Genomic DNA, 57,671 nt, shown 5'->3' on the forward strand with positions numbered 1-57,671 from the left:
TGGACGGCCGCCCAGCCGCAGGTAATCACGTCGATCATGACGAAGCCACCGCCGTGTTCCGCCACGAGGTCGACGCGGTCGAGCATCTCGGTCGTCTCGCCGGTGACGTTCACCAGGTAGTCTTTTCGTTCGCCGACATCCTCCTCGACGCGGTCGCGGGCGGCGAGGCTCTCCGCGAGTCGGTCCTCGAAGGGATTGAAGTCCTGATCCGTGAGGTTCTCGTCGTCTTTCAGCAGGTCGACGCCGCCGCGCCAGGCCTCCTCGCCGACGCGGGCGTGGGCGGCCGTCGAAAGCCCGACCTTGGGTTTCGGAACCGTTGCCAAGATGGGCCGCTCGCCGGCGTCGAGTTTTTCGCGCGCGACGCCGGTCCCGAACTGTGGACCGGGGAAGCCGGAGACGATCGATTCGGGCCAGTCACAGTCCTCGAGTCGGATGGATTCGACGGCTTTCATGCCCATGATATTGCCCGCGATACACGAGAGAATCTGGGGCATGCTCCCTGCTTCGAATAAGTCGGCGGGATAGGCGACGGTAATCTCGTTCTCGCTCTCATCGATTTCGCAGGCGACCGCGCCGAGATGGGTCAGTTCCGACTCGTCGACGTGCAAGGTCGCCCAGGTGCCGTTCGACGACTCGGAGGCAACCCGACTCGCTGCGGCCTCTATCGTCATATCCTCGGCCGGTTCGATCCTGAAGGTACAGACGAGTTCAGTCGCGGCAGGGTCGTACGCACGGTCGAGAAAGTCGTCGTACTCGATACCGGTCATGGTATCTGCTGACGTTCACCGTGGTGGCTAATAGTGTTTGTGTCGTTTCGCACAGTGAAGCAACCCGCACCAACGGAGCGTTCGGTTCGATGAGCGATCCGATTCCGATGGATTTGTTGGAAATTCGACGGCTAGTTTTCGTTTGGTCACATTTGCCCGCTCTGCAACCCGGAATCGGCCGACACGCTAATACGGTACGTCTCTCAGGGCTCGTGACAGGAAAAATTGCAAAAATTAATTAGCTGGTATAATATAACAGCTACTCGGGAGTGCATGACCGATACGACGATTGACGAACACACGGGCGATGGGGGCGTTGATGGCGGCGCGAGCGCCACCGATCTCTTCGGTGAACTCGCGGACGACACGGCCGACGAGCCGGCGGGCGAACAGGGTTCTACTACTGCGGCCGGGAGCGACGCTGAGACCGGTACCGAGACCGATACCGAGACTACCAATAGCAATAGCAATAGCAGTGGTCCCACCGGAACTACCGACGATGCTCCCGCTGAACCGCGTGATATCGAGGATCAGACCGCCGCCTCGATCTTCGGCCAACTCAAGGGCGACGACGGAGCCGCCGTCGACGACGTTCTCGACGACAGCCCCGAAGCGATCATCGCCAGTGCGGACGAACCGGTCGACGAACCGACCGACCTCGATGACGACCTCCTCGCGGACGACGGTGAACTCGAGGCGCTCCTGTTGACCGGGCGAACGAAAGAGCAGGAGTTCCTGTGGGTCGACACGGAGACTGAATCCGAAGTTGAGGCTGAGGCCGAGGCCGAAGCCGACTCTCAAACCGAAACCGATCCCGGTTCAGCAACCGAAACGACACCGGATTCCCCAGCAAGCGATCGTCGCTCGGAACCGGACGGTTCACAGACTGACGACACAGCGAAGCAGCAGGGACGGGACGATCACGATTCCGCCAACGAGCGGGCCAGCGACTCGAACGCGGCGACACACGTTCCGTTCGATGCCACGAGTTCTGCGTCCGAACCCGAATCCGAAACCGAGTCAGCACAGGACGCTGTCGCAGCTGACAATGAATCGGACGGCGTCCTGAGCCGCCTTCGGTCGACGCTGACTGACCTCCTCTAGACGCCGGTCTGCACTCGTTTCTTCCCAGTAGTTAGTACTGTAATTCGTTATCCCGTACGAGGAGTGAATGAATCGGACGGCTCGTTACGCGCGGATATGAAGTAACCGCTGTGGAACGCCCCAGCGCCTGCGAGCGAAACTGTTCTGCCTCTCCCAGTCCGATCACGCACAGCGGCTGTCTTCTCGTAGTCGATTCCCGCGGCTTCTGTCGGTAGTACTCTCGACGTGTCGACGTGATATCGACCACACGACACACCACGCCCTCAGACCGCGTTCACGGTGGATGCCAGCCGAGTTCAGTTCGCCGAACCGTATACGACTCGCCGCCGCAGTTCGGACAGACCGTCCGACTGAACTCGGGGTCGAACGTGCGGTCGGGAATTGTGTGTGCACAGCCACACGCATCACACTCGATGTGGACGGACACAGGCTATACTGGACGTGACCGTTCGTCAGTGTGGTGCCGGTGAGTGTCGGGGATGGCGACCGTCCACTCGCGTAACGACAATCAGTTCATATCTAGCCCGATCACCGGATACACCTTTAGGACTCTGAGTGGTCACTGTTACCATGGGAACACAGTACCGAACAAGCCCTGACCCGCCCGAAGAACCGACGGAACGAGGTGCCGAGGATGCGGCTGAGACGGCGACAGCGATGCGCCGCGGCGCGCTTGTCGCGACTTCGTCGGTGTTTGGCCTTGCATTTCTCGTCGTCGCTCTGATGCAGGTGACGCGTGTCCTGGCTACCTCCTCGCCCTACAGTGCCCTGAGCGTCGTCGATGGGGTCGTGATCGCGATCGTCGCGCTTGCGTTCGTCGCTGGACTCGTCATCGGCCGTCAACGGTAGCAAAAAGGCGTCCGGACGGCGGCCACGGCAGTGCCCCGTCCCTGCGAGCGATACTGAACTCGTTACTCGAGGAACGATTCGATGTTGTCGGCGACTTCTTCGGGCGTGTCGCCAACGGGGACACCGGCATCGTTCAGCGCGTTGATCTTGCTCTCTGCGGTACCGGTTCCGGAACCGGAAACGATTGCGCCGGCGTGGCCCATGCGCTTGCCCGGTGGGGCTGTGCGGCCGGCGATGAAGCCGGCGACGGGCGTGTCGACGTGCTCGTCGATGTAGGCTGCGGCTTCTTCCTCGTCTTCGCCGCCGATTTCACCGCACATGACGATGGCTTCGGTTTCGTCGTCGTTCTCGAAGAGTTCGAGTGCGTCGACGAAGTCGGTGCCGATGATTGGGTCGCCGCCGATGCCGATGGCGGTGGTCTGGCCGATACCGCGATTGGTGAGGCTGTCGACGACCTGGTAGGTTAGCGTCCCCGAGCGGGAGACGAGACCGACGTTGCCGTCCGCGAAGATGTTTCCGGGGAGGATGCCGAGTTTGGCCTCGCCGGGGGTGATGAGGCCGGGGCAGTTCGGTCCGACGAGTCGGGTGTCGGTTTCGGTCAGGCGCTTGTTGACCTTCGCCATGTCTTGGGTCGGGATGCCCTCCGTGATCGCGACGGCGAGGTCGAGGTCGGTGTCGAGGGCTTCGAAGACGGCGTCGCCCGCGAACGCCGGCGGGACGAAGATAACCGAGGTGTCGGCGTCTTCCTCGGCGACGGCCTCGTGGACCGTGTCAAAGACGGGGACGCCGTTGACCTCCTGGCCGCCCTTGCCGGGGACGGCACCGGCGACGACGTTGGTGCCGTACTCCATCATCTGTTCGGCGTGGAACTTGCCCTCCCCGCCGGTGATGCCCTGTACCACGACGCGCGTGTCGTCGTCGACTAGAACGCTCATTGTTCGTTCACCTCCTCGGCGTACGCGACGGTACGCTCGACTGCGTCCTCGAGGGTCTGTTCGACCGTCACGAGGTCCTCGTTCAGAATCTCCATACCTTCCTCCCAGTTGGTGCCGGCGAGGCGGACGACGACCGGCTTGGGGATTTCGTCGAACTGCTCGAGCGCCTCGTTGATGCCGCGGGCGACCTCGTCGCCGCGGGTGATGCCGCCGAAGATGTTGAAGACGACGCTGTCGACGTTGTCGTCGGAGAAGACCATATCCAGCGCGTTCGCGATGCGTTCGGCTTTCGCGCCACCGCCCACGTCGAGGAAGTTGGCGGGTTCGCCGCCGTAGTAGTCGACGAGGTCGAGCGTGGTCATGACGAGGCCGGCACCGTTGCCGATGATGCCGACGTTGCCCTCGAGTCGGACGTAGTCGAAGCCGTACTCGTCGGCCTTCTGTTCGAGTTCATCGCCGCCGCTTGCGGCTTCTTCCTCCATCTCGGCGAGTTCAGGCTGGCGGAATAACGCGTCCTCGTCGATGTTCATCACGGCGTCGGCCGCGATGACATCGTCGTCCGCGGTGACCATCAGCGGGTTGATTTCGGCGTCGGAGCCGTCGCGGCTCTCCCAGAGATCGTAGAGCGTGGTGAGAACGCTTGCAACGTCGTTGGCGACGGACTTGTCGACACCGGCGTCGTAGACGGCCTTGCGTGCCTGGAAGGGGTGCATGCCGAACGCGGGGTCGATGTGTTCGCGGGCGATGGCGTCGGGGTCCTCTTCGGCGACCTCCTCGATATTGACGCCGCCCTTGGTCGAGACCATCGCGACCGGTTTGCCCTCGCCGCGGTCCATCGTGATCCCGACGTAGAGTTCGTTCGTAAAGTCGACCGCTTCCTCGACGAGGACGCGCTCGACGCGGTAGCCCTTGAGGTCCATGCCGAGGATCGACTCGGCCGCCTCGCGGGCCTCGTCTTCGTCCTCGGCGAGTTTGATCCCGCCGGCCTTGCCGCGGCCGCCGACCTGTACCTGCGCCTTGACTGCGACTGGATACCCGATCTCCTCGGCCGCGGTCAGTACACCGTCGACGTCGGAGGCGAGTTGGGACGACGGCGTTGGAACGCCGGCGTCGGCGAAGACGTCCTTCGCCTGGTACTCGTGCAGTTTCATAACCATTCGAACGGGCGTTCTGACCTTGCTTAAATCCTGTTAGTTCCACTCGTACCGGGGATTCAGTGTCGGGTAGATGGCAGGTATATCGGCTATCGGCGGAGGATTACGCACAGGGGCTTCCATCGGCGGATACCGTGGTGACAGGGAGCACGGACCGAAGGGTTTGACCCGCGACGGTTCCAATCTCGACGCACGTGTCCCCCCGAGTTCAGCTGACGGGCACCGGTGACGCCACACCGGTCACAGAGAGACGTTCGCTGCCCGCTCGCTCGCGGGCCAGTGCCGGAGTTGTCTCCGAATGACGACATCGGTCCCGGCGAACGGTATCGAGCGGTGGCGGTCGTCAGTCGCGCGTGCGCTTGAGTTGCTGGTCCACAGCAACCTCTTTATCTCGCTGGCGACGATGAGCGTCGTCCTCACGACGATGCTGTTGGCCGGGTTGCCGGTCGACCCGCTGCCGCTCTTTTTCGTCTTCGCGGTCACGATGTTCGTCTACACGATCAACCGGCTCACCGATCTCGCGGAGGACGAGACGAACGTCCCACGGCGGGCGGCGCTGACGAGGCAATACGGCCACCTCTGGTTGGCGGCGGGCACCTGTCTGTACCTCATTGCAATCGCCATCGCCGTTTTCCTCGGTGTTCCGGGTGCCGGCTACATGCTCATCCCGCTCGTCGTGGCGTTGTTGTACTCTACAGTCGGCATCAAGCAACTCTTTCTCGTGAAAAACTGTTTCGTTGGCCTCGCCTGGGGATTGCTCCCCGCGGGTGCGGGCTACTACTATCGCGAACTCTGGACGACCGACGTCCTGTTTCTGGCCGGCTACGTCGCGGCGATGATCACCATCGCGGCGGTGATATTCGACATCAAAGATATCGAGGGCGACCGCGAAGAAGGGATCGCGACGGTTCCCAACGTCTTCGGCCCGCGACGGACCCGGATTGTCACGCAGAGCGCGAACGCGGTCGTCGCCGTCGCCGTCATCGCACTCGTCGCAAGCGGTGTCCTCTCATCGGCGTTTCTCGCCGTCCTCGCGATGAACGGCTACGTCGCCCTCTATATCCCGTTCGCAAAACCGGAGTACGGGCCGCTGTACTACGGGTTCGTCGTCGACGGCGAGCACGTGTTTCTCGCCGCCGTCGTCTGCGCGCTGGAACTGTTCGTCTGGTAACTGTTAGTGCTCTCGGCGGCCGGTCACTCTCGGTCCGTCTCCGCCCAGTCGCAGTCCTGGCACTTGCGGCCGGTGACGAACTCGGTGACCGACGGCATGTACCCCACTTCGAGGACGTTGCCGCCGCACTCGGGACAGTCCGCGTCCGCCTCTGCGATCGACTCGGCCTCCATCACCGACTCTCCCTCGATCAGTTCCGCAAGTCTCGTTGCCGTAACCATTCGCCCCTGAACGACGCGATTCTCGCTCACACTCGTGTATGCGAGTGCCACCCCCTAAGCCTTTTCAGGTCGCTCGGGGCTATCGGGCGATCGAACACGTTCGGTGTGTAACAGGTCGGCTCGGAGAAGGATTGAAGTCGTTCGAGCACATTGTGTGTCGTACAGTACCATGGGTGTAGATATCACGATTGAGCGAGTCGAGAACGTCCCCGCCGATTCCCGCGTCTGTCACTACGACGAGCTCGGCGAGGACGCCAAAGCAGCGCTCGCCCACCTCACGGACAGCCACGAGGACACCGTCGATGCCGCCGATGTCCTCGACGCCACAGCCACGACCGGCTTTCACGACTGTGAACTCGTCAAGTACACCGACTACTACGAGATTTCGGTTCACTGAACCGCGATTCACCACCGTTTCTGTCCCCCACCGGACAGCCACAGTCGAGTTCTAGAAACCAGACAGCTCTTCGCATGACGAGCGTCGTTCAACGCCTGCAGTAACAATGGTTTGCTCGGACTGACACAGACGCTTGTCGCTCCGTCTATTGTCGCGGCGAATCCGGCCAGAGTAGCAGTTTTCCGCGGAGGGAACACTTCATTACCGATCGCTAAATTTTCTTTTCGTCGGCGACTCTTCAGGACGGCAGGGCCAAGGAGAGATTAGCAGGGGAACGATCGCTCCGGTTTATTGTCCGAGGAGGACACGTCGCTATTCGACACAGAGTGTGTCGACAGCGCGATACGATCGGCGACCAAGCGAACCACATTCGGAGACACTCACACACTATGACAACACATCACCCTGACTCGAAAACGCTCTCCAGACGACTCCTGTTGCAAGCGACTGCACTGGCTTCCGCCTCGGGCTTTGCAACGACCGCACTCGCCCAGGACGACGGCTTCGGAAACGAAATCGAACTCGGCGGCAGAACCAGCGGCTGGGTCGGCCAATCACCCGAACAGATCGCGGACGAAGACAATCCGACACTCGAGTTAGTTCCGGGCGAATCGTATACGCTCACCTGGGAGAACTTAGACGGTGCCGGCCACAACTTCGCCATCGAAGGCGCAGACGGCGAGGAGAACTTCGTCGAAACCGAAATCGTCTCCGGGGTGGGCGAGACCCAGGAAGTCGAGTTCACCGCCGAGGAGGGAATGGCGGAGTACTACTGCCAGCCCCATCCGACGAGCATGCGCGGTGAGATCGAACTGGCCGGCGAGGGCGGGAACGGCGACGAGGAAATGGAAGCCGAGGACGAATCGCAGACGATCATCGGCGAGGGACCGACGATCGGTCTCGAGACGATCGCCGACGGGCTGACGGCCCCGCTCAACTTGCAAGTAGCCGACGAAGCGCAGGACCGCCAGTTCGTCGTCGACCAGGCCGGCGAGATCTGGATCCTCGACGACGACGGCCTCGCGGACGAACCCTTCCTCGACGTGACGGATCGCATGGTCGAACTCGAGGGCGATTTCGACGAACGCGGACTGCTCGGCCTTGCTTTCCACCCGGACTTCGAGGAGAACGGTCGGTTCTTCGTCCGGTACAGCGCGCCGCCAACCGACGAGGTTCCCGACGGCTGGGACCACACGTTCGTGCTCGCGGAGTTCGAAACGGCCGACGACGAGAACTCGCAGGCGGACCCTGACTCCGAGCAGCGGATTCTCGAAATTCCGGAACCGCAGTTCAACCACAACTCTGGAGCAATCGCCTTCGGGCCAGACGGTTGTCTGTACGTGGCAACAGGCGACGGCGGTGGCGCGAACGACGCCGGCGAGGGCCACGTCGAAGACTGGTACGACGAGAACGAGGGCGGCAACGGCCAGGACACCGCCGAAAACCTGCTCGGCGGAATACTCCGGATCGATATCAATAGCGAGGGCGAGGACGGCCAGCCCTACGCGATTCCGGCGGACAACCCGCTCGTCGACATGGAAGGTGAACTCGACGAGTACTGGGCCTGGGGCCTGCGCAACCCCTGGGGGATCTCGTTCACCGACGACGGCGAACTACTCGTCGCCGATGTCGGCCAGGCGCTGTTCGAAACCGTCAACCACGTCGAGGCTGGCGGCAACTACGGCTGGAACGTCTGGGAGGGGACCCACTGCTTCAGCACGGAGTCACCGGACGACCCGCCTGAAGACTGCCCCGCCGAAACGCCATCGGACGTCCGCGGCGGCGAACCGCTCCGCGGCCCCGTCATCGAATACCCGCACCAGGCCGACATGGGTCGCTACGGAGACGGCACCGCCCAGAACGGTGACACTGAGAACGGTGATGACGGCGGCAATGGCAACGAAACCGATGCTGATGCCGATACCGCAAACGACACCAGCAACGGAAACGGCAACGGCGAGGACACCAACGCAACTGAGGACACGGAAGAGACGAGCGACGACACCGGCGACATCGAACAGATCGGCGTCTCCATCACCGGCGGCTACATGTACGAAGGCGGGTCCGTTTCCGAACTCGAGGGGACGTACGTCTTCGGCGACTGGAGTCGCGACGGCGAGGGACCGGGTCGTCTCTTCCTCGCGCGGCCGCCGGAGGGGTGGCCTAACGGAGAGACGGGCGGTGACGACGGCGCGGACGAGACGACCGACGAGAACGGAACCGACACTGACACGGACACTGAGAACGGCGGTGACGACCTCCACGCACCCGAGGAGGACACCGGAAACAACACCGAAGAGGACACTGAGAACGAAAGCGGACCGGACTTCGAACCGATCGATCCCGAGGGCGAGGGCAACGGCGAGAGTACCGACGAAAGCGACGGAGCGGCGGCCGACCAGAACACGTACTCCCCGCCCAACGAGGTCGACCTCTGGCCGATCGAAGAACTCGGCGTCGAGTCCGAGGACGACGTCGGCAGCGACGGCTCGTTGAACCACCTCGTCTACGGCTTCGGTCGCGACGCGAACGGCGAGATGTACGTTCTCTCCTCCGATACCCCGACGCTCGACGGAGAGGGTTACGTGAGCCGAATCGTCACGGCGGACGAAAGCGACACCGCCGAAGACGACGGAACGGAAGACGAGGACGCGGACACCGAAACGGAGTCGGAAACCGACACCGGTTCGAACGAGACCGAGACCGACACTGACACCGAGACCGGGACGGACGCCGCCGAGAACGAGTCAACCGCAAACGAATCGACCGACGCCTGACGAGTTCAGCGGCGTCGGTCGCAATCGAGTTGGAAGTCGGTTAGAGCGTCACCTGAATCGCTTTTCATGGCACGAGATTTCATCCGTCGTCTGCCGTCCGTTGTCCGTCGTCCACCGTCATGGCCGTCTGCTCAGATGCACCGCATACGCGAACAGGACGGCGGAGACAGCGAACCACACGACTGCTGGGATTTGGTACTCGATGATGTCGGCCAGTGATGCCATACCGAACACGATACCAGCCAGTCCGAGCCCGAGTTGCAAACCGACTCGGATTCGGTCAAGCGTGCAATCTTCTGAATCTACTGTATCAGTCGGCATGGCTTGACACTGATTGTTTCAGGATATAGGTGTTACGTACAAATGGGGTAATCGAACGCCGGTCGCCCGAACTCGCGCCGTCGACCGTCACCGGTCCAGGAGTAAAGCGGCGATCGATGCCGTCGATCATCCGGGGGTTTCGACCGTCGTCACTCCTGGAGTGAGAAGACGGCCACCGTGTTCCCTTCCTCCTCGACTTGATTGCCGCCGCCGCCGGGGATCGCGACGTACTGTTTCTCCTCGTGTGGATCGTACCAGCTTATTGGCGCGCCATCGACGCCGTGGTCGCCGACCTCGTGCGTCGCGAGTTCTTCGCCGGTTTCGGTGTCGAGTGCGTGGAGGAGCCCAGTTGGTCCGCCCGCGAACGTGACACCAGTTGCCGTGGTCAACGAGCCACCCCAGGGTGGGCCGGCCTCCCAGCTAAACCAGTGTTGCCATTTGATATCGCCGGTCAGCGGATCGAGACCGGCAATAACGCCCGCATTCTGGTTCCACTCCGGAACCGGTTCTGCGATGAGGTTTTCCTGCTCGCCGTTGCCGTCGTCCTCTTCGTCTTCTCCTCCGTCTTCGTCGCCGTTTTCCGCCTCCGCTTCCTCCTCTTTCGCAGCACCCTCGTCGCCTCCGTCGGCGTCCTCCTCCGGTGCGTGGAGTTCGTCGCCGCCGTTGCCATTGCCATTGTCGCCTGCCGTTTCGTTTGCCGGCGTTTCATCGCTCTCTCGCTGTTCTCCCTCTTCGACCTCTTCGGCGTCGGCCGGCACGTCCTCTTCCGGCTGATCGCCCTCGTCCGGTTCCGTCGGCTCCGTCTTCCGGACCGTGTCCATGCCGATGTATCGCTGGCCGGGTTCGTACTCCACCTCGAACCACGAGAACTTCATCGGGTAGTTGGTCCCCTTGACGACTAGCGTCCGCGATTCCGGATCGAACGCGCTCGGCTGCGGGTTCGTCCCCCCGATCAAGTCCGGCATGATCCAGGGTGACCGTTCGAGGTCGTCGTACGGCGGCAGGTTGAACGTGTTGAGGTGCTGGACGTACTCGTCGCTGCGCTGGTGGAGCTGGCCGGTCTCCATATCGACCGTGTACACCCAGCCCGTCTTCCCCGGCCAGGTCGCAAACTTCCGAGACTCGCCCTCGTGTTCCGCCTCGAAGACGACCGGCGGACTCGGCGAGTCGTAGTCCCACCAGTCGTGCGGCGAGTCCTGGTGGTGCCACTGGTACTCGCCCGACTCGATGTCGACGGCGACTTTCCCGCACGAGTAGGGGTTGTAGCCCGGTCGAACGGTGCCATACCACGGTCCCGGGTTCGCCGACGGAATCACGACCGTTCCCGAGTCGGGTTCGACCGCACCCGCCGCCCAGGCGGTCGCGCCGCCGTGCATCCAGGAATCGCCGACCCACTCGTGTCCCGGCGTCATATTGACCCGCCACTGCGGATTCCCTTCGAGGTCGATACAGTCGAAGAAGCCGCTGACGCCGAACTCGCCGCCGAAACTCCCCTTCATGATCCGCCCGTTGTAGATCAGCGGCGGGAACGACGAGGTCGTCCCGCGGGAGCGCTCCCAACTGAGTTCTTCGTGCGTGAGTTCGTCCGCGACCTGACCGCGGTAGAACGCTGCGCCATTGTAGTACCAGCGTTCCTCGCCCGTGTAACGATCGATCGCGAGCACGCCGAGATCGAGTGTGCTCTTGTAGACCGTATCACCGAGAACGGCCGCCCCGCGTTCGGCAGGCGGGGTCTGTTCCGACGCCCCGTCGCTGTTCTCGTAGAAGTGCGTCCAGAGGATATCCCCCGTTCGAGCGTTGAGCGCGTACAGCATGTCCGGCCCGACCGTGGTGTACATGATCGGCGGATCGCCGTCGACGACAATCGGTGATCCCTGGAAGTCGTTCGGATCTTCCGCAATTTCGAGTCGATACTCGAGTTCGAGATCGCCGACGTTCTCCGGCGTGATGACCTCGGCCGTCGTGTGTCGGTGGCCCTCGTAGCCGCCGCCGGCGATCAGCCAGTTCGTCTCGTCGGTCTGCGTCTCCGCGAGATCGGACTCGGTAACGTCTCGTTCGGGAATCTGGTCCGTATCTCCCTGTTCGACGATGGACTCGCCCGGTTTCTCGTGCCACGGTGCGTCTTCCGGCAGGTCACTGAGGTGTGATTCGTAGGTCATGGTCCGCTAGTTCGATACTGCGCTCCGCGGCGCGCGTTTATCGTCTGTAATCCGGATCACGTCCGTGATCAGGAACTCTTGGCTGATGATCATGAGTGCGGTACTGGCGGTCGTCAGCGTCGTCAGGTGGTCGTCTGCGATCTCCTCGGCCGCGAGGTCGCGCGCGGCGGAGCCGAGCAGGTAGTACCCGCCGAGCATGGACTTGACGTCCCAGAGGCCGCGGTCGATCATCTCGCCGGTGACCAGCGGCTCGCGCTGCCAGAGGTAGTGATCGAGTCCGTCGATCCACAGCAGCGACCCTTCCGCGGCCCGCTGGTGGAGCGGCGCGACGTACTCGTAGACGACGCCGTCGTCGACCGCATCTGCGGGCGGATAGTCCGGCGTCGCCATCCACCACGAAAGCTGTTCTCTCGCGTTAACGATGTTGACGACGAGCGCCGTCTGCTCGCGCTCCGCGAAGCCGACCTCCGAAAGCGTCGCCGGTAACCCATCGATGTGAACCAACTGTCGCGTCGTCGTCTCGATGTGGTCGGGCGTAAACGCCGGGAGCGTCTCCTCCGCACTCGCGAAAAAGCCGACTTCCGCGAGGTGGTCGTTGATTTCCCACGCCGGTGTCGTCAACGACTGATACGCCTCCGCTCCCGCGTCCGGAACCCCCATCGCCTCGAGTTCAGGCAGGGACTCGACTGACTCCGTCAGCGCCGCGAGTTGCTCGCTCAACAGCGCCGCATCGAGCGTCCCCGTCAACCCATCCTGCAGCGCGGTCCCCATTTCCGCCAGGCCGCTCGTTGTTTCGGTCGAAACGTTCTGTCTGAGGTCGGCAAGCGTTGCCCCCGCAACGCTGCCGCCTGCGATTACCCCGAGCGCTTTCAAGAACTCGCGGCGATCGCTGTCGCTGACCTCGCCGTAACTGTATCGGTCTCTTGGATCGGTACCGTATGCCATGGCACACTTTGGCAGGTGATGGGCCAGCCATTAGCTGTTTCCACAGTTTCGGCCGCTGGTTGATATTTCTCCGCGAAGAATTCTCCCCGTATTTGCTTCCGACAACGATGGATCGTTGTCACGTTAGTAATCCCGTTTTGACCGACGGCTTCGGCCGTCTCAATCACCGATTTTGTGTGGAGAGAGCCGCCAGAGGTACTGTACGTGTTCCAAAAGCTGCTAACGCTCGATTGGAGCCGCCTATGGGGAGATTACAGCAGCCACTCCGTCGCTACGCTGACGGTCAACACGGACACGGAGCGGTCCGACGGTCGCTTCCGCTCTGTGCGAGGTTGACCGCCCAGAAGAATGCTCCGTCTGGGATTTGAACCCGCTGCAAATTCTCGCTCCGCTCGAATTTCCGTGCTTCAAATCCTATCCGTGCGCGCTTCGCACCCTCGTAAAACTCGGCCGCTATAGTGCTCCGTCTGGGATTTGAACCCAGGTCATCGGCTCGAAAGGCCGAAATGATTGGCCGGACTACACCAACGGAGCGCATACACTGCGCTACTCCGAGCTTTGACGGACACCGTCCGTCTCACCAACGGAGCGCACCTCGTACGCACTCACTGCTTGCCGAGGGTTAATAAAAAACGTTCCGTTCCGAGCCGATAGTGTGACGCACTGACGTGCACGTGGGTTCCGTTCCGAACGCTCCGCTTCACAGTGCCGTTCTGGCAGTCAACTCCTCGCGCAGCGCCGCCGGCTCACCTGATGTCGAGTAACGCCTCGATCGTCGGCGTGACGGCCGTCGCGTCGACCGTCCCCTCGAGTTCGGGTGCGAGTTCAGCTGCGGCCGGGCCGCCGAGTCCATAGCAGCCGACGGCCGACTCGTCCACGCGGCCGTGGGAACCGCTGACGGTTGTCGCGTCGAGCGACACGAGGCCGTCGTCGCCGAAGAACAGCTCACAGGGGTCAAAGCCGGGCTTGTCGTGGATGTCCATGTCGGTCGCGTACGGCGGCGCGTTCGCGTGGTCGGTCCACCAGTAGTACTGGAACCAGGCATCGCGGTCGGCGACGAGGATGAACTCGCCCGCGTTCGGGTGGTCGATCCCCCACTCGGACTTCTCGGCGTCGTCGATGATGGTATCGACGCCGTCGAGTTCACCGAGCAGTTCCCGAGCCGTCTCTAGCGCACCGTCGTCGGCGTAGACGTGCGCGATCTGGTGGTCGACCATGGCGAACGCCTCGGAGTTCGGGATATCGGCGTCGCCCGACGCATCGGTCTCGAGCAGCCCGGCGTCTCGGAGGACACGATTTGGGAACAGCGGCCGCTCCACGTCGTGGAAGCCGTATTCGCTGACGAGGTTGACGACGGTTTCGTCCCAGCGCTCGGTTTCGGAGAGGAACGAGAGGAAGTCCCCGAGCAGGTCGTCGACGGTCTCGAGTTCAGTTTGAAACGCCGCGGAACTGGGGCCGTCGCTCTGGCCGACGTAGTCGAGGTGGGGGACGTATACCCACAGCAGGTCGGGATCGAACCGGTCGACCGCCTCCTTCGCTGCGGCGAGAATCCACTGGCTGCCCTCCTCGTTCGCCCCCGGCCCCCAGTAGTTGTGCAGCGGGAAGTGGGCGTATTCCGCCTGCAAGTCGTCGTAGAACTCGTCGGGGTTCGTCCAGCAGTTCATCTCGAGGAGGGTGTTGTCCTCGTCCTCGATGGGCGAGGGCGTCACCGCGATGTCGGCGGTCGTCCCGATCAGGTGCTGGAAGAACAGGGCACCGGTCGTCAGGCCGGCCTCGCTCGCGGTCTCCCAGATCCGGTTTCGATCGCCGCGGTCGCGCTCCCAGAACTCGGCGACTTCGCGCTCGCGGTCGAACTCGCCGCTCGAGACATCGCCGTGCTCCTCCGGACCGGTTCCGGTCGCGAGCGTCGTCTGGACCGGCACCGTCACTGCCGGAAACGGCGGCCGGAGATCGGCGACGCGCTCGGCGGGGAACATCGAGTGCAGCGTTGGCGTTCGTTCGGCACCGATGTGTTGCGGTTGTAACCCGACCACGTCGAGGACGATGACGCGTTCCGTCGCGTCGGTCGCTTCCGCGCTGAACGCGAGCGGTGCGGTCGCGGCTTCTCCGTCGGTGTTGTGCGGGGTAGCAGTCGAAGTGTCTGTCTCGTCAGTCATGCATCACTGTGGCGAGCGGCGTAATCGTACAGCCAGTGCAGTTGCGCCGAGAAGTCGTGTTCGTCGACGCCGATCGGGGCCTTGAAGAACGACGCCAGGTGCGGCTGGAAGCCGCCCTCGCCGAACTCGTCGGCGTGGACGATCAGTCGGACCAGATCGAGCACGAGCGGCGCGGCCAGGGCCGAATCCGAGCCCTCCCAGGTGAACTGCATCGTCATTTCGGTGTTCAGGAACCCCTCGAAATGGATGTAGTCCCAGGCGGTCTTCCAGTCCGCGAGCGAAGGCGTGTAGTCGATCCGGACGCGGTTGTGGCCGATATCGGGTAGGATGGATTCGAGCACGTCGCCCTTGCTCGAGAGTTTGCCGGCGGCGTTCGCCTCGTCCTCCAGCACGAGGCCGTCCTTGTTGCCGAGGATGTTGTGGCCCTCCCAGGACAGGACGTTCAGATTACGGCCGGCGAACATCGGCGCGAGCGCGGACTTGACCAGCGTCTCGCCGGTCTTGGCGTCACGGCCCACGTGTGGCACCCCACGGTCGACAGCGAGTTCTCGAATCCCGCCGAGGGCGTTGCCCGTGCTCGGCGTGAAGTTGATGAAGGGGTGGCCGGCGTCGATCGCGGCGTAGGCGTAGAGGACGCTCGCGGGCAGGTCCCGGTCGTCCGAATCGATGGCGTCCTCGAGCGCTTCGCGGGTATCGTATCGTTCCGGCGAGGCGAGTTCGGGTTCGGTGGAGGCAACGTTGACGACGACGAGTCGATCGATCTCGTGGGCGGTCCGGAAGGACTCGTAGTCGTCGCGGATCTGGTCGACGACGGTTCGTATCGCGAGTTCGCGATCGAGGTGGTCACTGTCGTCCGTGACGGCGGCCCCGCAGTTTACCGCCGTGCCGACTTCGATGCGCTCGTCCACGGCGGCGAGGTCGTCGCGGACGCTTGCGAGCGTCTCCTCGTCGGGGACGCCGTTTCGCTCGCACTGGCGCTCGGCCTGGTCGACGAGCGAGGTCGGATCGATGTCGTGGCCGCCGAAGACGAACGCCGAAACGGGCGGCAGCTCGAGGCTCGAGACGGGTTCGCGCTCGGTGACCATCCCAGTCGTCTCGGCGCGACCGGTCGCGATCGCCCGAGCGCCGACGATCGACATGGTTGCGACGTTTCCACGCGCACCGACGAGCCAGACGCCGATTCGCTCCGCGTTCGTCAGCTGGGCCGGCTCGTCCCGGGACGGTGACTCAGCGGTCATTTGGCCCCGCGGACGTTCGACGGACGGGCACGATTCGTTCTGTCGAGTTCTCCAGCGGTCCGTGGCGACCATCGCGCGATCGGTCGTGAGTTCGTCGACAGCGGCCGGGAGTGGTCGGTCATCCGGAAGCAATCCGTTCGGCACGGGTTTTGTTATGCCCGGCGTAGCACGCGTAAACCTGTATTGAGCGTTCGTAACACGATATTCCCCGCGAGTCGCGCCACCGTCATTCAGGGACAACAGGAGGTTGCTTGTGTGAACGACCGACATTCCAAAAGCGAGTCATCGCCGTACTGCGGTTATGCGCATTATCGACCCGCACATGCACATGGTGTCACGCGCCGCGGACGACTACAAACGGGCGCGGCGCGCCGGCATCGAGTGCTGTATCGAGCCGGCGTTCTGGAGCGGGCAGGACAAGCATCACGCGGGTGCGTTCTTCGATTACTTCGAACAGATCATCGACCACGAGACCGATCGCGCCGAGCGGACGGCGAACGTGGACCACTACGTCACGATCGGACTCGAACCGAAGGAGGCGAACTATCGGGACATGGCCGAGGAGGTCCTCGAGCGCATCCCCGAGTACCTGGACCGCGACCCCGTCGTCGGCGTCGGCGAGATCGGCTTCGACCAGGTGACCGACGACGAGGAGTGGGCCCTCCGCGAGCAACTGGCGATCGCCGAGGACCGCGACCTCCCGGTCATCATCCACACACCCCACACCGACAAGCCGGCCGGCACCGAGCGCATCGTCGAGATCATCGAGGAGATGGGCGTCACCCAGGACCGGATCATCATCGACCACAACACGGAGAACACGATCGACATCTCCGCGCGGACCGACTGCTGGATCGGCTTTACCCTCTACCCCGGCAAGATCGAGGCCGACGCGGCGATCGACCTCCTGGAGGAGTACGGCACCGACAACATGATCTTCAACAGCGCCGCCGACTGGGACCCCTCCGACCCGCTCGCGGTTCCCAAGGCCCGCGACGAGATGATAGATCGCGGCTGGGATCGCAAAGAGGTCCACAAAGTCGTTTTCGAGAACCCCTACGAGTTCTTCGAGCAGTCGCCGAACTTCGAGTACGAGGCCTGACCCATGCAGTTTGGCTTTTCCACCAACGCCTTCAGGGAGTACCAACTCGAGGACGCGATCGAAGAACTCGCCGACGCGGGCTACGATGGCGTCGAAATCTTACTCGACGAACCGCACCTCTACCCGCCGAACGCGACCGAGGACGACATCGCGCGCGTCCGCACCGTCCTCGACGACAACGACATCGCAATCAGCAACGCGAACGCGTTCATGCTGACGGCGATCGAGGACTTCCACCATCCGTCGTTCATCGAACCCGACGAAGACTACCGCCGCGAGCGGATCGACTACACCCTCGCGGCGCTCGATACCGCCGCCGAACTCGGCGCGCCACACATTTCGATCGAACCCGGCGGCCCGATTCCCGAGGAGAAATCCCGCGAGTGGGCCACGGACACGTTCGTCGACGGCCTCCGCGAGGTCACAGATCGCGCCGAGGCTGTCGGCGTCGACGTCATGGTCGAACCCGAACCCGACCTCCTGATCGAAACGTCCGACGAGTTCGTCGACCTGGTAGCGCGCATCGACTCGGAGCGCGTCCGGTGTAACTTCGACGCCGGGCACCTCTACTGCGTCGGCGAGGACCCCACCGCGCTGGTCGCGGACCTCGACGAGTTCACGACTCACTACCACCTAGAGGACATTCCCGCGGATCGCCGGCACGAACACACCCAACTCGGCGAGGGGTCGATGGACATCGACGGGTTCCTCAGCGAACTCGACGACCGCGGCTACAACGGCTTCATCACGATCGAACTCTATCCCTACGAGGAGACGCCGGTCGAGACCGCCCGCGGGGCGATGGCGTACCTCGAGGAACACGGGTGGGCATAGGGTGGCCGGCGGCGGTGTCGATTGTAGCGACGATGCGCGCGACCGCTCGCTCCGTCCGACCCTCGCCGATATCGCCGAACTGGTTCGCGTTCCAAACCTCTTTACCGCTCCGCCCGATGTCGTCCTCGGCGCGGCACTCGCCGCTATCGCCGGCGCTGAACTCGCAATCCCGACCGGCGCGGGCCTCGCCGTCGTCTCCGTCCTGCTCTACGCCGCCGGGACGACGCTCAACGATGCGTTCGACGCGCCGATCGACGCCCGCGAGCGACCCGAGCGCCCGATCCCGTCCGGCCGCATCTCCCGCCGGAGCGCGTTCGGATTCGGTGCCGGACTCCTGGTCGTGGCCGTCGCCGTCGCGTTCGGCGTCGCCGGGGCCACGGCCGCGGCCGTCGCCGCTGCGCTCGCCAGTACGATCGTTCTCTACGACGGCGCGCTCAAGGGCACGGCTGCGGGCTTTCTCGCGATGGGAACGACTCGCGGGCTGAACGTCCTCCTCGGCGTCACCGGAGCGACCGCTGGGGCGGGCGACCCAGTCCTGACTGAACTCGGGCCGACGCTGCTCGCCGTCCCGGCGGTCGTCGTCGCCTACATCGCCGCCGTGACGTTCATGGCGGCGCGTGAGGCCGAGGGTGGGAACAGGGACGCGGTCGTCGTCGCCGCCGCAGGCGCGCTCGTAGCGCTCGTCGCTCTCGTCCGACTTCTCGTCGCCGTTCGGCCGCCACCGCCCGAAACCGCGGCGGCCGTCGCCTTCGCCGTCGCCTTCTGCTGGTGGGTCGGCCGCCCGCTTCGCGCCGCCTACGCGGATCCCGTTCCGGCAACCGTCGGCCCCGCGGTCGGTGCCTGCGTGCTCGGGCTCGTTCTCCTCGATGCGGCATTCGCCTCGGTGGCCGGACTCGGTTGGGGACTTCTCACCGGCGCGTTCCTCGTCCCGGCGGTCGGCCTCGCGCGCCTGTTCGATGTCACGTAATCTCGCGAGACCGTCACGTAATACTGTGATACCGTAATTCCGCGATCGCCGGGATCGGAGTCGTCGAACCCTGGTTTCGAACCTTCCCCGTCATACCATCCCTGCACACCCCGTACAAACCCCTTAGTAACCCATCGGTGTACCCCGTCCATGGTCGACCTCGCCTTCTCGACGAACGCCTACACGCGCTACTCGCTGTCCGACGCGGTCCGCCACATCGCAAACCACGGCTACGCCGGCGTCGAACTCCTCGGCGACGAACCCCACGCGTACTTCCCCGAGTTCAGCGACGCAGCCCGGACCGACCTCCGTGATGCACTCGACGAAACTGAACTCGCGGTGTCGAACATCAACGCGAACACGGCGACGGGGTACTACGACGATGCCCCGCCATCATCGTTCTTCGAACCGAGCGTCATCCGTGCCGACGCGGACGCTCGCGAGTGGCGCATCGACTACACGAAGCGCGCCATCGACCTGGCCGACGCGGTCGACGCGCCTGCGGTCTGTCTCGCGACCGGACGACCGCTTCCGGGAACCCTGCCCGACGACGCCCGTGAGTACCTTCACGAGTCGCTGCACGACATCCTCGACTACGCCGAACCGATGGGAATCGGCGTGGGCATCGAGTTCGAGCCCGAACTCTTGATCGAGAACACCGACGAAACTCTCGCGCTGATCGACGACCTCGACCGCGATGGGCTCGGCGTCAACCTCGACCTCGGCCACGCCGCCGTCTATGGCGAGGACGTGACCGAAAGCATCCGCCGCAGCGCCGGCGCGATCACCGGCATCCACCTCGAGGACATCGTCGGCGGCCGCCGCGGCAAACACTATCACCGAATTCCGGGCGAGGGCGACCTCGACTTTCGCGCCATCTTCGACGCACTCGACGATATCGGCTACGACGGCTTCGCGACGCTCGAACTCTACACCCATCCCGACGACCCCGACCGGGCCGCCCGCGAGGCCCACGCTGAACTCGCTGCGTACGTGTGAGCGGGAGCAGTAGTTGATAATATGACTTCTTTATTCAAAGTTCCAGCCGTATCGAGGCGGATGTGTTGAGATGACTGTCTCGTTGACCGAGATCGGTGTCAAACGAGTTCCGTAATCACTTTCGTTTCGATTTTCCGGAGATGCTCGCCGACCGTTCCCGGGGAGATACTCTCTCGATCCGCAAGGTCGCGGAGGGTCGCACGCCGCGGCATCTCGTAATAGCCCTCATCGATCGCTAGTTCCAACAGTTCTTGCTGGCGTTCCGTTAGCAGCGACGCGAGCCGGCGCATATCCGAGTAATACTCGCCGATCCCTTCGAGCGTAATCTGGATTCCGTCGGGGATTTCTGCGATCGCCTCTCGGATCTTTTCGTCCTCTCCAAGCATAGTTATCCGAAGTCCGCCTTGGTTGGTGTATTCCATCGGCCAGTCCACAACGATCTCATTCTGTCGGAATATACTGAGGAGGTCGGTCATGAGAGCAGTTGCTCGAAAATGGAGGTAGACAAGCCCTTCCGACGCCTCGGACGTTTCGCAAGCCAGCACGTCTGGACTCGCCTCCAATACTTCCGCGTTCCGTTCGAAGTCACCACGGAGTTGGTACAGTCCGACGCCGGTTCCGTCATCCAAGAGGTTGATGTAGTGAATCGCGTCACCCGTTACTGCGTGATCAGGTGCGCGATCGCCGTTAGAACAGCGTTCATCGTCGATCCGATGAATGACGATCGTAATATATCTCATACCATCGATCCGTTCGTTGTGGCCAGCGTGCTCAGGACAACCCTGTTCAGTCGCTCTGTCGAGTAACGGGTCGATCGGGCTTCGTCTGTCGCAGCCAGTGCCGCATCAAAAAAGAGTACGCAGTGTACATACTTAAACCCGCCTCAGATGTACGGCGCTATTCGCATGTGTCGGTGGGCCGTCTCTACCATCAACGCATGCCGAGCAGAACAGCTGAAAAACCCGACACGGACCGGGCGGAATCGAAACCGCCAACTCCCGGTCATCCGATCGACGCCGCGCTCTCCGAGCGGTTTGACCTTGCCGAGCATCGGCGGTATCTCGCGCGTGAACTCGACGGGGTGATACTGGATCTCGGCGCGGGGGGCGGTGCAATGGTCCCGTACCTGCAAACGGCAGTCCAGCGTGAGCCAGCACTCCGCCTGCACGCAATCGAACCGGATCCCAACAGACGGAGGCAGGCGAAGCAAACAGCTACCACCCACAATCTGGACATACACCTGCAATCAGGACGGGCTGAATCCCTCCCCTATGCGGACGATACGTTCGACGTGGTCATCGCCTCCGCGGTGTTTTGTACGGTACAGGACCCGTTGTTGGCCCTCGAGGAAGTCCACCGCGTCGTGAAGCCGAATGGCGAGTTCCGCTTTCTCGAACACGTCCGGTCGGACGGGCTGCGCGGCTACGTCCAGGACGTGGTGACACCGCTCTGGAAACGGATCGACAACGGCTGCCATCTCAACCGTCGAACGGACGACTGGATCGCAGCGGGCCCCTTCGCTCTCGACGAAATCGAAACGCTGCGTCTCGGTGTGAGTCCGTCCAGGCCCTTCGTGCGCGGAACTGCCACGCCGGTGAGCCATACCGAGACTGACAGCCGAATCTCAGATGATGATGGATTTCAAGAGTTACACTGAACCATGAACGCGAAAGCGACTGTACTGACGATCGTCGGCGTTACCTTGGCGCTTCTCGGGACGTTATGGGTCGTTCAAGGCCTCGGAATCGTCCAGATAGGTCCTATTTTGTGCGTCGCAGACTGCGAACCGATCGCTGGAAGATCAGTGCAGTGGGCGGTCACCGGCGCGATAGCCCTGTTCGTGGGGATCGTCACTGTCCGGGCGGGGCTGAAACGCGTACATCGATAGTGGATTCCCTTCGAGTTCACACCGCGATCACGCCCAGTTTCGAAAATTCATCCGCTGACGAACCGATTCGCTGAATGTAACCGCCGTATTCTGCACGCAATTTTCGCAGGCGGTTCTGAATACCGAAACCGTGCTCTTGTCTACCGATAGACACGGTTGCGAGCCCCGCCGCCACCTCAACGTTTTTGCCCCGCCGAGATAACCCCTCGGCCATGAAATACGTCCGATTCCGCGACCCGGCCGGTGCAGTCCGACGCGGCGAGTTCGAGAGCGGCCACGTTCACTTTGCGAACGAAAGCTACAGTCTCGACAGCGACGAGATCGACGTGCTCCCGCCGTGTGAGCCCTCGAAGATCGTCTGCATCGGCCGCAACTACGCCGACCACGCCGACGAGATGGGGTCCGACCTGCCGGACCGCCCGATGCTCTTTTTGAAGCCGCCGAACGCCCTCGCGGGTCACGGCGATACCGTCACCGTCCCCGCCGGCAAGGACCGAATCGACTACGAAGCCGAACTCGGCGTCGTCATCGGGGAGCAGTGTCGTCACGTCTCCCAAGCCAACGCGATGGACGTCGTCGAGGGCATCACCTGCATGAACGATGTGTCCAACCGCGAAGATCAGCGCCAGGAGCAAAACTGGGTTCGCGGCAAGGCCTTCGACGGGTCCGCCCCACTCGGACCGGTCCTCGCCACACCCGACGAGGTTCCCGACGACGCACGCGTCCAGTCGCGAGTCAACGGCGAAGTGAAACAGGACGGCTCCCGCGAGCAACTCATCTTCTCGATTCCGGAACTGATCGCCGAGATCACGACCTACCTCACGCTCGAACCCGGCGACGTGATCGCGACCGGCACGCCCGAGGGCGTCGGCCCGCTCTCGGACGGCGACACGGTCGAAATCGAAGTCGAAGGCGTCGGAACGCTCGAGCACACGGTTCGTATTCCCTGATCACGTGATCGCGCGCTATTCGACGGTAAACAGATGCCCCTCGGTGGGCACGTCGAACAGCCCGATACGTGCACCCGCGTCGAGCCACGCGTGGCCGTAGGAAAACGACGCCAGCGCGTTGACGGGATCGTCGTTCTCGCGGAAGTGCCGGCCGTCTTCGAGGTACGACTCGGCCATCCCGTAACAGTCCGCGGCCGCGTCGGCCATCGGCGTCCCCTCCCGCGGCGCAACCGTCGCCTCAGCGAGTGCGTCTGCGAGTAACGATTCGTATCGATCGGTCTTCTCCTCGAGATCTGCAGCCATAGTCACCACTTCTCGGAGGCGACCGTAAGTTCGTCGCCCGCTCGCCACCCGTTCGCCATCCGCTCGCCATCCGCTTGCCGTCCCGTCGAGTTCCATCGCCAGCCACGAAGTCCCGACGGATAAAACCGAACCGCGGCCCGACGATTACCGCCCGCGTGAACACGTCTTCACTGGACGGACCTCATCGGCATCCATTTTACCGGGAGTACTGTACGCCCGCTGAATGCGCTTGCTCCAGGTGCTCGTCCCGGGGGAGAAACGAGACGACGCACTTCGCGTTCTCGAAGCCGAGGGGTTCGATTACGTCCGCACCAGCGAGTGCAGCGACGGGATCGATGCTGAACTCGTGACCTTTCCGGTGCCGACGCAGGCCGTCGACCACGTGCTGACATCGCTTCGGGAGGTCGGCATCGAGGACGAGTTCATCATCGTCTCGTCGATCGAAACCGCGCGGACGCCACGGATCGAGGAATTGGAGGACCGCTTTGTCAGCGGACAAGAAGAGGATGACAGTATTTCCCGCGAGGAGATCCGGACGAAGGCGTTGAACATGACGCCGGGTCGGGTCACCTACTACGTGATGACCCTGTTGAGCGCCGTCGTCGCGACAGCAGGGCTGCTGTTGGATTCGCCCGCGATCGTCGTCGGATCGATGGTAATCGCACCGCAGGTGAGTGCGGCGTTGACCGGCACCGTCGGCCTCGTGCTCAACGACCGCCAGATGTTCGGTGATGGCGTCTTGTCGCTGGTTCGTGGACTGTTCGTCGCGATAGTCGGTGCCTTCGCGTTTGCCTGGGTGATCCGAACGGGAGCAATCGTTCCAGTAACCATCGATATTACGGCTATCACGCAGGTCCAAAACCGCATCTCGCTCGGCTTCCTCGCGCTCGTCGTCGGCATCTGTGCCGGGGCTGCGGGTGCGTTTGGCCTCGCAACGGCGATTCCCGTCTCACTGGTCGGCGTCATGATCGCCGTCGCTCTCATTCCGGCCGCGTCGGCGGTCGGTATCGGACTTGCGTGGGGAGAGATCGGCGTCGCTCTCGGTGCGTTCGTCCTGCTCGCGGTTAATGCGACGTCAATTCTCCTTGCCGGACTCACCGTTTTCTGGTATCTCGGCTACCGGCCGGCGGGGTGGGAACCCGGCTCGCTCCGGGCGAACGTCTCGAGCGACCGAACTGCGACGCTCGCGATCATGCTCCTCGTCGGAATCGTCGTCCTCGGCGGTGCTGGTATGGTTCTCGCCCAGCACGTGGCGTTCCAGAACGCGGTCAACGGCGAGGTCCGAACAGTTCTTGCCGAGGACTCGTACGCTGAACTCGAACTCACCGAGGTTCGAACGGAGTTCGAGGATGGTGGCATGGTCAGCGACGAAACGGAGGTGACGGTCGTGGTACGACGCCCCGCCGATACCGCGTATCCGGCGCTGCCATCGGATCTCGAGCGAGCGCTCGAAGAGCGGGTGGACCGCCCCCTTTCAGTCATCATCGAGTTCACCGAGCGAACTCGTGCGCCGGCGGCTGTGGGGGCGGGTGCTTGACGGGTCGAGTCGCACAGTTCGTGTCCGGGAGCGAAGCGGTGAGTGGGCGGGAGTGAGTGAGACGATAACAGGTACAACAGGGCAGTTGCTGGGAACGCAAGGGGTTTACGCCCTGTTTCCCAAGTACTGTGCATGAGCGAGCAGCCTCGAGTCGAGATTTATACCAAAACGGATTGTCCCTACTGTGAGAAGGCAAAGGACCTCTTCGATAGCAAGGGAGTCGAGTACGAAGAGTACAACGTGACCGGTGACGACGAGCTGTTCGAGGAGATGGTCGAACGCGCCGACGGCCGCCAGACCGCGCCGGAAGTCTTCATCGACGACGAATTGATCGGCGGCTGGGACGAGACCAGCGCACTCAACGAAATCGGCGACCTCGACGAGAAACTCGGCATCGAAGCCGACGAGAGCGACGGTGTCGAACACCGCAAACTCATCATTACCGGCACCGGCATCGCCGGCCTGACCGCCGCCATCTACGCTGGCCGCGCGAACAACGATCCCCTCGTCATCGAGGGCGACGAACCCGGCGGGCAGCTCACCCTGACCACCGACGTTGCGAACTACCCCGGCTTCCCCGAGGGGATCGGCGGCCCCGAACTCGTCAACAACATGAAAGAGCAGGCTCGCCAGTTCGGTGCCGAACTGAAAAACGGCATCGTCGAGTCCGTCGACGCCGATTCGCGCCCGTTCCGCGTCGAACTCGCTACCGGCGACGTCTACACCGCAGACGCCGTCATCGTCGCCTCGGGTGCGAGCGCTCGCACGCTCGGTATCCCCGGCGAGGACGACCTCATGGGCTACGGGCTCTCGACGTGTGCCACCTGCGACGGCGCGTTCTTCCGCGGCGAGGACATGCTCGTCGTCGGCGGCGGCGACGCCGCCATGGAGGAAGCGACCTTCCTCACCAAGTTCGCAGATACCGTCTACCTCGTCCACCGTCGCGAAGAGTTCCGCGCGGAGGACTACTGGATCGACCGCGTCGAGGAGAAGGTCGAGGACGGCGAGATGGAGATCATGAAAAACACCGAACTCCTCGAGATTCACGGCTCCCAGGACGAGGGCGTCGACCACGTCACGCTCGTCGAGAACGAGCAGGGCCACCCGACCGATCGACTCGACGACCCCGAGACGAACGAGTTCGAGTTCGACGTGGGTGCGGTCTTCCTCGCGATCGGCCACACGCCGAACACCGAGTATCTCAACGGTACCGGCGTCAAACTGAACGATGAGGGCTACCTCCGCACCCAGGGCGGTGTCGGTGGCGGCCAGACCGAAACCGACGTTCCCGGCCTCTTCGGCGCTGGCGACGTCGTCGACTACCACTACCAGCAGGCGGTGACGGCGGCCGGCATGGGCTCGAAGGCGGCACTCGACGCCGACGAGTACCTCGACAATCTCGAACGCGCGGAGTCAACCGCCGGGACGGAAACGGCTGCAGCAGACGACTAAGGCGTTACTCGCGGCTGCAACCGTCGCAATTATCGTTCAAAACTGACACCTCACTCAGGAGTGACGACGATCGCGTCCGACTCCTCCTCCTGGATGAACTCGCCCGAGCAGTCGTATTCGATGACCTCGGATTTCGAGATGTCGGGTTCGTCCGCGTACAGCCCGGAGCGATCCGACATGCCGTAGACCGTCAGATTCTCGAGGGTCGTGTCATGCTCGCGATTCCACCGATCACAGAGGTAGTTTGCGTAGTACGAGTGGTGATTCTCGTTGCCCGCAAAGCGCATGTTCGAGAGGTACTTGCGCTCGCGAGCGGTCTCGTAGGTCCCGTCGACGTTCGGCGGTCTGTCCCAGTCGACCCCCGATCCGCGGAACGCATCGACGGTCGTCCCGTTTTCGAGTTCACCGGGAACGACGAACCACTGGGCCGTCGACGTCGGATTCGGGGCGAACATCCGCCAGCTCTGGCTGGCCTGTAGGGTGTCGAGCGCCTCGTTTCCGGCGTCGGGGACTTCGGTGTAGCCGACCGCCTCGGCGTTCGAGAGGACGACGAGAACGAGCAGGAGCCAGGGGATAATCGTCGTGACGAACACGCGTCCCCGGCTCGCGACGGCCGTGAGCGGATTCGTATCGTCGCTCCTACTCTCAGCCGTCGCGTTCTCGGCGTCCGAGTTCTCGTTCGATGCGGACGTGATCGAGTGCAGCCACGACCCGGGAGCCCAATTCCCGATCCCGATCCTGAACGCGGGTGCGCGAGACTGCAGTCTGTCGAGCGTGCGCCGGAGCGGTCCAGCGAGTCCGACGCGGGTCGCAAGTGAACTCGCGGTGTCCCAGACGACGGGCGGGTAGAACAGGAGGAGGCCGGCGACGACGATCAGCGGAAACAGGCCGATCCGGAGCGTCACGAGCATTCCCAGATGCATTCCGGCGAACCCGGTTACGAGCAACGCTCGTGGCACCCCAGTAAGCAGGAGCAAGAGCGGTGAGAGGACGATTAAAACCATCCACGCGTACGTAAAGACCTCGAGGAGGGCGGTATACTCCGGAAGGACGTTCCCGAGCAGTACCGTCAGATGGTCGGCCTGGAAAATGTGGACGACCGCCTCGCCGCTCATCCACATGTCGCTTCTGGTCTTGTGGACGGCGTTGGTCAGGTACATCAACAACACCTGAAGCAGAACGGCTATCGTTCCGATCGTCGCGATCGTCGGCGCGGCGTCCCCCGATGACTGCGCCGGGTTACGCCGGCGAGCGTCTATCGACCACCGGGAACCGAGCGGCAGGAAGATGCTCCAGAACAGCAACATTCGGAGCAACACGTCGCCAGCGTTGAGCACCATCGGATTGCGGACGTGGAGCGAGACGAGCAGGAGCCACGAAACGATCGTCGCGATCCGCGTTCGATACCCGACGAGCAGCGCCAGCGCGACGAGTCCGGCGACGAGGAACAACAGCCACTGTGCCCAGGCCGCTCCCGAAAGCGTGTGCACCGAGTACGCAGTCAACGACGAGTAGTCCGAAAACAGCGCCTCGCGCGGGAGCACGCCCGCGTCAGTATAGAACATCCCGAGGAGTCGCGTTCGGCCCACCAGGTCGGCGATGAGGAGGGCGGCGATCGAAATCCGAAAGGCGGCGAGCGCACGGCGGTCGATAGCGACCCGCCGCCGAATCGCACGCCCGAACCGGTCGGTGCTCCCGCCGAGTCGCTTCCGCATGGTGGAGGGGCCGGACGGTTCCTGTGACATCGTCGTGACCGTTCGTCTATCCCGAGTCTCGCCTAGACTGGCATAAGTTTGTTGCACGGTACAGTCGCTCTCTCAGCTTCGAGACGATCCTGAATCTGCTGTCGGCACAGTGAACAGCAATCGAGACGCGGTGTGCAGTGACCGAACAACCACGGACAGACCGCATACCGAGGACCCGCAACTTCGCCATCCATCGGACCGAAACGCTGAACTACCACGCGAGCCAACTTTCAGCCCCGAATGAGCGCGAGTTCAGAGCCGGCGATTCCCGACGAGAATCCGATCGTCCTCTTCGACGGCGTCTGTAACCTTTGTAACGGGTTCGTCCAGTTTCTCGTCCCGAGAGACACCGACGAGCAGTTTTACTTCGCCTCCCTCCAGTCGGATACCGGCCAGAAACTCCTCGCCGAACACGGACTGCCCACCGACGAACTCGAGTCGATCGTCCTGATCGAGGGCGACGATTGTTACGTGAAGTCCGATGCGGTCCTCCGGATCGCCGCGCTTCTGGGCGGCATCTATCGACTGCTCTCCCCGTTTCGGTTCGTGCCGCGCTTGATTCGCGATCGCGTTTACGAACTCGTCGCGGCCAACCGATACCGGTTGTTCGGCAAGAAAGACCGGTGTCTGATGCCGACCGGCAACGTTCAACAGCGGTTTCTCGAGTAGGGCTATTTGGGCCGGGGACGGGACTTGCAGATGACCGACTCGAGTTCAAGTCGATCGTTGGCGGTGACTGTTCGCACGAATACTCAGACGGACTGCTGGCAGTCGTTCCCGGTGTCCGGTGCACCCGCGACCCGTCCTGGGTTGCGCCGGGAAATCGGTACAGCAGCCCGTATCAGAGAGTGTAATATGAATCGCGGCGACAGCCGTTCACGGTGCTCGATAGCTCTGACTCGGTACCCGGCCGGCGTTCGTTGAACTCGCTGGCTCACGATCGATGCAACGCTGGTATCGATAACTGTTGTGGCTGGCACCTGCCGATTATATTTCAGATAGTATGAGTGACTGCTTGACTGAACGTTCAATCAAAAGAGATATATTCTAACTAACGAGTTATCGGATAATGACGCAATCTGGGCAGTTGTCGCTGTGGGTCGCCCGCACACGATACTCGACGGTCGGCGGAGAGCCACGAGACACGGGCCATCCCACTCCCAGCGGAGGGCGGGTATGAGTCACGGCCGGCGGCTTCCAGCGGTTCTGTTCGCTCTCGGGGTTGTCATCCTCGGACTACTCGTCGTCCCCGCTATTGGTGGAGCACTTGATCGAGGCGAACCAAACCTGGAGGTCTATCTCCCGGAAAACGAGGTCTCTCCAGGAAGCGTCGACACGCTCGAACTCGACGTGCAAAACGACGCTGAACTAACCGTGGGAACTGGCCAAGAGGTCCTCACCGCCCGCGCGACGACAGTTGAACTCGAAGATACCGGTCCCTTCGAGGCACAGTCGGGCGAGACTCCAGTTGGACCGATCCAGGACGGTCAGATCGTCTCGGTTCCACAGCAACTCGAGGTACCGGACGATGTCGAACCCGGCGAGTACGAGGTGACGGTTCGCGTTCGCTATGCATACACGAGTATGGTTTCGGACAAAGCAGGCGTCTCACAGCGTCTGACCGCCTCGGAAACCCACGATGTTACAGTGGTCGTTCCCGACGAGCCTCGGTTCGAGATCACCGATGTCTCGACCGCCGTCGAACCCGGCGCGAGCGGTCCAGCGACGATCAGCGTGACGAATACGGGAACCGAACGAGCAAACGCGACGCAAGCGCGTCTGACCGGCGGAACCGGTGTCACGATCGATGGGAGCACTCCCGAAGCACCCGCTGAGGAGATCATCGGCGACCTCGACCCGGATGAATCGACCACGTTTTCGGTCGATGTCGGGTTCGATGCCGCCCTGAGTAGCGGCGAAAAACCGCTCGAGATTCAGTTCAGCTATCGCGATACAGCCGGAATCGAGCGCGAACCAGATCTCGAAACGGCACGTCTCTCCCCGTCGTCCGAACAGTCGTTCTCCCTTTCCGATATCGATGATACCCTTTCGGTCGGCTACAACGGTGAGATCACCGGTACTGTCACCAACGACGGTCCGCGAGCGGTCGACGATGCCGTACTGATCGTCGAGCCGATGAGCGAATCGCTGTTCATCGAGGACACCCGATACGCCCTCCCTGCACTCGAGGCCGGCGAGTCGGCATCGTTCCGCTATCCAACCGACGTAAGCGGCCAAGCGGATGCCGGCCCCCGGCAGTTGCGATTCTCGGTCGAGTTCACCGCGAGCGACGGTGAGACGACGCTCGAAGACGGGCCGATTTCCGACCGCGTCGTTGTTGACGAGCAACACGACGAGTTCAGTCTGGCCAGCATAAACGCCACCGTTTCGCAGGACGGCCAGTCGTCCATCGAACTCGAACTCACCAACGAGCGCCAGGAGACGCTGTCGAGTATCGACGCGAAACTGTACGCTGACGACTCGCTTGCGACCGCAAACGGAAACGATGCGGCGTTCGTCCCGTCTCTCGATCCCGGCGAGTCGACGACGATCTCGTTCGATGTGGCTGCGTCGGCCGATGCTCCCGTCGAACTCCATCCGGTTGAACTCGATTTCGAGTACGAAACTGAGCGGGGCGAGACGATCGTTTCGGATGTCTATCAGCAACCGATCGAAGTTGAGGCTACCGAGACTGACGATGGCGGCGGGTTCGTCGGATCGCTGGTCAGCGTGATGGCGGTGTTGACTGCTGTCGGACTCGGGCTCGGATTCTGGTGGCGACGTGACTGAGACGATGACTACTGTGGCCTCCCTCGAATACGAGGAATGACTGCGCAGGATCGCCAGCCACCGGAGACGGCACCGGAAGACTCGGATAGCAATCGTTCGAGTTCGGTGATCAGCCGAGTGACGAACCGTGACGGTGGCCCGGACGAAACGACACGCGGTGACGATCCGATCACCAGACGAGTCAATTCACTGATCACTAACCGGCCGTGGACGGTCGTGCTCGCGTTTGTCGTCCTTACGGCGCTGTTTCTCGGCGGTGCGATGGTCGGTGGTGGTGAGCAGGAGGCTGGCACCGACCAGTTCACGGAGGGGACTGCAGAGGCAGACGCGCTCGAGGACATGCAGGAGGACTTCGAGCGCGGAGACCGAGCGAGTGGTGGGACGACTGCACAACTGTTCGTCACCGACGAGCATAACGTGCTGTCGAAACCGACGCTGCTGCGGATGCTCGAGTTCCAGGATCGCATCCAGACGGACGATGACCTTCGGGTCGCCTCGGCGACTAGCCCGGCGTCGCTGATCGCGATGGAACTCGATCCGAAGGCGACGACGGCGGAAGCACAGTATCGGGCCATCGATCGTGCGTCACAGCGCCAGCTCGAAGCGGCAATCGCGGCGGCGGACGAAACCCGCGGCCTCCCGGTGAGCACCGACTTCACCCCCGAATCGGCGCGTGCGGATGTCGCCCAGATCGCGATCACCTACGAGACGCCACCGATGGCGCAGACGGATGATTACGCGGACCTCCAGTTCGAGACGCAGGCGATCGCCGACGACATCGAGGGGTTCGACACGGACGACAACGTCGTCATCTTCGGCGATGCGATCCTCGAGGAAGAGACCCTCCAGTTGCTCGGTGATACCGCGATCGTCGTCTTTCCGGCCGCGCTATTGCTCATCCTGTTCTTCCTGCTCGTCGCCTATCGGGACCCGATCGATCTTGCACTCGGTCTCGTCGCCCTCGCGATGACGATGATCTGGACGTTCGGGTTCATGGGTATCGCAGGGATACCGTTCTCGGACGCGTTGATCACCGTCTTCCCGTTGTTGCTCGCGGTCGGAATCGACTTCGGGATTCACATCATCAACCGCTATCGAGAGGAACGGACCGCGGGCGCGTCGATCGGCGATGCGATGGAGATTACGACGACACAGCTGTTCGTCGCGCTTCTCATCGTTACTCTGACGACCGTCTTTAGTTTCGCGGCGAACCTGTTAAGCGAGATGACCCGGGACTTCGGTATCGTCGCCGCCGCCGGTATTTTCTTTACGTTTCTCATCTTCGGCGTCTTCCTCCCAGCGGGGAAAGTCGGCCTCGACCGACTCCGCGAGAGAACTCGGATTCCCTCGTTCGGTCAGACGCCACTTGGGAACGACCAGTCACTGCTCGGTCGGGTACTTCCTGTTGGAGTCCACATTGCCCGGGCAGCCCCGGTTGTCTTCCTCGTCGTGGCGCTCGTCGTCGGTGCAGGAAGTGCGGCCTACGGGACGGGGGTCGAGACGGAGTTCGACGACGAGGCGTTTTTCCCGGACGAGGAACGGCTGGAGCAGTACGAAACACTCCCCGAACCGCTGGCTCCCGGGGAATACACGTTCCTGACCGTTCTGGATTACATGGAGGAAGACTTCGAGCAAGGGCTCGACGGATCGGTGACGATCTATGTGGAAGATCCGGCGTTACGCTCGGACGGGGCGTTACGAGAGATCAATGCGTCATTACAGCGTCCGCCAGAGGCGTTCAAGACGGACGGTAGACAGGCCGATGCCGATACGATTCTCGATACGATCGAGGCACAGGCTGCGGCCGATCCGGAATTTGCGGCAACGGTCGAGCGGTACGATAGTACGGGTGACGGAATTCCGGACCGGAACATCGACGTCGTCTACGATGCGCTGTTCGACTCGGCGGCAGCGGACGAGGCTGCAAATCGGTTGACGACCGATCGGAGTGCAACGCGGATCGATATCCCGGTCGATGTCGATGCAGATCAGGACGAGGCAGTTGCCGCTGCCAGGGACGTTGCCGACGGTATGGACATGGACGCCACGGCGACCGGCCAGCTCGTTATCTTCCAGGGCGTGATCGAACAGACGACGGAGTCCTCGATCACGAGTTTGATCGTTGCGTTTGTCCTGACGGTCGCCTTCCTCGTGGTCTCGTACTGGTGGCTCGAAGGGCGGGCAATCTATGGGCTGATCAATCTCGTTCCGGTTCTCGTTGCAGTCGCGTTGCTCGCCGGGTCGATGCGCCTGTTCGATATTCCACTGAGCCCGATCAATGCGCCGATTCTTTCGGTTTCGATCGGACTCGGTGTCGACTACACCGTCCACCTCATGCACCGGTTCGTCGACGAGTTCGAAGCGCGCGATGACACGTACGAGGCGCTTCTCGTGACGGTGCAGGGAACGGGCGGGGCGCTTACGGGAAGTATGCTCACGACTGTCTGCGGTCTCGGCGTCCTGTATTTCGCCTTGATCCCGCTGATCATGGAGTTCGGCTTGTTACTCGCACTCGGCGTCTTCTATGCCTGGCTCACGTCGTTGCTCGTACTACCCTCGACGGTCGTCGTCTGGGATCGTCTCGAGACGCGCTACGGATCGAGTGATCGATTGCCCTGGACGTAGACGGAGCAGTCGTCGATCATTTTCCGACTGTCGTTCTGCCTCTATAGCCGCGTGGGATCGTCCTCGGGGGTCGTGATTCGTTGCCCGACCAGCCAGATTGTAAGCGCGAGTCCACCGGCCACCAGTGCCGGCCAGCGGTCACTACTCAGGAAGAGGTCGGCGGCCGGGAACCGGTACGTCGTCAGCGGCCAGAAGACGGCGTAGGAGTAGCCCGTTGCCGTCACGAGCGCAACGTCGAGGACGTGGTGAGAGAGTGCGCCGATCACGAAGAGGCCGAACGCGCGCCAGCGAAGCGCAGGCGCGATGAGCAGCGTTCCGAGGAAGAGTGCAACGAGCAGCGAACCGACGAGCGTGTGCAGCGGTGCCCACGAAAACGGGATGCCGAGGAGGAACCCGACGAGGCCGTCCGGAACGAGCAGATCGATTTTCATGAAATCCGGCGAGAGTGCCCCGATCATAACCAGCGTTACGTGTGCCGGCCGGAGCCACGCGTATCGAAACGAGAGCAGGGTCCCGATGCTGTACCCGACGAGGACGTGCGTCAGCACGTCAGGCACGCCGATCACCTCCGGTCCGATCTGACTGGGTCGACGATCGATCGCCACGAGAACCTCGCCGGTCACGGCGTGGCTGCTCGTTGTTGCCGAGCAGACGCGAAAGACTCCAGGGGCGCTCTCGCGGGACGAACGCGCGTGTCTCCCAGTCGAACCGCCAGCCACGAACGAACCGACCGACTACCCACAGCCCGCCGAGGAACGAAACGAGATACATGTACCCCGCCTCACTTGACTCGCGCGTCAGCGTTCGTTCGGCGACGAGCGTGGACTCGTCCTCGAGCGTGCCGTACGCGGTGACGTGATCGCCGCGCTCGAGTGGCCCGTCCGTGTTCTGTAGCGCTTCGGTCGCGTCGATAACAGTGAACTGCCCGTATCCGCTCGCCCTCGTCGCGATGACGACCGGATCGGTCTCGACGACCTGCCCGCCGAGCGTCACCGTCGATCCGACGTAGGCACCTCGGTCTCCGGGGACCTCCGTCTCGTCGGATGCCGGTTGCTCCAGCGGATCGGTCGGCATCGTCCCCGCCCAGATGAACAGCCCGCCGAGAACAGCAACTAACGCGACGATTGTGACTACGCGAGTCCATCCCGTTCCCGGTCCCCTCATGCGGCCATTACTCGTTAAAAGCGAACGGAACCGTCGGAATAGGTGTTCCGATTCAGTTGCCACCGACTCGCTTTCGCTGCAACCCCGCCATCTCAGCTCCTGAACTCGTCGATGACCATCCAGACTTGCCGGATTACGATCAGACAGTCGATCCAGATAGATTGCGTTCGAATGTACTCGAGATCGTACCGGAGTTTCATGTTCGGATCGGTACTCCTTGCCCCGTTGATCTGTGCAAGCCCCGTTAGTCCCGGCTTGACGAACCAGCGTTTTCGCCAGGCAGGCGCATCCTGTTCGAGTATCGGTTCCTCGTCGGTCCAGACTGCCCGCGGACCGACGACGCTCATCTCCCCGAGTAGAATCGACCAGAGCTGCGGGAGTTCATCGAGATGCGTCCGCCGGAGGACGTGTCCCACGCGCGTGATTCGGTCGTTTTCCTCGTCGGTCGTCGGTATCGCCGTTTCACCCTCCGGGATCATCGTCCGGAACTTGTAGATGGGAAACGTTTCGCCGAAGCCGGCGGTGCGCGCCTGGCTGTAGAGCACCGGTCCCGGACTGTCGAGTTTGATCGCGGCCGCGATTGCGACCATGATCGGTGCGAACACGACGAGTCCGATCAGCGCAAAGATTACGTCGAAGATGCGCTTGAAGAAATGATCGAACGGATCCCACGGTTCGAGGTCGACGTCGACGAGTTCGTCCACGGCTCCGGACGAGACGAGGACGCTGTCGGCGTACTGACGATGCACCTTCACACCGACGCCGTGTTCCTGGCACGTATCGAGCGCACCGAAGAACTCTGCGCGGTCTGGCTGGCGGAAGGCAAGAACGACCGTGTCGATGTCGTCTTCGACGAGAACGGTCTCGAGTCTCGACAGGCCACCGCGTCTTGGTAGCGTATCGAGTGCAGTCTGGTGGGAGTTGGCGTGCTGTGAGTGGGTGTGGTGTGGGTCGGGGCTGCGATTTTGATTGGGGGTATGATTGTGGTTGTGGTCGTGGGTGAGTGTGTGATCCTGGGTCTGCGTTTGGCTCTGGGTCTGAGCCTGAGTCCGGGCTTGGGTCTGCGTTTGGGCTTGGGTTTGGGCCTGCTGTTGCGTTTGGGTGGTGGAGGAGTTCACAGTCGCGTTCGAACGCTGTTCGTGAACGTGGGTGTGAGACTGTTGCTGCTGTGGCGTGTCTGCGTCCGTGTCTGTTTCCGGTTCCGGTTCTGATTCCGGTTCCGAATCACTAAGGGCAACGCCGCCGTCGGCCGTCAGTGATTCCTCGTAGAATCGATCCTCGTCGAACGAAAGCGTCGTCGCAGTTGAGGGACAGAGATAGCCGACGAGCGCCGCATCGACGGTGGGGGCGATGTCTTCGATCTGGGAGAGATCGTCCCCGACGATAAGCGTCCGGCCGGTCGACCCGGCGGGCCGTCGTCGGATGGCCAGAAACAATGCGGGGATCGTCACGAGCAGAATCGTGGTCAGCATCACGAGCGTCGCCCGCGGGAGACGGTGTGACCACTTGAAGTAGCCAAGCGTTGCGAGAACGAACGTTGCGACGAGCACTCGTTTCTGGGCGAACAGAGCCGTATCGAGCGTTCGTCGGGGTCGGGGTTTATAGAGCGGGAGCAGACAGCCGGTTACAGCGAGGACGCTCAACAGGATCGCCCAGAAGAGCGATTCGCCGGTCAAGACGGTGACTTCGAGCCGGTTGAATAGCGGCACGGTGCTCGTAAACAGAGATTGTGAAACTGGGTGGTTGGCGACGGTAACAGCTAGAACTGTCAGCGATATAACGCCGACAACGCTTCCGATTCGAAATCGCCACCCGGTTACCATTCGTCCGGAGGAACGAACGGCCGTCGGCATAAAGTTGTTGAAGGTATCACCTTCTGGCAATATCAGAAATGGACGTATATTTCAACTGACTGCCTCGAGTTGCGGTAGTGATCGGAGAGAAGATCGATTCGGGTAACTAGTCGTTCCGTGCGAAATCCCTAGAACGGGAACAGCGAGTCGGCGCTCGGATCGCGTTCGAGGAGTTCGATCTCGTGGCCGTCCTGGTCTTCCGTAAAGGCGTACATGTTGTCGTTGCTCTCCGGGTCGCGGTAGTCGGCCGCCTCGCGGGTCAGCAACTGGTCCCAGTCGTCTTCGAGGTCGTCGACGCGAACGCAGAGGTGGCCCCATGCGTCGCCCATGTCGTAACTTCGCCCGTCGTAGTTGTAGGTGAGTTCGACGGACATCTCTTCGGGCGCGGCATCCGCGGGTTTCATGAAGTAGTTCGAGAAGGAGTCGGCTTCCCAGCGACCGGTGTGTTCGTACTCGAACTTGCGGGTCCAGAACCCGAGTGCCTCGTCAGCGTCCTCGATTCGGATCATCGTGTGGTCGAGCGACCAGCGTGCGCCCTGATCGCGCTGAACGATTTCGATCTCGTGGCCGTCGGGGTCCTTGACGAACGCGTAGCGACCGCCGCAGGATTCGGGGTCGCGGTAGTCCTCGACGCCGTCGTCCATGAGTTGCTGGTAGGCGTCCTCGAGTTCACCTTCGGGGACGCGGACGGCGATGTGGCCCCAGGCGTCGCCGACGTCGAGGTCGTCCTCGCCCTCGTTGTGGGTGAGTTCGAGCATTGCGCCGTCTTCGTGCATGTCCTCGGGGCCGAGGTAGACGATGGTGAAGCCGTCGCCTTCGTGGCGGTCTTTCTCCTCGTAATCGAGGTGGGTTTCGTACCACTCGAGGGAGTCGTTCAGGTCTGCGACACGAAGCATTACGTGGTCGAGCGTGCCGTCCATACGCGGGATCACGCTCGGCGGTACAAAAAGCGTGGCGAAGGCGGCGGTTCACTCGGCGTCTTCGGGGTCGGGACCGGAGGGCGCCCCGACGGTCCGGCCGTCGCGGGAGGCGTCGGTCGAGACGGTCGACGGTTTCGGATCGACGCCCGTGAGCAGACCCTGCAGTTCGGAGAACGCGTAGACGAGGCCGACCAGGAGGATGACGCCCAGCGGGAGGAAGACGACAGGCGGAACGCCGAGGTAGCCGTTGAGGAGGTAACAGACCACGACGACGAGAGCGACGGTGCTTGCGTAGTACAGTTGCGTGCGGATGTGATCGATGAGGTCCGCGCCGGTGAACGTCGAAGAGAGTACGGAGGTGTCCGAGATCGGCGAGGTGTGATCGCCGAAGATCGCTCCGGAGAACACTGCGCCGACGACGATCGGCATCAGTTCGAAGTTCCCAGTGAGGTTGTAGGCGACCGTGATAGCAGTCGGCGTGACGATGCCCATGGTCGCCCACGACGAGCCCATGGTGAACGAGACGAACGCGGAGACGAACAGGACAGCGATCGGGAGGAGTTCGGGCGAGACGACGCCCTCCGCGACGGTTGCGACGTACTCGCCGGTGCCGAGGTCCTCGGCGACGGCGCTGATGGCCCAGGCGAGGACGAGCACGGTGACGGCAGTGAGCATGAGGTGGAATCCTTCGAGTACGGTCTCGATGCCGTCGTCGATGTCGAAGAGGTCGTAGACGATGCCGATGGCGATCGCCGTCGCGACCATCGCGAACGAGCCCCAGATGAGGGCGGCGGCGAAGTCGCCGTTGCCGAGGATGTCGATGAACTCCCCTATAGCGTTCCAACTCGTCGCGAAGAGGTCGTCGCCGGCTACCGCGGTGACGAGCGAGGTCGTCTCGCCCGCGTCGGCCTGGTCGGTGAGCCACGTCTGGTACCCGGTCCAGAACGCACCCGAGAGCGCGACCGCGATCAACACGCCGATCGGGGCGAAGAACGTCCGCAGCATCGGTCGTTTCTCGATCGGCGCACGGAGGTCGTCCTCGGCTTCCTGTAACGGCTGTGCATCATCGCGGTTGACTTTCCCGGTCTGCCAGGCGCGGTGCTCGGCGCCGAGCATCTCCCCGTAGTCGCGACGCGAGATGATGATAATCCCGACCATCACGATTGCAAGCAGCGAGTAGGTGTTAAAGGGGATCGAGGCGGCGAACGTGTCGAACGCATCCGGCGTCTCCGCTGCGGCCACGTTGACCTCCTCACTGTCGACGAGCCTCGTGTATCCGTCTTCGATCATCGAGAGCTGGAAGGCGACCCAGCTCGAGAGGCCGAGCGTCGCCACCGGTGCGGACGTCGAGTCGACGATGTACGACAGTTTCTCGCGGGAGATCCGCATCTGATCGGAAATCTCGCGCATCGTACTCCCGACGATAGCCGTATTGGCGTAATCGTCGAAGAACAGGAGCATTCCGAGGATCCAGGCCGCGAGGCCGGTCTTTCGCTGGGTCTTGAGCCGTGCGGTCGCCCAGTTTCGAACCGCAGTCGCGCCGCCGAGTCGCCAGATAAGTGCAACGCCCGATCCGAGCAACAGCGTGAAAATCAAGATCTGAGCGTGGAACATATCTGCCATCGAACCGGCGATCCAACCGAACGCCCGTCCGAGTCCGATACTCCCGGTTGCGATGACGCCACCCGACCAGATCCCGACGAACAGCGAGAGGATCGGCCGACGCGTCACGATCGCGAGCATAATCGCAAGCAACGGTGGCACGAGTGAGAGCGCTTCCGCCATATGCTCATACTCTGCGAGTCGCAGTATAAATAGGACCGGCATCCGAAATCGCCGTGTCTCTGCTCCGAGTATCGGCGAACTGTGGGTTGTCAGCCACCCTCACTCGACATCGTCAGTATTGCTCCATTCGGTAGTATCCAGTTCAACCGACACCGCAACTGCGAACTCGTCGTCCGCGAGTTCGTCTCGGTAGTCCGTTGCGTCCGCGCGTTCGAGCAGTCGGTTTGCCTGTCTCTCGTGGGCCGTTCGAGCGGCCTCGAGAACGCCCTCGTCGGCGTCGAGTTCAGCGCCGACCTCGATCGTCCAGGCGTCCGCGGGGACGGGGAAGATGACGCGGCCGTCGACCGAGAGCGGTTCTCGACCGGGAACGATATCCTCGATGCGCAGGAGGTCGTGCTGGTGGATCGTCTCGAGTGCGTCGGCGAGTTCACTCTCGGCGGTTTCGGTTTCGTCGACGACGGTTGCGATGATCTCCGCATCGATCGGTGCGTCGACGGTTTCGGGGCGCGGCGTCGCCCTGGTTGTGGCTTCGGTATCGGCGTCAACCTCGGTCTCGAACTCGTGAGCGAGGGTTTCCTCGGCGACTGGATCGCTTTCGGACGGTGTTTCAGGGAGCGGCTCGGCGTCGAACGGTGTTCCGTCGGCGAACCTGGCCGGGAGGAGGCCGATCGTCTCGTCGGTCGCGACGGCTTCGAACAGCAGCGGGTTATCGTCATCGTAGGTCGTCAGGTCGATACCGAGTCCGCTGTCCGGATCGACCCGCAGCAGGTCGTCGGGAACGGGCGCGTACGTTCCGGCGTCGGTCTCGATGACTCGTCGCGGGAAGGCCGCGTCGTCGATCTCGTCCAGCGGGAGGGGTGCGAAGACGAGCATCGGATCGGCATCTCGGGCGTCGGTGTTCCAGTCGATAACGGGACCGGACGGAAGCTCCGTGCGCTCGACGAGGTCGGTTATGTCCACGATGTACGTTCGCTCGTCTCCGCTCTCGGTGCGGCGCTGATCCGCGTCGGCCGGGAGCGGATTCGAATCCGTCTCAGCCGGAAGCACGGCGTCGGCGACGCGGAGTTCGAGGAGTCGATCCACGTCCATCGTTCCGGTTGGGCGTTTCGACATCAGCGGTCGTAGGATGGCCCGGCCGGTAAGTCTCGTGCCGGCGAACGACTGTTCATCACCCCAGGAACAGTCGGCACCAGACACCGCTGGATCGACCGCTACCGCCGTAAAATGAGCTTCAACACGTCCTCGTCCTCGAGTACGTGGCCCTCGCCGACCTGCTGCTCGTCGTGGGTCGCACTGGGACCGCTCACGCGGGCGAATCGGAAGCGCTCTTCCATCTCGCCGCCGAGTTTCTCGACTGCCTCGCCGACAGTCGAGCCGCGTTCGATCACGAGCGGTTCCTCCCAGTCGATGCCGCGGCCGGGTTTGTCCATGTAGATGCGGATCAGATCGAGGTTGCCCCAGATTCGATCCTTGAGCGCGTCGAGTCCCTTCTCTTTCTCGGCGCTGATGAACGTCACCTCCTCGGGATCGAGGTCGCGCTCGCGAAGTTGCTCGTCGACCGTTTCCTTGTAGGACGGTTCGATCAGATCGACCTTGTTGACACAGGTGATCGACGGGATGTACTCCCGATTCTCCATCAGGCCGTCGATCAGCCGATCGATCGTGACGTTCTCCTGTAAGTTGAGATCGGCGTTGACGTAGCCCTGATCGCGCAATACGTCCGAAATCGTCTCCTCGTCAAGGTCCTGCTCGGTGCTCGAGGTGATCTTGATCCCGTCTTTGATCTTCGGTCGCACCGTCACCCGCGGCGGCTCTCGATCGACGCGGATGTTAATGTCGTACAGCTCCTCCCGTAACCGATCGTACTGCTCGATCTCGAACACCGACAGCACGAACACGATCAGGTCGGCGTTCCGGACGACCGCGAGCACCTGCTTGCCGTCGCCGCGGCCCGACGCCGCCCCCTCGATCAATCCGGGCACGTCGAGCATCTGGATGTTCGCCCCGCGGTGGCTGAGCATCCCCGGGTTGACATCGAGCGTCGTGAACTCGTAGGATCCCGTCTCGCTCTCGGCGTTCGTCAGCGAGTTCAGCATCGAGGACTTCCCGACACTCGGGAAGCCGACAAGGGCGACCGTCGCGTCGCCGTGCTTTTCGACGGAGTAGCCGCCGCCACCGCCGGAGCCGGATTGCTGGTTTTCGAGTTTTTCCTTTTTCTCCGCGAGCTTGGACTTGAGGCGACCGATGTGTGCCTCGGTCGACTTGTTGTAGGGGGTGTTGGCGATTTCGTCTTCGATCTCCTCGATATCCTCCTCGAGCCCCATTTGTCTATACCCAGCCGGTCGTCCCGAAAAACCCTTTCCATGCGATGGAACGAGCGGCGGGAACCGCGATGCGGTGACGACGGCCCCCAGCGGGTCCCAGTTGTCACTCGCGGTTCGTCCCGTGTTCGATGTCGTCCAGCCACACCGTCACCAATACAAATAAATTTCGACACACATAAACGAGGTGCGAATAGACCGTCCCTAGACGAATGGCGGATCCGTCGCAGCTGCGCGAGAGTACGCAGATCGTGCTCCCTCGGGAGACGCTCGAGAACATCGAGCCGCGGCTCGATGACGAGTTCGTCGTGACGATCGTGCCGGAGGGCGAGCGCTACTATCGGATCATCGGCAGTCCGGTCGAGATCAAGGACGCAAGCGAGTTTCTCGTGCGCCGCGGCGTTAGTCACAGGTGACTCTATCGTTGAGAGCGACGGCGGCTATTCTTCAGTGACTCTCGCGTCGGCGAGCGGCCGGAGCGTCACCGAGTCCGCCTCGAAGTCTTCGAGGAACGCGCCGGTGCCGCCGACGACGTACTGCGCGCCGTCGACATCGATCGTGAACGAGTTCTCGATCGGTAGCGACGAGGTCACCGGGCGGACGAGACTCTGTCGAACGTTGACGATCGCTCCCGAGAGGGTCGACGGGAGCGCGTCGTCCTCGTCGGCGACCGGTGCGCCCGTCACCGTCGCTTCGAGGTTCGTCTCCGTCGCCCGATGCAGCGCGATCTGGAAGACCGCGTTCCGGAACCCGTCGTAGGTCTGCGGGAGATCCTGTGGCGTCGTCACGTATCGTTCCTCGGCGGTCGGCCAGTAGTTCGCCAGGAACGACCCCGCGAGCACCGGGACGAGCTGGTCTTGCGAGAGCGTGATGGCGCGGGTATCGCTCGTCGAACTCGTCAGCAGTTGGCTCGGCGCGAGCAGCCCGTGCTGTCGGTCGACCGTGAGCATCGTCGGGACGAGTGCGTCCCATGTCCGAACCGTACTCGCAGCGCCCGCGAGGGAGGCGATGTCCTGTTCGTCGTCGCCGGTTGCGCCGAGCAGGAGGAGGACGAGAACGTCGCGGTCGACGGTTGCTTCGAGCGTCGAGCGGATCTGGGGGAGCACGTCGATCGGGAGCGAGAGCGTCACTTCGGTTTCGGCGCGGGCGAGCAGTTCTTCGAGTCGCTTGATAACCGTCTGGCGCGACTTGATGACCTCGAACTGTTCGCCGGAACGCTCGGTCGCGGTGTAGCGTTCGCGCAGTTCGGGTTCGATCTCCTCGACGCTTTTCGTGAGCCGGTCGACGACAGTCTCGGGATCGACGGGCCGGATCATGGTCGGCACGGCGTGATCGTCGACCTCGACGAACCCGCGATCCTCGAGTTCTTCGCTGATGCTGTAGACGTAGCGTTTCGACACGTCGGCGGCGTCGGCGATCGTACTCGCTTTCGACGCGCCGCGGTCGAGAATCGCGAGGTACGTGTCGATCTCCTTCTCGGAGAGACCGAACCGATCGAGGAGGTCTGCGAGCCCGTCAGTATCCATGAGTATTCAGTACGTCACGGATTGCGGTGGGGCGGCAAAAAGATTCGCGGTCACGCCGTCGTCGCGAGTCCCGCGATACGCACACGACCGACAGCTCGAAAATAGGATTACATTTTACAACAAACTTTAATCAAAGGGGCGCGTACGCCGGGGCACGATGAAACTCCACAGCGCCCTGAACGATGTCAAACGTTCGCAGGGAGAGAGTCGGCGCTTTCCCGGCGAGCGTCGGTCGACGACGGGCCGTTTCTCGGGCGTCGACGACAGGCTCGTCCACGTCGCGCCGGATGGCTCGCTCAGGGACTACTCCTATCCGCTCTCCGGACTCGTCGGAATCGATCGGTCCCGATTTGGCATCGAACTCGACGGCACCGTCTCCTGGCTCGATAGCGATACGACCGCCACCCAGCGCTACGTCGGTGACACGGCGATCGTCGAGACGAGACACGATCTCGGCGGTCGATCACTCACCCAGTACGACATCACCGACGGCCGACTCCATCTCACGCACTTCTCGCTCGCCGATGCCGACGAGACCACCGACGGAACCGACGCCGACGCCAGCAGCACAGCCGACATCGCCATCGACGCCACACTCCACGCCTGCCTCGCGTTCGCACCGGAAGACCGGGCCAGCCGCGTCGGTCAACTCTGGCACGACGACGCCGTCGAAATCTACCACGACCGCGAACGCGACTACCTGACCGCCTCGACTGAACTCGCGATTTCTGGGCAGGTCCCCGCGTGTTTCACCGAACTGCTCGAGACCAGTCCGACACCCCTCCCCCGGACCGACGACGCCGGCCGCTACGAGGAGGCCCGCCTCAGCCCGATCACGCTCGCCAAGATCGAACTCACGGGCGCAACGCCATCGACCACCGTCTCGACGCTTCTCGCCGACTCGGACGACGGCTCGCGGACAGACTCCCTCGATCGCGTCCGCGATGGTGCGAACGCGCACGCCACTCGCAGGGCGGTTCTCGACGCCGGCCGAACGCAGGCGGCAGAGGCCTTCGCCGGTGTTCTCGCGACGGCGTCCGATGAGGCGGCTCCAGGCCTAGAACTGACGGATCCGGTCGTCGATCTCCGGGCGCTCCGTCTGCTTCGAGCCCCGAACGGCCCGCGAATCGCCGGCCCCGAGTTCGATCCCTTCTTTCGTTACTCGGGCGGCTACGGCTACACCTGGTTCAGAGACGACGCCGAAATCGCGACCTTTCTGCTCGCCGCCGACCGTCGGGCTGAACTCGGGCTCGAGGACTGGCACCGCCAGAGCGCACACTTTTACGCGCAGATGCAACTCGACGACGGCACCTGGCCACACCGCGTCTGGCCACACAACGGTCGCCTCGCCCCCGGCTGGGCACACGGTCGCATCGAAGAGACCGACGAATCGACTGACTATCAGGCCGACCAGACCGCAAGCGTCGCCGCCTACCTCGCGACCTACCTTCGCGTCGTCGATAGCGACGACACGCAGGCTCGCCAGTCCCTCGTCGCCGCACTCGACGGTCTCGACGCTACACTTGGATCCGACGGGCTCCCCACCCGAGTTCAGAACGCCTGGGAAAACATGACCGGCCGGTTCACCCACACCGCTGCAACCTATCTCGAAGCCTACGCCGCAATCGCACGAGCACCAATCGCGGACCAGCACCGCGACCGCGCGCTGGCACGCGCCCGAACGGTCTACACGGCTCTCGACGACCTGTGGATTCCCGACCGAGAACGGTACGCGCTCCGCCTCGACGACGATGAACTCGACGACCGACTCGACGGCAGCACCGTCGCGCTGGCGGCGGCCCACCGCGAGTTCAACGCACTCGACGCTGGGCCGGAGGCGGGAACGGGCGTCGACGCCAACCGGCTCGATCGACTGGTGACACACCTCGAGACGACGATCGACGGCCTCTATCGAGATCCAGACGGGCCGATCGAAGGGCTCGCCCGGATCGAAGACGACCCGTGGCGCACCACCGACCAGTCGGCCCCCAAAATCTGGACGGTGACGACCGCCTGGGCGGCCCACGCGGCTGCAACACTCAGTTCGCTGCTGGCTGCACACGATCACGACGCGGCCGCCGAATTCGACGAGCGCGCACGCGAGCTGCTCGAACTCGTCGCGCCCGGCGGCCCGCTTCGAGCGGCAAACGGCTATCTCCCCGAACAGTTCTTCGACGACGGCACCCCCGACAGCGCAACCCCGCTCGGGTGGCCCCACGCGTTGCGCCTCGCAACCGCGGCTGAACTCGTGGCCGACGAGCCGGTATCGACGAGCGGCGTCGATCACGTGCCGTTGCAGGACTAGGAAGTAGGGATCGGTTTCAGTTCGCATTCGCTCGTTCGACACGCCGACACCACTCTCGAGACGACGTATTGAGACGCTCGACAACCGTTGAGACTCGCTTACGACGGCGTCGCCCGGGGTTGGTGCTCGCGTTCGCCCTCGCGCGCTCGCTCGAACACATCTCGTCCGGATTCTGCGTCGAACAGGTGGAGATCGGACTCGTCGAACGTAATCGCGATCTCATCACCCGCCGCGAGTTCGACATCGGAGGCGACTCTGGCGATGAACTCGGGTGCAACGTCCAGATGGAGGAAGTTGTCGGAGCCGACCGGCTCGACGACATCGACACCGGCCTGGATTGCGTTCTGGGCGCTCTCACCGGCTATTTCGACGTTCTCGGGACGGATACCGAGGGTGAACTGGGAACTCTCGAGAACGACAGTGTTGGCGGTGACGTACTCGCTCGAGAGGTTGAACGTGACCGTCTCATCGGACCTGCCGGGACCGCGAAGGCGAACGCCGTTACCGACCTGTTCGGCGGTGACTTCGATGAAGTTCATCGACGGCGAGCCGATGAAGCCGCCGACGAAGCGGTTCGTGGGGTTCTCGTAGACGGCCGTCGGTGCCCCCTGCTGTTGGAGTTCGCCGTCGTTGAGGATGACGATCCGATCACCCATGGTCATCGCCTCGTGCTGGTCGTGGGTGACGTAAACCGCCGTAATCCCGAGTTCGTCCTGGAGTCGCTGGATCTCCGCGCGCATACTCGTCCGGAGTTTCGCGTCGAGATTGCTGAGCGGTTCGTCGAACAGGAACAGATCCGGCTCTCTGACGATTGCACGACCGAGTGCAACGCGTTGTTTCTGGCCGCCCGAGAGTTCGTCGGGTTTGTCCTCGAGCAGCGATTCGATGTCCATCATCTCGGCCGTTTCGACGACGCGCTGTTCGCGTTCGTCCGCGCCGAGATCGGTGCTCATACGCAGCCCGAAGGCCATGTTTTCGAAGACCGTCTTGTGCGGGTAGAGCGCGTAGTTTTGGAATACCATCGCGACGTCCCGGTTTTTGGCGTGGACATCGGTGACGTCCTCGTCGCCGATTTCGATTCGACCGGCCGTCGGCTCCTCAAGCCCGGCTAACATTCGAAGCGTCGTCGTCTTCCCGCAGCCGGAGGGGCCGACGACGGTAACGAACTCGCCGTCTTCGATGTCGAGCGTCAGGTCGTCGACGGCGACGACCGTCCCCACGTCGTATTCCTTCCGGAGCGATTCGACCCTGACACGTGCCATTTCCCTGGTGATTCGGCAAGGGGGCATAAAATCTTTTCCCAAAAATAGGAATTCGAGAAGAATAATTACATCATATCTGTCAGGGAGCTCGGCTATAGTAACTCGCCGAGACAACACTCGCTGCATGAACTCATGAACCAATCACCGGATCTTGCCCCGCTGAACCGGCCATCGTGCTACTGGATGATCGATCCTAACAATTAAATATATGAAGATATAATTCATCACTGTTTCCACCATGCCAATGCAACGCAGGCAGGTTATTGCGGGGATCGGCGGGGCTGCAACGCTGTCGGTCGCCGGTTGTCTCGGTACCGACGACCAGGGAACGACGCTCTGGAACGAGTTCGAAAACGGCGAAGAGGAAACGCTCGAGGAACACCTCGACGCGTTCAACGAGGGGCGGGACGACGAACTCGGAGCGGAGAACATCGCGGACATGGAAGAGCAACTCAACACGGCAATCCCGGCTGGCGACGGTCCCGAGACGTTCGCGTGGGCCCACGACTGGCTCGGGCGCTTGCACGACCAGGAGTTCCTTCACGATGCCAGCGGGAGCCTCGACCTCGATATCGGGAGCGAGTTCACGGCCGACGCCGCGGACGCAGTCCAGTGGGAGGGTGGCACCTACGGCGTGCCGTACGCGGCCGAAACGGTGACGTTGATGTACAACCCGGAACTGGTCGAGGAGCCGCCGGAGACGCTTTCGGAGATGGTCGACATCATGGAGGACCATCACGATCCGTCCAGCAATCAGTTCGGGCTTTCGTACCCGCCGATCGATCCGTACTTCGTCAGCGCGTTCCTGCACGCCTTCGGCGGCCGAACATTCCACACGGACAGCGGTGAACTCGGTATCGAGGACGACGAGTTCGTCGAAGGTCTCGAACTACTTCGGGACAACCTCTGGGAGTACGTGCCGGAGGACCCGTCGTACGAGAGTCAGATGACGCCGTTCAACGACGGGACCGCCCCGTTCGCGATCAACGGGCCGTGGCAGGTCAGCGGTTTCCGGGATGCCGGGATCGACGCGACGCTTGCACCGTTGCCCGATATCGAGGGCGGCTCGCCGACGCCGTACACCGGGATTCAGGTGTGGTACTTCACGTCCGCACTCGGCGATGTGGACGAGGCGGCGACCGAGATGACCATGGATTGGGCGGAGTGGTACGCGACCACCGAGGACGTGATCACCACCAACGCGAACCGGCACGGGCTGATCCCGGTTCATCAGGAGTACGCCGATAGCGACGACCTCGGCGAGGACGTCGAAACGTTCCTCGAAACCGTCGAGACGGGCACGTTGATGCCGGCCGATCCGCGGATGGATCTCGTCTTTACGCCGCTCGAAGACGCGCTCGAGCGGGTGTTCAACGGCGACGCAGACGCTGCCGAAGCCATGGAATCGGCAGCCACCGAGATCCGCAACCGCTGGGACTAACACCCGCGTCCGATACTCAGATATGTCCACCTCATTCCTCGAACGCGTATCCGCGGTGAGCCAGCGACGACTCCCCATCGACGCGCGCAACGACAACCTGTTCGGCCTCTTGCTCGCTGCCCCCGGCGTCGCGTTGTTCCTCTCGTTCATGCTGTTCCCCATCGCGTTCCTGGTCTACCTCTCGCTGACCGACGCGACACACGCGGGCACCGTCATCGGGGGCGACGCCACCATCGTCGGGCTCGAGAACTACATCGAACTCGTCACCGATGCACAGTTCTGGACCTCGCTGACGGTTACCTGGCTGTTCCTCGCCGCGAGTCTCGCGATCAAGATCGTCCTCGGACTGGGTCTCGCAATGTTGCTCACGCACGCACGCGTCATCGGGAAGCGCTACATGCGCGCCGTCGTCATCATCCCAATGGGACTGCCGGCGATCTTCATCGTCACGGTCTGGCGCGGGCTGTTCAGCGGCGCTCGGTTCGGACCGTTCAACGAGATACTCGCGTCCTATAACGACATCATCACCGGCGTCGTCGGCCTCTTCGATCAGGCCGTCTTCTTCGCTGCGGTCTCTGCACCGGAGCTACTCCTCGTGGATCTTCCGATAAGCTGGCTGAGCGGGCGCTGGAGTGCGTTCCTGGCGTACGTGATGACCGAGGTCTGGCTCGCGTATCCGTTCATGGTGATCATCATCGTCAGCGCGCTGCAGGACGTCCCGATGGAACTGCACGACGCGGCCAAGGTCGACGGCGCGGGCTACCTGTACCGGTTCGTCCACGTCACCTTACCGGCGGTGAAACGCCCGGTCATGTTCGCGTCGATTCTGACCGCCGCGACGTCCTTCCAGCAGTTTCTCATTCCGTGGATCTTCAACGGCGGCGGCCCCTCGCGACAGAACGAACTGCTCATCGTCTACGGCTATCGGGAGGCGATCGAACTCAACCAGTACGCCTTCGCATCCGCAATCATGGTCACCGCAATCGCGTTCATCGGACTGTTCATGTGGCTCGCCGTCAGAAAAGGCGATCTCGCTGCGGGGGTGAACGGCGCATGAACGCAATTATCGCCATCCTCAGCAGCGTCATCAGCATCGTCGCATCGTGGACCCGCAAAAAGGCGACCTGGCCGCTGCGGGTCATCCACACCGTGCGATTAACCGTCCAACAGGTTCGAGCGGGGAACCGGAGCGTTCTCGACCTCGCCAAGACGGCACTCGGGACCGGAAGTGCACTCGCCGTTCTCGCCGTGCTCATGTTCCCGCTGTACTGGATCTTCGCGGCTTCACTCTCGGCGGGGACGGGGCTGATGAGCACCGACGGTCTCTTCGCCGATCCGACGACGTACAATCTCGACGCCTACCGCTGGGTGCTCTTCGAATCCCCGTTCGTGGATGCACTCCGTAACAGCTTGGTCGTCGTCTTCGTCACCGTCTCCGTCTCCATGTCGGTCGTCATCCCCGGTGCGTACGCGCTCTCGCGCCACGAGTTCAGGGGACGGAAGAAGATCCTCTACGGCTACGTGCTGTTCACGCAGGTCGGGGCCGGGCTGTCGATTGCGACGCTCATCGCGCTGTACGTGCTGTTCAACAGTGTCGGGCTGAGCAACAACCTGCTCGTGCTCGGGTTGTTCTACGCCGCGGGTGCGGTTCCGTTCAACACCTGGCTGCTCAAAACCTTCATGGACAACATTCCGGTCTCCTACGAGGAGGCCGCCGTGATCGACGGCGCGGGTCGCTGGCAGGTCATCCGCGAAGTGATCTTGCCGCTCTCGAAACCCGGCATCGCCGTCGTACTGGTCTTTACGTTCCTTGCGGGCTGGAACGAGTTCATCGTCGCCCGGACGCTGCTTCGTCCCGAGAACTACACCCTCTCAGTTGAACTCTACGCGCTCGCGACGGCCGGGCAGTACGATACGCCGTGGACGCAGTTTTCGGCGTTTGCGATGTTGTTTGCGATGCCGGTGGCGTTGATCTACTTCTTCGCCCAGAGCTACGTCGAGAGCGGGCTCTCGTTCGGCGGCATGGAAGGGTAATCTCGTTCTCCTCGTTCCCTCGTTCTCTCGTTCTCGCTGTTTTCCTCGCCCCGTGTCCCCGTTCGAAGTTCGAAGTGCGAGCCGCGGATGGCAGTTCTCAGGACCGGCGTCCGACGAGCGACCCGGCTTCGAATGCTGCTTGTCGAGCCGATTCATTGAACTCGTAAGGAAAGGTCGCGTTAGTGATCGCCGGTCGCTGCTCGCTGGTCGCTGTGACGATCAGGCCAGCGGGAGGACCGACGCGACGGAGACGATCATGACGAACGCCGTCACCGAAACGATGGTCGTCAGCGCCGTCCAGATTTTGAGCGTCTCGGTCTGCGTGAGGCCGCCGATTTCTTTGACCAGCCAGAATCCGCTGTCGTTGAACCACGAGCAGATGTTTCCACCAGCGCCGATGATGAGCGCCAGGTAGACCGGATGAACTGCCAGCTCAGGCACCTGCGGTGCCATGATGCCCGCAGTCGTAATCATCGCGACGGTCGCAGAGCCCTGCGCGATGCGAATAGCGGCGGCGATGACCCACGCTGAAACGAGTACCATGACACCGTTTCCGCCGCCGACGGAGACGAGGTCAGTGATGTAGTCGCCGATGCCGGATGTCGCGAGGAGGCCGCCGAACGCGCCGCCGGCGGAGGTGATGGCGGCGATGTGTGCGCCGCTTTTGAGCGCTTCGACGAGTTCATCGGTCCAGATATCACGGTCGAGTTGGCGAACGCGCAGGTACGTAAGCGCTGCTGCGAGGGCCGCCGCGGTGAGTGCGAAGTTCGGGTCGCCGAGGAAGGCTGTCGCCGGTTGCACCGCCTCCAGCGGGCCTTCGAACGCAGCAAAGTTGAGCGTGCCCAGCGGTCCCAGGGAGGCACTAACGCCCGTCAAGGCCATCTCGTGGAGGTAATTGGCTGTTGTACTGAGTGCGACGAGGACGACGGCGAGCAGAATCGGGAGCGTGGCCTCGAACAGTCCCGGCAGTTCGCTATCGGGGAGTTCCGCCAGTTCTTCGACTTCGCGGGCGTTCGATCCCATCGTCTCTCGGAGCGGGATGTCGTCGAGGCGGTCGTTGATCCACCGACCGTAAAGGATGCCGGCGACGACGGTCGTCGGAATAGCGACCAGAACGCCGGCGATCATTGTGGTACCGAGATCGACGCCGAGTTCGAGCGCGATCGCGAGCGGGCCGGGTGTCGGCGGGACGAACACGTGCGTCGTCGATGCGCCCGCGCCGACGACACAGAGGAAGAGCGCGTAGTCGCGGCCGGTGCGGGCTCGCATGGAGCGAGCGAGCGGTGCCATCAGGTAGAAGACGTTGTCGAAAAACACCGGAATCGAAAGCGCGCTGCTGCTCCCCCAGAGCGCGAGGTAGGATCGCTCTTCGCCGGTTACCGACTGGAACGACCGAACGATGCGCTCTGCAGCGCCGCTTTCCATCATTCCCTTGCCGATGAGTGCAGCCATCAGGATGGGGATCCCGACGCTGGTCATCGTCTCGCCGAACCCACCGGCGATTTCGGTGGGGACTTCACTGAGTGGCACCGCCGCCGTCGCGGCACCGACGATCAGCGATGCGATAACGAGCCCGAGAAACGCCGGTAGTTTCAGCCAGACGAGTAATGCGATGACTGCAATCAACCCGATCACAAAAACGATCAGGGGGTTACCGATTGCCATGGCTGATTCGCACACGCTGACCCGTATTATATTTCACCATATAGAACGAGTACCAAAAGCACCCAAACATCCATGGTTATTATTTATTAATGGACGAGTAAAGAATAGATGCCGAGATTCGAGGAAAAGCCTCCGACAATACCTATCAGATATGTGTGTGCGTACACTCGGTTCGATCACGCCTTGAAATTATTATACATTCGGCGTCTACGCGGTAAATCGCTGACTGGACGGTCCGCCATCGGACCGCAATACTCAGTGGGGAAACATATCTTCGAACGGTCGCACTCGAGAACGAAGCGTCGTATCACAGGGCATCTCTGCAGCCACGTACAGATGGACGGCAGAGTATGTCCAGTTAGTCCACGGGATCGTCGATCAGCATCAGCAGTTCGTGAACCGACGGCCGATCGAACGAGTTCATCCCCTGATAGCTGGTCGTTACTGTCGGCTCGCCGTTCCGGAACTCGAGGACGATCGTCATCGGCGCTCGACCGATCGCTTGGGCCATCTGTCCGAGTTTTCCGTATCTGGTCTGCTGTGTAAAGGCCGCCGCGAGCGCCGTCTCGCTGTCCGCCAGGACCGGAAACGGCGGCTCGACGAGTCGCCGCCAAGAGCGCACCTTCGGATACGAGCCCGGCACGACTACTGCCACAGCGACATCCCGCCGCCGAAAGCGGTCGTACGCGTCCGCGACCTCGCGAGCCTGTTGTCGACACGTGCCGCTCTGATGGCTCTGCATCAAGAGCAAGACGACAGCCGCCGAGTTCGAACCGAGTGCGGCGACCGAGACCGGGTCGGGGCCTGCTCCCACGTTTGGGAACTCGAGCGAGACGACCTCGGGATCCATACGCAGCGTACGGGATGGAGACCGAAAGCGGTAGTCCCGGCAGTTGTCGGCGCGTTCGCGGTCGTAACCGATATTGAGACGCGTGGTCTTCGTCGCGGTAACTGCGGCGGTCGGAACCGCGGCTTGACCTGGCTTCAGAGCGCCCCGGTACTCGACTGCCATCTCCCGAGCACCCCGACATTACAGCCCGGGGCGTCAAGGCTCCAGCGCCGCGGTGATCTCCGCCGGGGTCGCATCGAACCCGCCAGCCTGCGCCAGGGTAACCGAACCGCCACCGCCACCGCCGAACGCATCGGTTACCTCCGCGACCACCGTCTCGGCGGAGAGTGACGACGTGGCGTCGGTAGCGACGACGACGTAGGCGGTGTCGGTACCGCCGGCGATCACGACGACATCCGCAACCTCGCCCGCCGCTTCGCGCGCGAGTTCTCCCGCGTCGTTCGTGTCCATCTCCATCTCCGCGACCGTCGTCGTCACCCACTCGAGTTCATCCCGCTCGAAGGGCTCGCTCCCCTCGAGTTTCGTCTCGACGAGGTCACGCTCGAGCGACCGCGCTCGCTCGCTCGCCGCTTCGCGCTCGTCCCGAAGCCGCGCCAATTCGTCGCCGACATCCGACAGCGGCACGCCGAGCGTTCGGCGAGCGGTCAATGCCGCCGCTTTCTCCGCACGGCGGCGGTCGATCGCGTCCGGGCCGACGCTGAACTCGATCCGGGTGAGGCCTTCGCCAGGGTTCGAGCGGTCGAGGACGGTAACGGGGCCGATCTCTCGCGTGTTTCGGACGTGTGTGCCGCCGCAGGCGGCGACGTCCCACGGTTCGGCCGAGCCGTCGGTGCTCGTGGTTACGGTGGGGCCGCCGGACGGGGTTCGTGCTCGCGTCCCGCTCCCACCCCCGTTCTCGCCAGCGCCGCCGATTGTGACGATGCGAACACGACCCTGCTGGAACGCGCCGTCTTCGGTCGCCTCGTTGAACGCGATGCGGTCCCGATCGCGCGCGTCCGCGACCGGCACGTCTTCCCAGGAAACGGGACGTGACTCCCAGACGGCACGGTTGACGAGCGACTCGAGTTCGAGGAGCGTTTCGTCGTCGATTTCCGAACTCGTCTCGAGGTCGACGCGGACCTTCTCCTCGCCGATGTCGAAGCCGCCGTAGCCGAGGTCTTCGAGAACACGGCGGCCAGCGCCGTAGAGGGCGTGGCTGGCGGTGTGTGCGCGCATGCAGTACATGCGGAAGGTCCAGTCGACCGAACAGAGGACGCGCTGGCCGGAGCGAAACGACGGGTCGTCGGCCAGCACGTGGATGTGCTCGCCGTCCTCGAGTCGGACATCGTCGACCGCGATGCCGCCGATCGTGCCGCGGTCGGCCGGTTGGCCGCCGCTTTCGCCGTAGAAGTAGCTCGTCTCGAGCCGAACTCGTCGGCCGTCGATCGCCGTCACTTCGGTCTCGAACCGTGTGGCGTACGGCTCCGCTGCCGCCCGTTGCCCACTCATCGGTCTCACTCCGTTGCCCGGTACCAAAAAGCTGCTCGCCGATCCGCAGTCGGCCGCGTCGATCTCGTTGCTCGGTCGTTGTTCGATCGGTATTCGATCCGTCACTCGGAAAGTGTCACATCGAGTCGGTCCTCGAGCGCCTCGATCAGGCCGCCGCCGATACCGGCCTGCGTCGCTCGACCCTGCTCGACAGCGAGCAGGTCCTTTTCGGGAACGTCGAGTTCGTCCGCGAGTTCGGACCGCTGGAGGCCGGCATCGCGGCGGGAATCGACGAGCGTCTCGCCGTAGTCCGAGACGAGGTACGGGAGTGGATCGTCGTCGTAGTTGGTGCCGTCTTGCTCCCAGTGCTCGGAGTCGTCGTCCCAGACGGGATTCGCTTTGGCGACGTTCTGGGCGGCTTTTTGTTTGCGGCTGGGTTCGTCTCGGGAGTCGCTGGAGCTGTCGGTATCGCGCGTCGAACGCTGTTGACGCTGTGTCTTCTGTGCGTCGTCGTGGGGTGCACAGTCCGGACAAACCTCGAGTTCAGCGCCGGCGACCGATGCACGTCGGAGCGAATCGCTTTCGGCTCCGCAGAGTTCGCAGTTCGTCCCGCCGCCGCCGCCGGACGAGCCGGTCGAGTACTTAGCCATGGTATTCTTTGGCAACTGCGACATTTGAAATCTCCGTTCCGGCCGGTCCCGTGTGACCTCGCCGCAGACGCAAGCACAAAGGAAAGGGCTTTTATAATCACACTGGATACGATTGAGTGCGGACAAAGAGAACGCAAGTGCGAGCGTGGGTAGCCAAGCCAGGCCAACGGCGCAGCGTTGAGGGCGCTGTCCCGTAGGGGTCCGCCGGTTCGAATCCGGTCCCACGCATCGCCTGGTGGAAGTCGTTCACGACGTGAACGATTGTCCACCGATAACGATGCAGGTGATTTCCCTTCGTGGACATCACCCACGCATAATTCCTTTCGGTGCTACTGATCGAGAGCGACAGGTTTCGGTGTGGTTGTCGGTTTCCACCCGTTTCCACACCGGTCCCGACCGGAGAGCGAACTCTCGAGCGCCACCGTCGTCACGATATCGCTTACAGTGCAAACGGTCTGACTCGAAGTCGATACGCACTTCGTCCTGGTAGCCAACGATCACGTATGGACACGGAGTTCGTTCCGCGCGAACGCGTTAGGTCGCTCACGGCCGTTCTGAGCGTGGTTTCACTCGTGGTCGTCTTTTCGGCGGCGGGCGGTCGCGTACCGCAATCGGCCGTGCCGGCCGCCCCGGCGTGGATTCTCGAACTGATCCCGCACCTAAACGTCGCGCTGAGCGCGACCGCGATCGGCACGATCACGATCGGCTGGCGGGCGATCCGCCGGGGAGCCGTCGTGACACACCGCCGGGCGATGCTCGGCTCGTTCGCCCTCTTCGTGACGTTCCTCGGGCTCTATCTCTACCGGCTCGTCGCGACCGGCGGTCCGGCGTCGTTTCCCGGGCCTGAACAGGTCTATCTATACGTGTACCTCCCGGTACTCGCGATTCACATCTTCCTCGCGGTCGTCTGTATCCCGCTGCTGTATTACGTCCTCCTCCTGGCGCTCTCCCGACCGATTGCGGCGCTCCGCCGGACCGCTCACGCCCGTGTCGGCCGGTTTGCGGCAACGCTCTGGCTGATCTCGTTCTCGCTCGGGATCGTCGTCTACCTGCTCGGCTACGTTATCTACTGAGTTGCCGAAAAACGAGAGCGGACTACGAAATGAGCTGCTGGAAGAAATCGCTGAAGAGGATCAGGATTAGTGCTGCGACGATGATCAACAGCAGGAAGGTAAAGAAGATAACCACTGCTTGCTTCCCGGTCAGTGAACTCCCCTCAAGGAACTCGTTTATGTCCATAGCTGGGTGTTCACGCGTCTCTATTTTAAAATTAGCGCAAACCGACAAGCGGTCACCCGAGCGGTCCGTTCATACGGACTGCTGTAAGTCATTTCCGGCGCAACCGCGCCCGTCCTGCGGTTGCCGGTAAATCGTTACAGCAGACCGTATCAGTCGTCGGCCGACAGCGTCGGCCCGTCGAGCGTCGGTCGGTGCACGTCGCGATCCGTCTCTTCGCCCTCGATATCGTAGGGGTACTCGCCGGTCACACAGCCCAGACAGAGGTCGATGCGTTCCTTTCCAAGAACGTCAGCGACGGCATCGGTCGAGAGGTACGCGAGGCTGTCTGCGTCGATCGCGTCGCGGATCTCTCCGACCGACTTGTCCGAGGCAATGAGTTCTTCGCGGGTCGCCATGTCGATCCCCATGTAACACGGCGCGACGATTTCCGGTGCGCCGATGCGCATGTGGACCTCCTCCGCGCCGCAGTCTTTGAGCAACTGAACGAGTTGTGTCGAGGTCGTCCCGCGAACGATCGAGTCGTCGATGAGCGTGACGGTCTTTCCCTCGACGGTCGATTTGATCGGGTTGAGCTTCAGGCGAACGGCGCGCTCGCGTTCGTCCTGCGTCGGCATGATGAACGTCCGCCCGACGTAGCGGTTTTTCATCAGCCCTTCGGCGAACTCGACGCCGTCGTCGTCCTGGTCGCGCGCTTCGCCGTCGGCGGTCGTCTCGGTCGCCGCGTCGGCATAGCCCGACGCGAAGGCGCGCCCCGAGTCGGGAACGGGCATCACGACATCGGTTTCGACGCCGCTTTCCGCCCAGAGCTTGCGACCCAGGTTTCGCCGGGCCTCGTAAACCAGCGTGTCGTCGATGACGCTGTCCGGGCGCGCGAAGTAGACGTGTTCGAAAAAGCAGTGGGCGGTGTTGTCCGCTTCGACGAGCTGGTAGGAGTCGAATCCCTGGCCGTCCTCGCCGAGGACGACGAGTTCACCGGGACGAACGTCTCGGACGAGGTCGCCGTCTAAGGTATCGATCGCGGCGGATTCGGAGGCCAGAATGTAGCCGTCCTCGAGTTCACCGATGCAGAGTGGCCGATTCCCTTGCGGGTCGCGGACGCCGAGGACGGTGTCGTCGTGGCTGATCGTCAGCGCGTAGGAGCCGTGGATGCGTCCCATCGTGCGTTTGACCGCGCGGACGAGGTCTTCCTCGAGGAGATTGCGCGCGAGGTCGTGTGCGATGACCTCGGTGTCGCCGTCGCTCGTGAAAGCGTGGCCGAGAGCGGCGAGTTCGTCGCGGATCTCGTCGGCGTTGACAAGGTTGCCGTTGTGCGAGAGGCCGAGCGAGCCGCTTTTGAACGAGACGGAGAACGGTTGTGCACACGAGGAGTCGACGGAGCCGGCGGTCGGGTACCGGACGTGACCGATGCCGGCCGAGCCCGCGAGCGGGTCGAGGTCGTCCTCGCCGAAAACGTCGCCAACGAGACCCATATCGACGTGGCTGTGTTGCTGAAAGCCGTCGTGGGTGACGATCCCGGCGGACTCCTGGCCGCGATGCTGGAGTGCGTAGAGCGCGTAGTACAACGGTCGTGCCGCGTCTCGACCGTCCAGTGAGACGCCGACGACGCCGCACTTTTCGGTCATTCCTGTTCGCCGGGGAGTCTCGCCCCGCCCATCAGTCATGGTCATCCATAGGACCTCGACCCGATAAAAATCCCCGTGTTTGTGCCTCCCTTCTGGCGGATGGAACGAATATCTATCCACGTGTGTGGATATCTCGTCGGCATACCGCGGGCGGGCGGCGAAACCGATGACACAGTATTCA

General features: G+C 62.8%; 49 protein-coding genes and 2 tRNA genes (1 of these 51 cut by a window edge). 23 read left to right on the top strand and 28 right to left on the bottom strand.

The genetic code is table 11. The annotated features are described in order from the left end of the window. A protein-coding gene (gene rbcL / locus C484_RS11690; RefSeq protein WP_006826142.1) for a type III ribulose-bisphosphate carboxylase crosses the window boundary here: on the bottom strand, positions 1-767 show its 5' portion. The gene continues 490 nt to the left of window position 1, outside the view; 767 of the gene's 1,257 nt are visible here — the first part of the coding sequence; its start codon is at positions 765-767; its stop codon lies beyond the left edge, outside the window. A 273-nt stretch (positions 768-1,040) separates the two neighbouring features. On the opposite strand from rbcL, the gene C484_RS11695 reads away from it, so the two are divergent. Further along, positions 1,041-1,871, top strand: a complete 831-nt coding sequence (locus tag C484_RS11695) for a hypothetical protein (protein WP_006826143.1) — start codon at positions 1,041-1,043, stop codon at positions 1,869-1,871. A gap of 274 nt (positions 1,872-2,145) precedes the next feature. Here the strand turns inward: C484_RS11695 and C484_RS23675 are convergent, their stop codons facing one another. Beyond that, on the bottom strand, positions 2,146-2,298 hold the full coding sequence (locus tag C484_RS23675) for a hypothetical protein (protein ID WP_006826144.1): 153 nt from the start codon (positions 2,296-2,298) through the stop codon (positions 2,146-2,148). A 143-nt stretch (positions 2,299-2,441) separates the two neighbouring features. On the opposite strand from C484_RS23675, the gene C484_RS11700 reads away from it, so the two are divergent. After that, positions 2,442-2,720, top strand: a complete 279-nt coding sequence (locus tag C484_RS11700) for a hypothetical protein (RefSeq protein ID WP_006826145.1) — start codon at positions 2,442-2,444, stop codon at positions 2,718-2,720. Positions 2,721-2,782: 62 nt separating this feature from the next. Here the strand turns inward: C484_RS11700 and sucD are convergent, their stop codons facing one another. Together sucD and sucC are read right to left on the bottom strand one after the other, a co-directional pair. After that, positions 2,783-3,655 carry a succinate--CoA ligase subunit alpha gene (gene sucD / locus C484_RS11705; RefSeq protein WP_006108849.1) on the bottom strand — a complete coding sequence of 291 codons (873 nt, stop codon included), beginning with the start codon at positions 3,653-3,655 and terminating at the stop codon, positions 2,783-2,785. Next, positions 3,652-4,806 (bottom strand): ADP-forming succinate--CoA ligase subunit beta, encoded by a 1,155-nt coding sequence (gene sucC / locus C484_RS11710; protein ID WP_006826146.1) that lies wholly within the window; start codon positions 4,804-4,806, stop codon positions 3,652-3,654. The genes sucD and sucC overlap by 4 nt, the downstream gene beginning before the upstream one ends. Positions 4,807-5,107: 301 nt before the next feature. On the opposite strand from sucC, the gene C484_RS11715 reads away from it, so the two are divergent. Continuing rightward, positions 5,108-5,980: a UbiA family prenyltransferase gene (locus tag C484_RS11715; RefSeq protein WP_006826147.1), complete on the top strand. Its 873-nt coding sequence runs from the start codon at positions 5,108-5,110 to the stop codon at positions 5,978-5,980. A 23-nt stretch (positions 5,981-6,003) separates the two neighbouring features. Here the strand turns inward: C484_RS11715 and C484_RS11720 are convergent, their stop codons facing one another. Beyond that, on the bottom strand, positions 6,004-6,231 hold the full coding sequence (locus C484_RS11720) for a DUF5795 family protein (RefSeq protein ID WP_006108846.1): 228 nt from the start codon (positions 6,229-6,231) through the stop codon (positions 6,004-6,006). A 139-nt stretch (positions 6,232-6,370) separates the two neighbouring features. On the opposite strand from C484_RS11720, the gene C484_RS11725 reads away from it, so the two are divergent. Next, on the top strand, positions 6,371-6,598 hold the full coding sequence (locus C484_RS11725) for a hypothetical protein (RefSeq protein ID WP_006826148.1): 228 nt from the start codon (positions 6,371-6,373) through the stop codon (positions 6,596-6,598). A 389-nt stretch (positions 6,599-6,987) separates the two neighbouring features. After that, positions 6,988-9,375 carry a PQQ-dependent sugar dehydrogenase gene (locus tag C484_RS11730; RefSeq protein ID WP_239640971.1) on the top strand — a complete coding sequence of 796 codons (2,388 nt, stop codon included), beginning with the start codon at positions 6,988-6,990 and terminating at the stop codon, positions 9,373-9,375. 470 nt (positions 9,376-9,845) lie between these two features. Here C484_RS11730 and C484_RS11740 read toward each other — a convergent pair whose 3' ends face one another. The 5 genes from C484_RS11740 to C484_RS11760 form a co-directional block, all read right to left on the bottom strand. After that, complete coding sequence (locus C484_RS11740; RefSeq protein WP_006826151.1) at positions 9,846-11,855, bottom strand: outer membrane protein assembly factor BamB family protein; 2,010 nt, start codon at positions 11,853-11,855, stop codon at positions 9,846-9,848. Between the two features lie 6 nt (positions 11,856-11,861). Then, the gene (locus C484_RS11745; RefSeq protein WP_006826152.1) at positions 11,862-12,800 is read right to left on the bottom strand and encodes a hypothetical protein; all 939 of its coding nucleotides are present in this window, start codon (positions 12,798-12,800) and stop codon (positions 11,862-11,864) included. Between the two features lie 459 nt (positions 12,801-13,259). Beyond that, positions 13,260-13,334, bottom strand: a tRNA-Glu gene (locus tag C484_RS11750). 212 nt (positions 13,335-13,546) lie between these two features. Beyond that, entirely contained in the window at positions 13,547-14,956 is a 1,410-nt protein-coding gene (locus tag C484_RS11755; protein WP_006826153.1) for an alkaline phosphatase family protein, read from the bottom strand. Then, positions 14,953-16,194 (bottom strand): inositol-3-phosphate synthase, encoded by a 1,242-nt coding sequence (locus tag C484_RS11760; RefSeq protein ID WP_049915397.1) that lies wholly within the window; start codon positions 16,192-16,194, stop codon positions 14,953-14,955. Before C484_RS11760 ends, C484_RS11755 begins: the two co-directional genes overlap by 4 nt. Positions 16,195-16,495: 301 nt before the next feature. Here C484_RS11760 and C484_RS11765 point away from each other — a divergent pair, with 301 nt between their 5' ends. The 4 genes from C484_RS11765 to C484_RS11780 all read left to right on the top strand — a co-directional run bounded on the left by C484_RS11765 (position 16,496) and on the right by C484_RS11780 (position 20,096). Beyond that, entirely contained in the window at positions 16,496-17,296 is an 801-nt protein-coding gene (locus C484_RS11765) for a TatD family hydrolase (RefSeq protein WP_006826155.1), read from the top strand. Between the two features lie 3 nt (positions 17,297-17,299). Next, positions 17,300-18,130: a sugar phosphate isomerase/epimerase family protein gene (locus tag C484_RS11770; RefSeq protein ID WP_006826156.1), complete on the top strand. Its 831-nt coding sequence runs from the start codon at positions 17,300-17,302 to the stop codon at positions 18,128-18,130. A 1-nt stretch (position 18,131) separates the two neighbouring features. Further along, a complete protein-coding gene (locus tag C484_RS11775) occupies positions 18,132-19,097 on the top strand; it encodes a UbiA family prenyltransferase (protein ID WP_006826157.1) in 966 nt (321 codons plus the stop codon). A gap of 150 nt (positions 19,098-19,247) precedes the next feature. Beyond that, positions 19,248-20,096, top strand: a complete 849-nt coding sequence (locus tag C484_RS11780) for a sugar phosphate isomerase/epimerase family protein (RefSeq protein WP_006826158.1) — start codon at positions 19,248-19,250, stop codon at positions 20,094-20,096. A gap of 98 nt (positions 20,097-20,194) precedes the next feature. Here C484_RS11780 and C484_RS11785 read toward each other — a convergent pair whose 3' ends face one another. Further along, complete coding sequence (locus C484_RS11785) at positions 20,195-20,836, bottom strand: helix-turn-helix domain-containing protein (RefSeq protein ID WP_006826159.1); 642 nt, start codon at positions 20,834-20,836, stop codon at positions 20,195-20,197. A 197-nt stretch (positions 20,837-21,033) separates the two neighbouring features. Here C484_RS11785 and C484_RS11790 point away from each other — a divergent pair, with 197 nt between their 5' ends. Continuing rightward, positions 21,034-21,753: a class I SAM-dependent methyltransferase gene (locus C484_RS11790; protein ID WP_006826160.1), complete on the top strand. Its 720-nt coding sequence runs from the start codon at positions 21,034-21,036 to the stop codon at positions 21,751-21,753. Positions 21,754-22,196: 443 nt separating this feature from the next. Further along, complete coding sequence (locus tag C484_RS11805) at positions 22,197-22,934, top strand: fumarylacetoacetate hydrolase family protein (RefSeq protein ID WP_006826163.1); 738 nt, start codon at positions 22,197-22,199, stop codon at positions 22,932-22,934. A gap of 15 nt (positions 22,935-22,949) precedes the next feature. Here C484_RS11805 and C484_RS11810 read toward each other — a convergent pair whose 3' ends face one another. Beyond that, the gene (locus C484_RS11810) at positions 22,950-23,237 is read right to left on the bottom strand and encodes a DUF357 domain-containing protein (RefSeq protein ID WP_006108830.1); all 288 of its coding nucleotides are present in this window, start codon (positions 23,235-23,237) and stop codon (positions 22,950-22,952) included. 223 nt (positions 23,238-23,460) lie between these two features. Between C484_RS11810 and C484_RS11815 the strand changes: the two genes are divergently transcribed. After that, on the top strand, positions 23,461-24,774 hold the full coding sequence (locus C484_RS11815; protein ID WP_006826164.1) for a TIGR00341 family protein: 1,314 nt from the start codon (positions 23,461-23,463) through the stop codon (positions 24,772-24,774). A gap of 132 nt (positions 24,775-24,906) precedes the next feature. Continuing rightward, entirely contained in the window at positions 24,907-26,226 is a 1,320-nt protein-coding gene (locus tag C484_RS11820; RefSeq protein WP_006826165.1) for an FAD-dependent oxidoreductase, read from the top strand. A 50-nt stretch (positions 26,227-26,276) separates the two neighbouring features. On the opposite strand, the gene C484_RS11825 is transcribed toward C484_RS11820, so the two are convergent. Then, positions 26,277-27,971: an HTTM domain-containing protein gene (locus C484_RS11825; RefSeq protein ID WP_006826166.1), complete on the bottom strand. Its 1,695-nt coding sequence runs from the start codon at positions 27,969-27,971 to the stop codon at positions 26,277-26,279. A gap of 240 nt (positions 27,972-28,211) precedes the next feature. On the opposite strand from C484_RS11825, the gene C484_RS11830 reads away from it, so the two are divergent. From C484_RS11830 to C484_RS11840, 3 genes are all read left to right on the top strand, one after another. Beyond that, on the top strand, positions 28,212-28,640 hold the full coding sequence (locus tag C484_RS11830; protein WP_006826167.1) for a thiol-disulfide oxidoreductase DCC family protein: 429 nt from the start codon (positions 28,212-28,214) through the stop codon (positions 28,638-28,640). A gap of 507 nt (positions 28,641-29,147) precedes the next feature. After that, positions 29,148-30,761 (top strand): COG1361 S-layer family protein, encoded by a 1,614-nt coding sequence (locus C484_RS11835; protein WP_006826168.1) that lies wholly within the window; start codon positions 29,148-29,150, stop codon positions 30,759-30,761. 36 nt (positions 30,762-30,797) lie between these two features. Further along, complete coding sequence (locus tag C484_RS11840; RefSeq protein WP_006826169.1) at positions 30,798-33,386, top strand: efflux RND transporter permease subunit; 2,589 nt, start codon at positions 30,798-30,800, stop codon at positions 33,384-33,386. 41 nt (positions 33,387-33,427) lie between these two features. On the opposite strand, the gene C484_RS11845 is transcribed toward C484_RS11840, so the two are convergent. From C484_RS11845 to C484_RS11875, 7 genes are all read right to left on the bottom strand, one after another. Then, the gene (locus tag C484_RS11845; protein WP_006826170.1) at positions 33,428-33,952 is read right to left on the bottom strand and encodes a metal-dependent hydrolase; all 525 of its coding nucleotides are present in this window, start codon (positions 33,950-33,952) and stop codon (positions 33,428-33,430) included. After that, on the bottom strand, positions 33,936-34,550 hold the full coding sequence (locus C484_RS11850; RefSeq protein ID WP_006826171.1) for a hypothetical protein: 615 nt from the start codon (positions 34,548-34,550) through the stop codon (positions 33,936-33,938). Before C484_RS11850 ends, C484_RS11845 begins: the two co-directional genes overlap by 17 nt. A 92-nt stretch (positions 34,551-34,642) precedes the next feature. Further along, positions 34,643-36,373 carry a sugar transferase gene (locus C484_RS11855; RefSeq protein WP_239640973.1) on the bottom strand — a complete coding sequence of 577 codons (1,731 nt, stop codon included), beginning with the start codon at positions 36,371-36,373 and terminating at the stop codon, positions 34,643-34,645. 158 nt (positions 36,374-36,531) lie between these two features. Then, complete coding sequence (locus tag C484_RS11860) at positions 36,532-37,323, bottom strand: VOC family protein (protein WP_006826173.1); 792 nt, start codon at positions 37,321-37,323, stop codon at positions 36,532-36,534. 48 nt (positions 37,324-37,371) lie between these two features. Beyond that, on the bottom strand, positions 37,372-39,108 hold the full coding sequence (locus tag C484_RS11865) for a Na+/H+ antiporter NhaC family protein (protein WP_006826174.1): 1,737 nt from the start codon (positions 39,106-39,108) through the stop codon (positions 37,372-37,374). Between the two features lie 99 nt (positions 39,109-39,207). Beyond that, positions 39,208-40,221: a hypothetical protein gene (locus C484_RS11870; protein WP_049915369.1), complete on the bottom strand. Its 1,014-nt coding sequence runs from the start codon at positions 40,219-40,221 to the stop codon at positions 39,208-39,210. 98 nt (positions 40,222-40,319) lie between these two features. Continuing rightward, positions 40,320-41,432 (bottom strand): OBG GTPase family GTP-binding protein, encoded by a 1,113-nt coding sequence (locus C484_RS11875; protein WP_006826176.1) that lies wholly within the window; start codon positions 41,430-41,432, stop codon positions 40,320-40,322. Positions 41,433-41,641: 209 nt separating this feature from the next. Here C484_RS11875 and C484_RS11880 point away from each other — a divergent pair, with 209 nt between their 5' ends. Beyond that, on the top strand, positions 41,642-41,845 hold the full coding sequence (locus C484_RS11880; protein WP_006826177.1) for a VNG_1110C family protein: 204 nt from the start codon (positions 41,642-41,644) through the stop codon (positions 41,843-41,845). Between the two features lie 24 nt (positions 41,846-41,869). On the opposite strand, the gene C484_RS11885 is transcribed toward C484_RS11880, so the two are convergent. After that, positions 41,870-42,955 (bottom strand): TrmB family transcriptional regulator, encoded by a 1,086-nt coding sequence (locus C484_RS11885; RefSeq protein ID WP_006826178.1) that lies wholly within the window; start codon positions 42,953-42,955, stop codon positions 41,870-41,872. Positions 42,956-43,112: 157 nt separating this feature from the next. Here C484_RS11885 and C484_RS11890 point away from each other — a divergent pair, with 157 nt between their 5' ends. Continuing rightward, positions 43,113-45,260, top strand: a complete 2,148-nt coding sequence (locus tag C484_RS11890; protein WP_006826179.1) for a hypothetical protein — start codon at positions 43,113-43,115, stop codon at positions 45,258-45,260. A gap of 98 nt (positions 45,261-45,358) precedes the next feature. Here C484_RS11890 and C484_RS11895 read toward each other — a convergent pair whose 3' ends face one another. After that, positions 45,359-46,522, bottom strand: coding sequence for an ABC transporter ATP-binding protein (locus C484_RS11895; RefSeq protein ID WP_006826180.1), 1,164 nt, complete (start codon positions 46,520-46,522; stop codon positions 45,359-45,361). Between the two features lie 244 nt (positions 46,523-46,766). On the opposite strand from C484_RS11895, the gene C484_RS11900 reads away from it, so the two are divergent. Genes C484_RS11900 through C484_RS11910 form a run of 3 tightly spaced genes read left to right on the top strand, consistent with a single transcriptional unit; the run spans position 46,767 to position 49,997 of the window. After that, positions 46,767-47,963, top strand: a complete 1,197-nt coding sequence (locus C484_RS11900; RefSeq protein ID WP_006826181.1) for an extracellular solute-binding protein — start codon at positions 46,767-46,769, stop codon at positions 47,961-47,963. Positions 47,964-47,985: 22 nt separating this feature from the next. Further along, the gene (locus tag C484_RS11905) at positions 47,986-49,020 is read left to right on the top strand and encodes a carbohydrate ABC transporter permease (protein ID WP_006826182.1); all 1,035 of its coding nucleotides are present in this window, start codon (positions 47,986-47,988) and stop codon (positions 49,018-49,020) included. Then, positions 49,017-49,997, top strand: coding sequence for a sugar ABC transporter permease (locus C484_RS11910; protein WP_006826183.1), 981 nt, complete (start codon positions 49,017-49,019; stop codon positions 49,995-49,997). The genes C484_RS11905 and C484_RS11910 overlap by 4 nt, the downstream gene beginning before the upstream one ends. Positions 49,998-50,216: 219 nt before the next feature. On the opposite strand, the gene C484_RS11915 is transcribed toward C484_RS11910, so the two are convergent. From C484_RS11915 to C484_RS11930, 4 genes are all read right to left on the bottom strand, one after another. Beyond that, complete coding sequence (locus C484_RS11915; RefSeq protein ID WP_049915374.1) at positions 50,217-51,662, bottom strand: GntP family permease; 1,446 nt, start codon at positions 51,660-51,662, stop codon at positions 50,217-50,219. A 358-nt stretch (positions 51,663-52,020) separates the two neighbouring features. Next, positions 52,021-52,674 (bottom strand): redoxin domain-containing protein, encoded by a 654-nt coding sequence (locus C484_RS11920; protein WP_006826185.1) that lies wholly within the window; start codon positions 52,672-52,674, stop codon positions 52,021-52,023. A 33-nt stretch (positions 52,675-52,707) separates the two neighbouring features. Continuing rightward, positions 52,708-54,000: a serine-tRNA(Ala) deacylase AlaX gene (locus C484_RS11925; RefSeq protein WP_049915400.1), complete on the bottom strand. Its 1,293-nt coding sequence runs from the start codon at positions 53,998-54,000 to the stop codon at positions 52,708-52,710. Positions 54,001-54,101: 101 nt separating this feature from the next. Continuing rightward, positions 54,102-54,629: a helix-turn-helix domain-containing protein gene (locus tag C484_RS11930; RefSeq protein WP_006826187.1), complete on the bottom strand. Its 528-nt coding sequence runs from the start codon at positions 54,627-54,629 to the stop codon at positions 54,102-54,104. A 143-nt stretch (positions 54,630-54,772) separates the two neighbouring features. Here C484_RS11930 and C484_RS11935 point away from each other — a divergent pair. Beyond that, positions 54,773-54,857 (top strand) — tRNA-Leu (locus C484_RS11935). Positions 54,858-55,132: 275 nt separating this feature from the next. After that, positions 55,133-55,702, top strand: coding sequence for a DUF420 domain-containing protein (locus C484_RS11940; RefSeq protein ID WP_006826188.1), 570 nt, complete (start codon positions 55,133-55,135; stop codon positions 55,700-55,702). Positions 55,703-55,724: 22 nt separating this feature from the next. On the opposite strand, the gene C484_RS23680 is transcribed toward C484_RS11940, so the two are convergent. Together C484_RS23680 and purF are read right to left on the bottom strand one after the other, a co-directional pair. Next, positions 55,725-55,868, bottom strand: coding sequence for a hypothetical protein (locus tag C484_RS23680; RefSeq protein WP_006826189.1), 144 nt, complete (start codon positions 55,866-55,868; stop codon positions 55,725-55,727). Between the two features lie 149 nt (positions 55,869-56,017). Beyond that, the gene (gene purF, locus C484_RS11945; RefSeq protein WP_006826190.1) at positions 56,018-57,490 is read right to left on the bottom strand and encodes an amidophosphoribosyltransferase; all 1,473 of its coding nucleotides are present in this window, start codon (positions 57,488-57,490) and stop codon (positions 56,018-56,020) included. Between the last annotated feature and the right edge of the window lie 181 nt (positions 57,491-57,671).

Origin of the sequence: Natrialba taiwanensis DSM 12281, assembly GCF_000337595.1 — an archaeon.
GTDB lineage: Archaea > Halobacteriota > Halobacteria > Halobacteriales > Natrialbaceae > Natrialba > Natrialba taiwanensis.

Coding starts and splice junctions, on each gene's coding strand:
- C484_RS11880 (WP_006826177.1), top strand. CDS start 41,642: ATGGCGGATCCGTCGCAGCTGCGCGAGAGTACGCAGATCGTGCTCCCT.
- C484_RS11930 (WP_006826187.1), bottom strand. CDS start 54,629: ATGGCTAAGTACTCGACCGGCTCGTCCGGCGGCGGCGGCGGGACGAAC.
- C484_RS11695 (WP_006826143.1), top strand. CDS start 1,041: ATGACCGATACGACGATTGACGAACACACGGGCGATGGGGGCGTTGAT.
- C484_RS11835 (WP_006826168.1), top strand. CDS start 29,148: ATGAGTCACGGCCGGCGGCTTCCAGCGGTTCTGTTCGCTCTCGGGGTT.
- C484_RS11895 (WP_006826180.1), bottom strand. CDS start 46,522: ATGGCACGTGTCAGGGTCGAATCGCTCCGGAAGGAATACGACGTGGGG.
- C484_RS11860 (WP_006826173.1), bottom strand. CDS start 37,323: ATGGACGGCACGCTCGACCACGTAATGCTTCGTGTCGCAGACCTGAAC.
- C484_RS11900 (WP_006826181.1), top strand. CDS start 46,767: ATGCAACGCAGGCAGGTTATTGCGGGGATCGGCGGGGCTGCAACGCTG.
- C484_RS11725 (WP_006826148.1), top strand. CDS start 6,371: ATGGGTGTAGATATCACGATTGAGCGAGTCGAGAACGTCCCCGCCGAT.
- C484_RS11765 (WP_006826155.1), top strand. CDS start 16,496: ATGCGCATTATCGACCCGCACATGCACATGGTGTCACGCGCCGCGGAC.
- C484_RS11785 (WP_006826159.1), bottom strand. CDS start 20,836: ATGAGATATATTACGATCGTCATTCATCGGATCGACGATGAACGCTGT.
- C484_RS11840 (WP_006826169.1), top strand. CDS start 30,798: ATGACTGCGCAGGATCGCCAGCCACCGGAGACGGCACCGGAAGACTCG.
- C484_RS11755 (WP_006826153.1), bottom strand. CDS start 14,956: ATGACTGACGAGACAGACACTTCGACTGCTACCCCGCACAACACCGAC.
- C484_RS11905 (WP_006826182.1), top strand. CDS start 47,986: ATGTCCACCTCATTCCTCGAACGCGTATCCGCGGTGAGCCAGCGACGA.
- C484_RS11790 (WP_006826160.1), top strand. CDS start 21,034: ATGCCGAGCAGAACAGCTGAAAAACCCGACACGGACCGGGCGGAATCG.
- sucD (WP_006108849.1), bottom strand. CDS start 3,655: ATGAGCGTTCTAGTCGACGACGACACGCGCGTCGTGGTACAGGGCATC.
- C484_RS11875 (WP_006826176.1), bottom strand. CDS start 41,432: ATGGGGCTCGAGGAGGATATCGAGGAGATCGAAGACGAAATCGCCAAC.
- C484_RS11855 (WP_239640973.1), bottom strand. CDS start 36,373: ATGGTAACCGGGTGGCGATTTCGAATCGGAAGCGTTGTCGGCGTTATA.
- purF (WP_006826190.1), bottom strand. CDS start 57,490: ATGACCGAAAAGTGCGGCGTCGTCGGCGTCTCACTGGACGGTCGAGAC.
- C484_RS11920 (WP_006826185.1), bottom strand. CDS start 52,674: ATGGCAGTCGAGTACCGGGGCGCTCTGAAGCCAGGTCAAGCCGCGGTT.
- C484_RS11805 (WP_006826163.1), top strand. CDS start 22,197: ATGAAATACGTCCGATTCCGCGACCCGGCCGGTGCAGTCCGACGCGGC.
- C484_RS11715 (WP_006826147.1), top strand. CDS start 5,108: ATGACGACATCGGTCCCGGCGAACGGTATCGAGCGGTGGCGGTCGTCA.
- C484_RS11770 (WP_006826156.1), top strand. CDS start 17,300: ATGCAGTTTGGCTTTTCCACCAACGCCTTCAGGGAGTACCAACTCGAG.
- sucC (WP_006826146.1), bottom strand. CDS start 4,806: ATGAAACTGCACGAGTACCAGGCGAAGGACGTCTTCGCCGACGCCGGC.
- C484_RS11730 (WP_239640971.1), top strand. CDS start 6,988: ATGACAACACATCACCCTGACTCGAAAACGCTCTCCAGACGACTCCTG.
- C484_RS11810 (WP_006108830.1), bottom strand. CDS start 23,237: ATGGCTGCAGATCTCGAGGAGAAGACCGATCGATACGAATCGTTACTC.
- C484_RS11865 (WP_006826174.1), bottom strand. CDS start 39,108: ATGGCGGAAGCGCTCTCACTCGTGCCACCGTTGCTTGCGATTATGCTC.
- C484_RS11815 (WP_006826164.1), top strand. CDS start 23,461: ATGCGCTTGCTCCAGGTGCTCGTCCCGGGGGAGAAACGAGACGACGCA.
- C484_RS11885 (WP_006826178.1), bottom strand. CDS start 42,955: ATGGATACTGACGGGCTCGCAGACCTCCTCGATCGGTTCGGTCTCTCC.
- C484_RS11745 (WP_006826152.1), bottom strand. CDS start 12,800: ATGGCATACGGTACCGATCCAAGAGACCGATACAGTTACGGCGAGGTC.
- C484_RS11915 (WP_049915374.1), bottom strand. CDS start 51,662: ATGGCAATCGGTAACCCCCTGATCGTTTTTGTGATCGGGTTGATTGCA.
- C484_RS11820 (WP_006826165.1), top strand. CDS start 24,907: ATGAGCGAGCAGCCTCGAGTCGAGATTTATACCAAAACGGATTGTCCC.
- C484_RS11700 (WP_006826145.1), top strand. CDS start 2,442: ATGGGAACACAGTACCGAACAAGCCCTGACCCGCCCGAAGAACCGACG.
- C484_RS11830 (WP_006826167.1), top strand. CDS start 28,212: ATGAGCGCGAGTTCAGAGCCGGCGATTCCCGACGAGAATCCGATCGTC.
- C484_RS11760 (WP_049915397.1), bottom strand. CDS start 16,194: ATGACCGCTGAGTCACCGTCCCGGGACGAGCCGGCCCAGCTGACGAAC.
- C484_RS11850 (WP_006826171.1), bottom strand. CDS start 34,550: ATGAGGGGACCGGGAACGGGATGGACTCGCGTAGTCACAATCGTCGCG.
- C484_RS11940 (WP_006826188.1), top strand. CDS start 55,133: ATGGACACGGAGTTCGTTCCGCGCGAACGCGTTAGGTCGCTCACGGCC.
- C484_RS11740 (WP_006826151.1), bottom strand. CDS start 11,855: ATGACCTACGAATCACACCTCAGTGACCTGCCGGAAGACGCACCGTGG.
- C484_RS11870 (WP_049915369.1), bottom strand. CDS start 40,221: ATGTCGAAACGCCCAACCGGAACGATGGACGTGGATCGACTCCTCGAA.
- C484_RS23680 (WP_006826189.1), bottom strand. CDS start 55,868: ATGGACATAAACGAGTTCCTTGAGGGGAGTTCACTGACCGGGAAGCAA.
- C484_RS11825 (WP_006826166.1), bottom strand. CDS start 27,971: ATGTCACAGGAACCGTCCGGCCCCTCCACCATGCGGAAGCGACTCGGC.
- C484_RS11780 (WP_006826158.1), top strand. CDS start 19,248: ATGGTCGACCTCGCCTTCTCGACGAACGCCTACACGCGCTACTCGCTG.
- C484_RS11925 (WP_049915400.1), bottom strand. CDS start 54,000: ATGAGTGGGCAACGGGCGGCAGCGGAGCCGTACGCCACACGGTTCGAG.
- C484_RS11890 (WP_006826179.1), top strand. CDS start 43,113: ATGAAACTCCACAGCGCCCTGAACGATGTCAAACGTTCGCAGGGAGAG.
- C484_RS11910 (WP_006826183.1), top strand. CDS start 49,017: ATGAACGCAATTATCGCCATCCTCAGCAGCGTCATCAGCATCGTCGCA.